The organism is Streptomyces sp. NPDC051183, from assembly GCF_040682455.1.
Classification (GTDB): Bacteria; Actinomycetota; Actinomycetes; order Streptomycetales; family Streptomycetaceae; genus Streptomyces.
On sequence record NZ_JBFBBA010000024.1, the window covers coordinates 55396 to 109945 of the forward strand.

At 70.5% G+C, this 54550-nt stretch carries 57 protein-coding genes, 1 tRNA gene, 4 pseudogenes and 1 riboswitch (2 of these 63 running past the window's edge); of the genes and pseudogenes, 28 read left to right on the top strand and 34 right to left on the bottom strand.

Annotated features, from left to right (window positions below; translation table 11 throughout):
* On the top strand, nucleotides 1-207 hold the 3' end of the coding sequence (locus AB0M99_RS21725; protein ID WP_365922781.1) for a response regulator transcription factor. The gene continues 447 nt to the left of window position 1, outside the view; 207 of the gene's 654 nt are visible here — the last part of the coding sequence; its start codon lies beyond the left edge, outside the window; the stop codon is at nucleotides 205-207.
* A gap of 138 nt (nucleotides 208-345) precedes the next feature.
* On the top strand, nucleotides 346-804 hold the full coding sequence (locus tag AB0M99_RS21730; RefSeq protein ID WP_365922783.1) for a hypothetical protein: 459 nt from the start codon (nucleotides 346-348) through the stop codon (nucleotides 802-804).
* An 83-nt stretch (nucleotides 805-887) separates the two neighbouring features.
* On the opposite strand, the gene AB0M99_RS21735 is transcribed toward AB0M99_RS21730, so the two are convergent.
* The 4 genes from AB0M99_RS21735 to AB0M99_RS21750 form a co-directional block, all read right to left on the bottom strand.
* Complete coding sequence (locus AB0M99_RS21735) at nucleotides 888-1157, bottom strand: hypothetical protein (protein WP_365922785.1); 270 nt, start codon at nucleotides 1155-1157, stop codon at nucleotides 888-890.
* 83 nt (nucleotides 1158-1240) lie between these two features.
* Entirely contained in the window at nucleotides 1241-1999 is a 759-nt protein-coding gene (locus tag AB0M99_RS21740) for an ATP nucleotide 3'-pyrophosphokinase (RefSeq protein ID WP_365922787.1), read from the bottom strand.
* Between the two features lie 275 nt (nucleotides 2000-2274).
* A complete protein-coding gene (locus AB0M99_RS21745) occupies nucleotides 2275-3405 on the bottom strand; it encodes a cytochrome P450 (protein ID WP_365922789.1) in 1131 nt (376 codons plus the stop codon).
* Between the two features lie 445 nt (nucleotides 3406-3850).
* The gene (locus AB0M99_RS21750; RefSeq protein ID WP_365922791.1) at nucleotides 3851-4162 is read right to left on the bottom strand and encodes an EthD family reductase; all 312 of its coding nucleotides are present in this window, start codon (nucleotides 4160-4162) and stop codon (nucleotides 3851-3853) included.
* A gap of 330 nt (nucleotides 4163-4492) precedes the next feature.
* On the opposite strand from AB0M99_RS21750, the gene AB0M99_RS21755 reads away from it, so the two are divergent.
* Nucleotides 4493-4801: a winged helix-turn-helix transcriptional regulator gene (locus AB0M99_RS21755; RefSeq protein ID WP_365922793.1), complete on the top strand. Its 309-nt coding sequence runs from the start codon at nucleotides 4493-4495 to the stop codon at nucleotides 4799-4801.
* A gap of 88 nt (nucleotides 4802-4889) precedes the next feature.
* Here AB0M99_RS21755 and AB0M99_RS21760 read toward each other — a convergent pair whose 3' ends face one another.
* Together AB0M99_RS21760 and AB0M99_RS21765 are read right to left on the bottom strand one after the other, a co-directional pair.
* A complete protein-coding gene (locus tag AB0M99_RS21760) occupies nucleotides 4890-5078 on the bottom strand; it encodes a hypothetical protein (RefSeq protein ID WP_365922796.1) in 189 nt (62 codons plus the stop codon).
* Nucleotides 5075-5878, bottom strand: a complete 804-nt coding sequence (locus tag AB0M99_RS21765) for an alpha/beta hydrolase (protein WP_365922798.1) — start codon at nucleotides 5876-5878, stop codon at nucleotides 5075-5077. The genes AB0M99_RS21760 and AB0M99_RS21765 overlap by 4 nt, the downstream gene beginning before the upstream one ends.
* A 150-nt stretch (nucleotides 5879-6028) precedes the next feature.
* Between AB0M99_RS21765 and AB0M99_RS21770 the strand changes: the two genes are divergently transcribed.
* Nucleotides 6029-6880, top strand: coding sequence for a helix-turn-helix transcriptional regulator (locus AB0M99_RS21770; protein ID WP_365922800.1), 852 nt, complete (start codon nucleotides 6029-6031; stop codon nucleotides 6878-6880).
* A gap of 33 nt (nucleotides 6881-6913) precedes the next feature.
* Here the strand turns inward: AB0M99_RS21770 and AB0M99_RS21775 are convergent, their stop codons facing one another.
* Together AB0M99_RS21775 and AB0M99_RS21780 are read right to left on the bottom strand one after the other, a co-directional pair.
* Nucleotides 6914-7477: an NADPH-dependent FMN reductase gene (locus AB0M99_RS21775; protein ID WP_365922802.1), complete on the bottom strand. Its 564-nt coding sequence runs from the start codon at nucleotides 7475-7477 to the stop codon at nucleotides 6914-6916.
* A gap of 655 nt (nucleotides 7478-8132) precedes the next feature.
* Entirely contained in the window at nucleotides 8133-8936 is an 804-nt protein-coding gene (locus tag AB0M99_RS21780) for an alpha/beta hydrolase (protein WP_365922913.1), read from the bottom strand.
* Nucleotides 8937-9820: 884 nt separating this feature from the next.
* Between AB0M99_RS21780 and AB0M99_RS21785 the strand changes: the two genes are divergently transcribed.
* A complete protein-coding gene (locus AB0M99_RS21785) occupies nucleotides 9821-9997 on the top strand; it encodes a hypothetical protein (protein WP_365922804.1) in 177 nt (58 codons plus the stop codon).
* An 82-nt stretch (nucleotides 9998-10079) separates the two neighbouring features.
* Here AB0M99_RS21785 and AB0M99_RS21790 read toward each other — a convergent pair whose 3' ends face one another.
* Nucleotides 10080-11186 carry a serine hydrolase domain-containing protein gene (locus tag AB0M99_RS21790; protein ID WP_365922806.1) on the bottom strand — a complete coding sequence of 369 codons (1107 nt, stop codon included), beginning with the start codon at nucleotides 11184-11186 and terminating at the stop codon, nucleotides 10080-10082.
* 45 nt (nucleotides 11187-11231) lie between these two features.
* Nucleotides 11232-12803: an alpha/beta hydrolase gene (locus AB0M99_RS21795; RefSeq protein WP_365922808.1), complete on the bottom strand. Its 1572-nt coding sequence runs from the start codon at nucleotides 12801-12803 to the stop codon at nucleotides 11232-11234.
* A 765-nt stretch (nucleotides 12804-13568) separates the two neighbouring features.
* Between AB0M99_RS21795 and AB0M99_RS21800 the strand changes: the two genes are divergently transcribed.
* A complete protein-coding gene (locus AB0M99_RS21800) occupies nucleotides 13569-14927 on the top strand; it encodes an alpha/beta fold hydrolase (RefSeq protein ID WP_365922810.1) in 1359 nt (452 codons plus the stop codon).
* Nucleotides 14927-16519: an alpha/beta hydrolase gene (locus AB0M99_RS21805; protein ID WP_365922812.1), complete on the top strand. Its 1593-nt coding sequence runs from the start codon at nucleotides 14927-14929 to the stop codon at nucleotides 16517-16519. Before AB0M99_RS21800 ends, AB0M99_RS21805 begins: the two co-directional genes overlap by 1 nt.
* A 381-nt stretch (nucleotides 16520-16900) precedes the next feature.
* Here the strand turns inward: AB0M99_RS21805 and AB0M99_RS21810 are convergent, their stop codons facing one another.
* The 6 genes from AB0M99_RS21810 to AB0M99_RS21835 form a co-directional block, all read right to left on the bottom strand.
* Nucleotides 16901-17104, bottom strand: a complete 204-nt coding sequence (locus tag AB0M99_RS21810) for a hypothetical protein (RefSeq protein ID WP_365922814.1) — start codon at nucleotides 17102-17104, stop codon at nucleotides 16901-16903.
* Entirely contained in the window at nucleotides 17101-17442 is a 342-nt protein-coding gene (locus AB0M99_RS21815) for a hypothetical protein (protein WP_365922816.1), read from the bottom strand. The genes AB0M99_RS21810 and AB0M99_RS21815 overlap by 4 nt, the downstream gene beginning before the upstream one ends.
* On the bottom strand, nucleotides 17439-17576 hold the full coding sequence (locus AB0M99_RS21820; RefSeq protein ID WP_365922818.1) for a hypothetical protein: 138 nt from the start codon (nucleotides 17574-17576) through the stop codon (nucleotides 17439-17441). The genes AB0M99_RS21815 and AB0M99_RS21820 overlap by 4 nt, the downstream gene beginning before the upstream one ends.
* Before the next feature lie 19 nt (nucleotides 17577-17595).
* The gene (locus AB0M99_RS21825) at nucleotides 17596-18627 is read right to left on the bottom strand and encodes a crosslink repair DNA glycosylase YcaQ family protein (RefSeq protein WP_365922820.1); all 1032 of its coding nucleotides are present in this window, start codon (nucleotides 18625-18627) and stop codon (nucleotides 17596-17598) included.
* Nucleotides 18628-18743: 116 nt separating this feature from the next.
* A complete protein-coding gene (locus AB0M99_RS21830; protein ID WP_365922822.1) occupies nucleotides 18744-18899 on the bottom strand; it encodes an alpha/beta hydrolase in 156 nt (51 codons plus the stop codon).
* A gap of 369 nt (nucleotides 18900-19268) precedes the next feature.
* Complete coding sequence (locus tag AB0M99_RS21835) at nucleotides 19269-20798, bottom strand: serine hydrolase (protein ID WP_365922824.1); 1530 nt, start codon at nucleotides 20796-20798, stop codon at nucleotides 19269-19271.
* Nucleotides 20799-20968: 170 nt separating this feature from the next.
* Between AB0M99_RS21835 and AB0M99_RS21840 the strand changes: the two genes are divergently transcribed.
* The 7 genes from AB0M99_RS21840 (at nucleotide 20969) to AB0M99_RS21870 (ending at nucleotide 27904) form a co-directional block, all read left to right on the top strand.
* Nucleotides 20969-21280, top strand: a complete 312-nt coding sequence (locus tag AB0M99_RS21840) for a hypothetical protein (protein ID WP_365922826.1) — start codon at nucleotides 20969-20971, stop codon at nucleotides 21278-21280.
* 479 nt (nucleotides 21281-21759) lie between these two features.
* A complete protein-coding gene (locus tag AB0M99_RS21845) occupies nucleotides 21760-22494 on the top strand; it encodes a type IV toxin-antitoxin system AbiEi family antitoxin (RefSeq protein ID WP_365922828.1) in 735 nt (244 codons plus the stop codon).
* Entirely contained in the window at nucleotides 22491-23261 is a 771-nt protein-coding gene (locus AB0M99_RS21850; RefSeq protein ID WP_365922830.1) for a hypothetical protein, read from the top strand. The genes AB0M99_RS21845 and AB0M99_RS21850 overlap by 4 nt, the downstream gene beginning before the upstream one ends.
* A gap of 617 nt (nucleotides 23262-23878) precedes the next feature.
* A complete protein-coding gene (locus tag AB0M99_RS21855) occupies nucleotides 23879-25774 on the top strand; it encodes an NAD-binding protein (protein WP_365922915.1) in 1896 nt (631 codons plus the stop codon).
* Nucleotides 25775-25896: 122 nt separating this feature from the next.
* Complete coding sequence (locus tag AB0M99_RS21860) at nucleotides 25897-26076, top strand: hypothetical protein (protein WP_365922831.1); 180 nt, start codon at nucleotides 25897-25899, stop codon at nucleotides 26074-26076.
* Between the two features lie 100 nt (nucleotides 26077-26176).
* Complete coding sequence (locus AB0M99_RS21865; RefSeq protein ID WP_365922833.1) at nucleotides 26177-26737, top strand: DM13 domain-containing protein; 561 nt, start codon at nucleotides 26177-26179, stop codon at nucleotides 26735-26737.
* Between the two features lie 114 nt (nucleotides 26738-26851).
* Nucleotides 26852-27904 (top strand): helix-turn-helix domain-containing protein, encoded by a 1053-nt coding sequence (locus AB0M99_RS21870; RefSeq protein WP_365922835.1) that lies wholly within the window; start codon nucleotides 26852-26854, stop codon nucleotides 27902-27904.
* A gap of 10 nt (nucleotides 27905-27914) precedes the next feature.
* Here the strand turns inward: AB0M99_RS21870 and AB0M99_RS21875 are convergent, their stop codons facing one another.
* From AB0M99_RS21875 to AB0M99_RS21890, 4 genes are read right to left on the bottom strand one after another with little or no spacing between them, the layout of a single operon-like run.
* Complete coding sequence (locus AB0M99_RS21875) at nucleotides 27915-28133, bottom strand: hypothetical protein (RefSeq protein ID WP_365922837.1); 219 nt, start codon at nucleotides 28131-28133, stop codon at nucleotides 27915-27917.
* 38 nt (nucleotides 28134-28171) lie between these two features.
* The gene (locus AB0M99_RS21880) at nucleotides 28172-29470 is read right to left on the bottom strand and encodes an ArsB/NhaD family transporter (RefSeq protein ID WP_365922839.1); all 1299 of its coding nucleotides are present in this window, start codon (nucleotides 29468-29470) and stop codon (nucleotides 28172-28174) included.
* A complete protein-coding gene (locus AB0M99_RS21885) occupies nucleotides 29467-29940 on the bottom strand; it encodes a CBS domain-containing protein (RefSeq protein ID WP_365922841.1) in 474 nt (157 codons plus the stop codon). Before AB0M99_RS21885 ends, AB0M99_RS21880 begins: the two co-directional genes overlap by 4 nt.
* Nucleotides 29927-31210, bottom strand: a complete 1284-nt coding sequence (locus AB0M99_RS21890; protein ID WP_365922843.1) for a cation:proton antiporter — start codon at nucleotides 31208-31210, stop codon at nucleotides 29927-29929. Before AB0M99_RS21890 ends, AB0M99_RS21885 begins: the two co-directional genes overlap by 14 nt.
* 204 nt (nucleotides 31211-31414) lie before the next feature.
* Between AB0M99_RS21890 and AB0M99_RS21895 the strand changes: the two genes are divergently transcribed.
* The 4 genes from AB0M99_RS21895 to AB0M99_RS21910 all read left to right on the top strand — a co-directional run bounded on the left by AB0M99_RS21895 (nucleotide 31415) and on the right by AB0M99_RS21910 (nucleotide 34214).
* Nucleotides 31415-31732 (top strand): hypothetical protein, encoded by a 318-nt coding sequence (locus AB0M99_RS21895; RefSeq protein WP_365922845.1) that lies wholly within the window; start codon nucleotides 31415-31417, stop codon nucleotides 31730-31732.
* 5 nt (nucleotides 31733-31737) lie between these two features.
* Entirely contained in the window at nucleotides 31738-31947 is a 210-nt protein-coding gene (locus AB0M99_RS21900) for a hypothetical protein (protein WP_365922847.1), read from the top strand.
* Nucleotides 31948-32095: 148 nt separating this feature from the next.
* Nucleotides 32096-32605 (top strand): hypothetical protein, encoded by a 510-nt coding sequence (locus AB0M99_RS21905; protein WP_365922849.1) that lies wholly within the window; start codon nucleotides 32096-32098, stop codon nucleotides 32603-32605.
* A 79-nt stretch (nucleotides 32606-32684) separates the two neighbouring features.
* Entirely contained in the window at nucleotides 32685-34214 is a 1530-nt protein-coding gene (locus AB0M99_RS21910) for an SPFH domain-containing protein (RefSeq protein WP_365922851.1), read from the top strand.
* Between the two features lie 70 nt (nucleotides 34215-34284).
* On the opposite strand, the gene AB0M99_RS21915 is transcribed toward AB0M99_RS21910, so the two are convergent.
* Nucleotides 34285-34845, bottom strand: a complete 561-nt coding sequence (locus AB0M99_RS21915) for a carboxymuconolactone decarboxylase family protein (protein WP_365922853.1) — start codon at nucleotides 34843-34845, stop codon at nucleotides 34285-34287.
* 106 nt (nucleotides 34846-34951) lie between these two features.
* Between AB0M99_RS21915 and AB0M99_RS21920 the strand changes: the two genes are divergently transcribed.
* The 3 genes from AB0M99_RS21920 to AB0M99_RS21930 all read left to right on the top strand — a co-directional run bounded on the left by AB0M99_RS21920 (nucleotide 34952) and on the right by AB0M99_RS21930 (nucleotide 37968).
* Nucleotides 34952-35539 carry a TetR/AcrR family transcriptional regulator gene (locus tag AB0M99_RS21920; protein WP_365922855.1) on the top strand — a complete coding sequence of 196 codons (588 nt, stop codon included), beginning with the start codon at nucleotides 34952-34954 and terminating at the stop codon, nucleotides 35537-35539.
* A gap of 237 nt (nucleotides 35540-35776) precedes the next feature.
* Nucleotides 35777-36976 (top strand): FAD-dependent oxidoreductase, encoded by a 1200-nt coding sequence (locus tag AB0M99_RS21925; RefSeq protein WP_365922857.1) that lies wholly within the window; start codon nucleotides 35777-35779, stop codon nucleotides 36974-36976.
* A gap of 38 nt (nucleotides 36977-37014) precedes the next feature.
* On the top strand, nucleotides 37015-37968 hold the full coding sequence (locus AB0M99_RS21930) for a sigma-70 family RNA polymerase sigma factor (RefSeq protein ID WP_365922859.1): 954 nt from the start codon (nucleotides 37015-37017) through the stop codon (nucleotides 37966-37968).
* A 264-nt stretch (nucleotides 37969-38232) separates the two neighbouring features.
* On the opposite strand, the gene AB0M99_RS21935 is transcribed toward AB0M99_RS21930, so the two are convergent.
* Nucleotides 38233-38442: a hypothetical protein gene (locus AB0M99_RS21935; RefSeq protein ID WP_365922861.1), complete on the bottom strand. Its 210-nt coding sequence runs from the start codon at nucleotides 38440-38442 to the stop codon at nucleotides 38233-38235.
* Nucleotides 38443-38472: 30 nt separating this feature from the next.
* Here AB0M99_RS21935 and AB0M99_RS21940 point away from each other — a divergent pair, with 30 nt between their 5' ends.
* Nucleotides 38473-38739 (top strand): hypothetical protein, encoded by a 267-nt coding sequence (locus AB0M99_RS21940; protein WP_365922863.1) that lies wholly within the window; start codon nucleotides 38473-38475, stop codon nucleotides 38737-38739.
* Between the two features lie 24 nt (nucleotides 38740-38763).
* On the opposite strand, the gene AB0M99_RS21945 is transcribed toward AB0M99_RS21940, so the two are convergent.
* From AB0M99_RS21945 to AB0M99_RS21955, 3 genes and pseudogenes are all read right to left on the bottom strand, one after another.
* Nucleotides 38764-39213 (bottom strand): plasmid mobilization relaxosome protein MobC, encoded by a 450-nt coding sequence (locus tag AB0M99_RS21945; RefSeq protein WP_365922865.1) that lies wholly within the window; start codon nucleotides 39211-39213, stop codon nucleotides 38764-38766.
* A gap of 25 nt (nucleotides 39214-39238) precedes the next feature.
* Nucleotides 39239-40237: a DUF2637 domain-containing protein gene (locus tag AB0M99_RS21950; RefSeq protein WP_365922867.1), complete on the bottom strand. Its 999-nt coding sequence runs from the start codon at nucleotides 40235-40237 to the stop codon at nucleotides 39239-39241.
* A pseudogene (locus tag AB0M99_RS21955) lies at nucleotides 40234-40548 on the bottom strand (hypothetical protein); the annotation flags it as partial. The pseudogene AB0M99_RS21955 and the gene AB0M99_RS21950, both read right to left, overlap by 4 nt.
* A 161-nt stretch (nucleotides 40549-40709) precedes the next feature.
* Here AB0M99_RS21955 and AB0M99_RS21960 point away from each other — a divergent pair.
* The gene (locus tag AB0M99_RS21960) at nucleotides 40710-40937 is read left to right on the top strand and encodes a helix-turn-helix domain-containing protein (protein ID WP_365922869.1); all 228 of its coding nucleotides are present in this window, start codon (nucleotides 40710-40712) and stop codon (nucleotides 40935-40937) included.
* On the top strand, nucleotides 40938-42005 hold the full coding sequence (locus tag AB0M99_RS21965) for a site-specific integrase (RefSeq protein ID WP_365922871.1): 1068 nt from the start codon (nucleotides 40938-40940) through the stop codon (nucleotides 42003-42005).
* Between the two features lie 478 nt (nucleotides 42006-42483).
* Here the strand turns inward: AB0M99_RS21965 and AB0M99_RS21970 are convergent, their stop codons facing one another.
* Genes AB0M99_RS21970 through AB0M99_RS21990 form a run of 5 tightly spaced genes read right to left on the bottom strand, consistent with a single transcriptional unit; the run spans nucleotide 42484 to nucleotide 47165 of the window.
* Nucleotides 42484-43044, bottom strand: coding sequence for a hypothetical protein (locus AB0M99_RS21970; RefSeq protein WP_365922873.1), 561 nt, complete (start codon nucleotides 43042-43044; stop codon nucleotides 42484-42486).
* Nucleotides 43041-43760: a (2Fe-2S)-binding protein gene (locus AB0M99_RS21975; RefSeq protein ID WP_365922875.1), complete on the bottom strand. Its 720-nt coding sequence runs from the start codon at nucleotides 43758-43760 to the stop codon at nucleotides 43041-43043. The genes AB0M99_RS21970 and AB0M99_RS21975 overlap by 4 nt, the downstream gene beginning before the upstream one ends.
* Complete coding sequence (locus AB0M99_RS21980) at nucleotides 43754-44824, bottom strand: ABC transporter ATP-binding protein (protein ID WP_365922877.1); 1071 nt, start codon at nucleotides 44822-44824, stop codon at nucleotides 43754-43756. Before AB0M99_RS21980 ends, AB0M99_RS21975 begins: the two co-directional genes overlap by 7 nt.
* The gene (locus AB0M99_RS21985) at nucleotides 44821-45933 is read right to left on the bottom strand and encodes an iron ABC transporter permease (protein WP_365922879.1); all 1113 of its coding nucleotides are present in this window, start codon (nucleotides 45931-45933) and stop codon (nucleotides 44821-44823) included. The genes AB0M99_RS21980 and AB0M99_RS21985 overlap by 4 nt, the downstream gene beginning before the upstream one ends.
* Nucleotides 45930-47165 carry an ABC transporter substrate-binding protein gene (locus tag AB0M99_RS21990; RefSeq protein ID WP_365922881.1) on the bottom strand — a complete coding sequence of 412 codons (1236 nt, stop codon included), beginning with the start codon at nucleotides 47163-47165 and terminating at the stop codon, nucleotides 45930-45932. Before AB0M99_RS21990 ends, AB0M99_RS21985 begins: the two co-directional genes overlap by 4 nt.
* A gap of 234 nt (nucleotides 47166-47399) precedes the next feature.
* Nucleotides 47400-47585: riboswitch (cobalamin riboswitch) on the bottom strand.
* A gap of 235 nt (nucleotides 47586-47820) precedes the next feature.
* Here AB0M99_RS21990 and AB0M99_RS21995 point away from each other — a divergent pair.
* A complete protein-coding gene (locus AB0M99_RS21995; protein ID WP_365922883.1) occupies nucleotides 47821-48249 on the top strand; it encodes a hypothetical protein in 429 nt (142 codons plus the stop codon).
* A gap of 565 nt (nucleotides 48250-48814) precedes the next feature.
* Nucleotides 48815-49015: pseudogene (locus AB0M99_RS22000) on the top strand (slipin family protein); the annotation flags it as partial.
* A gap of 6 nt (nucleotides 49016-49021) precedes the next feature.
* Here the strand turns inward: AB0M99_RS22000 and AB0M99_RS22005 are convergent.
* The 3 genes and pseudogenes from AB0M99_RS22005 to AB0M99_RS22015 all read right to left on the bottom strand — a co-directional run.
* Complete coding sequence (locus AB0M99_RS22005; protein ID WP_365922885.1) at nucleotides 49022-50572, bottom strand: alpha/beta hydrolase; 1551 nt, start codon at nucleotides 50570-50572, stop codon at nucleotides 49022-49024.
* A 36-nt stretch (nucleotides 50573-50608) separates the two neighbouring features.
* A complete protein-coding gene (locus AB0M99_RS22010) occupies nucleotides 50609-52177 on the bottom strand; it encodes an alpha/beta hydrolase (RefSeq protein WP_365922887.1) in 1569 nt (522 codons plus the stop codon).
* A 417-nt stretch (nucleotides 52178-52594) separates the two neighbouring features.
* A pseudogene (locus AB0M99_RS22015) lies at nucleotides 52595-52957 on the bottom strand (ISKra4 family transposase); the annotation flags it as partial.
* A 4-nt stretch (nucleotides 52958-52961) separates the two neighbouring features.
* Here AB0M99_RS22015 and AB0M99_RS22020 point away from each other — a divergent pair.
* Nucleotides 52962-53336, top strand: a pseudogene (locus tag AB0M99_RS22020) (LysR family transcriptional regulator substrate-binding protein); the annotation flags it as partial.
* A 116-nt stretch (nucleotides 53337-53452) separates the two neighbouring features.
* Here AB0M99_RS22020 and AB0M99_RS22025 read toward each other — a convergent pair.
* A tRNA-Gly gene (locus AB0M99_RS22025) sits at nucleotides 53453-53523 on the bottom strand.
* 459 nt (nucleotides 53524-53982) lie between these two features.
* Between AB0M99_RS22025 and dcd the strand changes: the two genes are divergently transcribed.
* Nucleotides 53983-54550, top strand: partial view of a dCTP deaminase gene (gene dcd, locus AB0M99_RS22030; protein ID WP_365922889.1) — the 5' portion only. Its footprint extends 20 nt past the window's final position; the window shows 568 of its 588 coding nt (coding positions 1-568); its start codon is at nucleotides 53983-53985; its stop codon lies beyond the right edge, outside the window.

Below are 54550 nucleotides of genomic sequence, written 5' to 3' on the forward strand. Positions count from 1 at the left end.
CTGCTCGACTACGCCTCCGGCCTCACGCTGAAGGCCACCGCACGGCGGGCGGGCGTCAGCCCGAACACCGCCAAGTACTACCTGGACCGGGTCAAGGAGAAGTACCAGCGGGCCGGCCGTCCGACGTACACGAAGATCGACCTGGCCCTGCGCGTCCGCGAGGACGGCCTGGCCCCGGCCGATCCGCCGGGCAACGGCCGCGCGTGACCACGCGTGTTCTTGCCGTGCACGGCTCTGACCAGGTACTCGGGGCGGGCCGAATGAGTAGGCGTACTCAGGTGGCGATCCTCGGCAGCTTCGAGACTGGGCGCAGGTCGAACGGAGCGGAATGGAACGGGGAACGTCATGGTGCGGCGCTGGCCGAAGCCTGAGATGTGGGTGCCGGGCGGATACCTGGCTCTGGTGGTCGCGATGCTGGTCTACGTCGCGGTCGGCAGCCGGACCGGGGACATCGGGTTCTTCGGAGTCTGGCCGATGCTGGCCACCGCGCCGGTCAGCGTCATCCTGCTGAGCGCCTTCGGCCCCGCCGCGGACGTCCCGGACGAGCCGGCCCCGCCTGTGGGGCCCGAGTACTACGGCTCGCAGCCGCCCACCCGGCTCCCCACCGACTACCCCGACCCGTCGGCCCCGCTTCCCGCGGACTGGGTACCGCCGGACACCTCCGTGACCGACAAGCTCGACGTCTGGACCGAACTCGGCTTCCACGGCGCGATCCTGGTCAGCGCCCTGATCAACGCCGCAGCGATCTGGGCCCTGCTCCGCTGCGTGGCGCGGCAGCGCGACGCCAGGGGTGCGCGGTTGTAGTGCCGCGTCGGGCAACGTTCGCCCGTGGTGATGGCTCGCAGGGGTGAAGCCCGGCTGCGGCCCAGGCTGTGGACGCCGCGCGGTCAGATCCACATCCGGTGCTGGTAGGTGTTGAAGATGCCGCTGGTCGCGCCGACGATCATTTCCACCGAGTCGCCGCTGTTGGCCCGAGTGCCCTTGATGGTGATCTTGACCCGGGCGTCGCTGCACCAGTAGCTCTTGTACTGCCAGGAGCCCTTCGCCCCGCCGTACCCAAAGGTGATGGACTGCGCCGTGACCGCCCCGTGGTTGCGGTAGGCGTCCATGGTGGTCCGTCGTGCCGTGCCCGCTCGGACAGAGTTGATCTTGTTCATGGCCTGCCGACGAGTGTCTACCAAGACAGCCCCTCTCCAGGCTCAAACCACCCGCATCAGCCGTCACTGCCCCGCACGCTCCCTCAACCGAGCGCCGGGACCGGCAGCGGTGCGGGCCTGTTCAGCCGGTCGGCACCCGGCGGCACGGGCACGGCAGCGAAAACGGCATCCTGCTGGGCCTGGAGCTCCTTCTTCCGGGCCGGGGTGGTGGAGGGCAGGCGCTGCTCCTCGTAAAGGAGGTGGGTCACCTCCTGGGCGTGCTTGCTGGCGGGGGTGTGGAACTGGACCTCGAAGAGCTGCCCGGAGCCGGGTGCTCGCCAACCGGTGTTGAGGCCCTTGTAGCCGTTGGTCCGGCCCCAGGTGTTGGACCACTTGGTGCTGTCGTTGCCCCAGGCGGACAGAAGGGCGGACGCGGCGGCGACGCCGTCCGTGTAGGTGTCCTCCGGCCACTGGAGGGTGTAGCGGACGGAGTCGCCCAGACCCTGAAGGACCGTGTCCACGTTCTGCTCGGGGTGTTCCTTCAGGGAGGTGGCGACCTTCCGCTTGAGGGAGTCGGGCGACTTGAGGCGGTACTCGAAGCCGACCAGCTCCGCGCCCGACGCGAGCGCGGCGGTGCGCACGTCCACGCTGATCGACCGTTCGGCCTCCTTCGCCCGGTCGAGGTAGGCGTCGACCTTGGCGTTGTCCGTGGTGCTCAGTGTGAGCCCGCCCTCCCCCTTCCAACCGTCGTCGCCGGACGCGGCGGCCGCCGATGCGCCGGAGCCGACGATCAGCGCGGTGGCGAAGGCGGCCGCGAGGAGGCTTCGGCCGATGGTGGGAGTGGTGGTCGTGCTGTTGGTCATGAGCTCGCTTTCACGCCGATGGTGATCTCGCGAAAGGCACAACCCGTGCGCTGTCCCCCCGGTTACGCGGTCCTGGACGGGCCCGGTCAGACCGCTGGGCGGTCGTCACCACGATCAGCGTTCGGTCGTCGTCCAGGGTGACCGCGCTGTCTGTCAGTCACCGGACGGCATGCCGGTGCCGGAGAGGGCCGCGGCCGGCAGGCCACAGGTGGTGATCTTTCACCTGGCCTGTGAGCGCGTCCCCGCCCGAGGAGGTCGCGCAGCGGGACGGGGTTTCAGAGGTTCACCGGGAGTCGGTGCGGCGCGTGCAGTCGCAGCGACGTCCGCCGGCTCAGGTCTCGTTCGGGTACCGCGAGCTCGAGGCGGGGCAGGCGGAGGAGCTCGGTGAAGGCGGCGCGGAGTTGGGCGCGGGCGAGCGTGGCGCCGAGGCAGTGGTGCGGGCCGTGGCCGAAGGCGAGGTGGGGGCTCGGGGCGCGGGTGGGCTCGAAACGTTCGGGGGCGGGGGAGCGGTTCGGGGTGTGCTGGGCGGTGGCGAGGCTGAGCATGACGGTCTCGCCGGCCCGTAGGTCCGTACCGGCGAGGGAGAGGTCATCGCGCGCGAAGCGTGGCGCGGCTGCGGCGGCGGGGGTGGTGCGGCTCAGTACGTTCTCCACGGCGGCGGCCATCAGTTCGGGGTGGTCGCGCAGGCGCCGGGCCTGGTCGGGGTGGGTGAGCAGGAGCAGGGTGCCCCGGCTGATGGCGTGGGTGACGTTCTCGATGCCGTCCCACCAGATCTGGAAGGCCAGGGCGGTGAGTTCGGCTTCACTGATCAGGCCGCCCGCCTTGCGGGCTCGGATCCAGCAGGACAGCAGGTCGTGCCCCTGGAGGTGGCGTCGGCTGATCAGAGTGGTGAGCAGGCGGTGGACGCCTGCGACGGCCGCGGCGAGGTCCTCGCGCCGGGTGTACGTGAGCATGGTCCGGGTCCACCGCGTCAGCGCGGGCCGGCCAGCTGAGGGTATACCGAGGAGGTCGGCGACGATGGTCAGTGGCAGCGGGACCGCGAACTCGGCCACGAGGTCGGCCCGCTGTCTGCCCGTCAGGCCGAGGAGCAGGTGCCGGACGGTGGCCTCCACCCGGTGGTGCAGTCCCTTGACGGAACGGGCGGTGAAGGCCGGGGCGGCGAAGCGGCGCAACCGGGCGTGGTCGGCTCCGTCGCGGCCCAGGAGATTGCCGTCGAGCGGTTGCGGCAGCCGGAAGCCGCTGTAACCGGTTCCGGAGTACGACCTGTCCACGGTCAGCCGGCTGTCGACGAGCGCGGCCCGGACGTGGTCGTGGCCGGTGACGAGCCAGTACGACGAGCCGGTCGCTTCCACCGGCACCTTCTGGAGCGATGCCTCATCAGAGGTGGTGCCGGAGGTCGCGTGCATGAGGGGCGTTCTCCCTGGGGGCTGCGGGTGCGGGCCGGCTGGCCGGGTCGCCTCGCGGGCCATGCCCCGCAGGATGGTCTTCTACGGCGCCACGCTGGGCTGCCACGGCCCGCGGGCCCGGAAGCGCCGGATCACCCCCGAACTGCTGCCGCAACCGTTCCGGATGCGGGCCGTACCCACCGATCGGCAGGTACGGCCCGACGTACTTCCGCCGCACTTCCGTGAGCGGTGCGCGCGTCGCCGCCGGGTCGTCGTCAGTGATGGCCGTGGGGCTACCGCCCCCGGCCGTCGCGCCGCACGGACGCATCAACCACCGTGACATCCGGCCAGGACATCAGCCCACCTTTGACGCTCAACGAACCGGCAACCGCCAACGGCGTCCGCCGCTAGCCGGACCTGGCCTCAAGCGGCCGACCGAACGCGTCCCGGAGCATCCCGGCCTGCCTCAGCCGGTGCCGTCCTGTACCGGGTAGTGGATGATGACCGCACCGCCGGTGGCGTAGTTGGCGACATCGGCGGCCAGCCGCTGGCCGTGTGGCGACTTCAGCCCCGCATCCATGGCGATGGCGTCAGCGAAGTCGGCTTCGAAGACCGCGAAATACGGCGCTTCTCCCTCGGCCGCCGCCACGTCGAAGCTGTAGCGCCACGCAAGCGGGCCGGGCCAATTCTTGACCAGCGGAAGGTGGTTGGTCACGTAGTAGTCGCGGAAGTGGTCAGGGTCCGCGGGCTCGGAGTACAGGACAACAAGCCTATGCATGACGACCTCCGTCCAGAGACGTCAGCCGGCTGCCCAACTCGTAGCGACCCGTGTATGGCGCCGGCCATCGGGAGGTTTCCGGCGAACATGTGGAACGCCCGATCGGCGGGGCGTCCCCGGGCATCATGCGCGCGAGCAGCGCGCCGGCCTGGTCGGTGCACGGCGGTTCCAGCAGGGCTATCCGCGACATCGGCTCTCCCGTCGAGTTTGTTTCGAAATCAGAAACGCCGGGGTGGATGCTTGTGTTTCGAATAACGAAACACAAGGAGGGTTGTGTCGACACCGCGCCCAGGAAGACCGGTTCGTGGATCGACGACCGGTCGTCCCCTCATGGCCGCGATGGACCTGTTCGGCCGTCGGTGGGCGCTGCGCATTCTCTGGGAACTGCGTGCGGGTCCGCTCGGAGCCCGCGTGCTGCTGGCACGGTGCGAAGGGCTGTCGTCCAGCGTCCTCTACCAGCGGCTTCGCGAACTCACCTCAAGCGGGATCATCGCCCCTTCAGCCGATGGCCACGAGCTCACCCGGCTGGGGACAGCACTCGGTCAGGCCCTCCGACCGCTCGACGAATGGGCGATCACCTGGGCGCAGGCGCAGGCGCAGGCGCAGGCGCAGGACGATCAGAATCCTGTGGAGGCATGAAGGGCGCGGGCTTTCGAACGTTCCTGGGCGCGGAGGGCCTGGGCCCCGGGTTCCGCTGTGCCGCAGCGCGGAAGCCGGGACACGGAGCTCACGCGGCCTGTGAGAAGCCTCCGGTCGCCAGGTCGGCGCCGCGCAGCGGGGTGAAGTCGATGTCCAGGCGCGGGTCGCAGGCGGCCGGTTCATCGTTGCACCTCGCCGTCTCCCCCTTCTCGACGGGATCGTTGTAGGCGAGTCCGATCGAGACACGCGAGGGTGTTGTGGGCCGGTCTCCGCTCACGCGTCGGTCGTGGCGGGGTCCTCGATGAACTGGGTGACGAGCTTGGTGAAGACGTCCTCTTGCTCGAAGAACATGACGTGACCCGCGTCGATCTCGGCGTAGGAGCTGTCCGCGATCGCGGCGTGGAGGGCGCGGCTGTGCTCGACCGGGACGGTGATGTCCTGGGTGCCTCCGATCACGAGGGTGGGGGCCTCGATGAGGGGCAGCAGGGGCCGGATGTCCACCCGGAGGTCGTAGGCGATGTGGCGCAGGGTGCCGGCGGTGGGCGGAATGTTGGGGATGAGGGCCTCGAAGGCCTCGCGGCCGATGGAGTTGAGGAAACCGCGGCTGAAGCCGGTCATCGCCACCGCGCGGCCGAAGGAGGCGGGGTCGGAGTGGCCGAGGTCCTGCCAGAGGGTGAAGAGGCTGCGCAGGTACTCGTCGCTGTCGGTGTGGGCCCAACCGGCGACCAGGATCAGGCGCCGCACCAGGTCGGGGCGGAGGGCGGCGACGGTGGCCGCGACGGTGGAGCCCATCGAGAAGCCCAGCAGGTCGACGGGCCCGTCCGCCGCGTCCTCTATGACGGCGATGACCTGGGCGGCGAGGCTCTCGGCGGTCAGCGGGGCGCCGTCGTCGACGGTCGCCTCGGTGCCGGACAGGTCGGGGGTGATCACCGTGTGATGCGGGGTGAACCGGGGTGTGGTCTGGCCCCAGTTGACGGCGGCGCCAGCCGATCCGGTGCCGTGGACCAGCACGAGGGCGGGGCCCGAGCCGGTCTTCTCGTAGTGGACCTGTGCGCCGTTGACGGTGACCGTGGCCATGGACTGCTCCTCAACTCCGTTGTCGGCCGGGGCGTTCGTGCTCCGGCCAGACCCACAGTGCCGCCGTCCGGCAACGGCCGGGAGAGCCCTCCGCACCCTGGGATCGGCAGTCCCTGGTTGAGTCCGCGGACCGTCCGGCAGGATGACGGCATGAAGATCGACCGTGAGGCACTCGCCGACTTTTTGCGCCGCTCGCGCGACCGGGTCCGGCCCCAGGACGCGGGTCTGCCCGTCGGCCCCCGGCGGCGTACGCCGGGCCTGCGCCGCGAGGAGGTCGCCCAGCTCGCGGGCATGTCCGCCGACTACTACATCCGCCTCGAACAGGCCCGCGGCCCGCAGCCCTCGCCGGAGATGCTCGCCGCCCTGGCCCGCGCCCTGCGCCTGTCCGACGACGAACGCGACCACCTCCACCTCCTCGCCGGCCGCCGCCCGCCCGCAGCCCGCACCTCGGGCGACCACGTCAGCCCGGGACTGCTGCACCTGCTGGACCAGCTGGAGGGCACGCCGGTGCAGGTGATCAGCGATCTCGGTGACGTCCTGGCACAGAACGCGATGGCCGTGGCATTGCTGGGCGGCGTGTGCACGGTGTCCGAGCACGGCCGCAACGTGGTCTGGCGCTGGTTCGCCGACCCGTCCCAGCGCACCGCGTACCCGCCGGAGGAGCACGAGTACTACAGCCGGCTCCACGTGGCCGACCTGCGGGCGGCCGTGGGCCGACGCGCCGGCGACCCGGCCGCGACCCGCCTGGTGCAACGGCTGAACGAGGCCGGCGAGGAGTTCGCCGCCCTGTGGGAGCTGCACGAGGTTTCCGTACGCCGGGCCTCGCGCATGCGTGTCCTGCACCCGCTGATCGGCCCGGTGGAGTTGGACTGCCAGGTGCTGCTCGCCCCGGAGGGAGATCAGCGTGTGGTCCTGTACACCCCGCCCGTCGGCAGCGACACCGCCGAACGCCTCGCTCTCCTCAAGGTGGTGGGCACGGGCCAGTTCACCGTTGCCGGCTGACGGTCGGCAGGCCAGGGTGCGCGGTGATGGACGCTAGGCCCGGTCGAGATCCGCCACTTGTTCGTGAGCCTGTGCCAGTAGGGCGAGCACCTCGCCTATCTGCTCGCGCACACCCGGATCGGATATGAGTCCGTCCGCGCGGACTGTCTGAGAGGCCACCGGAATCCTGGCGCAGGCCGATTCCACGATGGCGGCTCCGGTGTAGCCGAGTACGAGGCGCAGCGTGGCCTCCGCACCCTGACCACGACCGGGGGAGGCGGCGTTCACCCAGGCCACGGGCTTGTCGGAGATCTCGGTGCCGCCGACCGTCCAGTCGAGCAGGTTCTTGAACGAGCCGGGCAGAGTGCCCGCGTACTCCGGAGTGCAGATCAACACCGCGGCCGCCTCGCCGATCGCCGCCCGTAGCTCCGCCACGGGAGCGGGCAGCGGATCGGTGTCGTGGTCGGGGTTGAAATGCGGAAGCGTTGCCAGCCCCTTGTACATGTCCGTGCGCACCTGCGAGGGGGCTACTGCTTGCGCAGTGCGCAGCACCGCCTCGTTGGACGAACCAGCCCGTAGGCTTCCGGACAGCAGGAGAATGCGCGGCAGCGTAGACATCTCGTCACCTTATCGACCTCACCAGGCAGTGGATGTGCGCTTCCAGCGCGTAGCCTGCTACCCCCTTCTGATCAGCGGTCATGCGGCGGCGGTCGGCTGGCCGGAGCGGCAGGAGCCGCTCCGCGAGGTCGGGCCGGTCGGAAGCGGGAAGCGGATCATCGTTCTGCCTGAGTTCCTCCGCGAGGAGCTGCGGCACCACGTCGAGTGGTACGTGGAGAAGGCCCCCGACGGGCCTTCGTGGGGGAGAAGGGGGCACCGTTCCGGCGTAGGACGTTCGGGATCGTGAGCGTCAGAAGGAGGTCGCCGACGGGCTGTACGACATGGTGCGAGTGGCCCGCGAGAAGGCCGCCGAACAGGTCGCGCGGGGACCAAGTGGTGCGCAAGTGGTGCGGGGCTCTTGACCAGGTCTAGACAATGACGAAGGCCCAGGTCTGTGACCTGGGCCTTCTTGCAAGAGCGGATGACGGGAATCGAACCCGCGCCATAAGCTTGGGAATCACCCGGCACTTGGGTGAGTGCACAGCCTCTGACCAGCGAAAATGGACGCCGGTTTCCTTGTTCCGGCTGCTTCTGCGGACCTCGTGTTTGCCGCTGCTTACCGCCCCTACTGGCAGGTTGTGGCACGGAGTGGCCGGCCCCGGCGCAGTTTCTCCCGTCAGCAGTCCTGCGCGTCGACCGCCGCAGCGTCGACGGAGTCGACGTCCTCCATGAAGGACAGCATCCGGGCGTTGACCACGTCCGGGTGGTCGATCTGCGGGCCGTGCCCGGTCGCGTAGATGATCTCGGCGCGGGCTCCGGGGACGAGGCGCGGTACGCGCTCCAGCTGCCGCTTGGGGTGTACCAGCAAGCTGTGCCTGCCCATGATCAGGTAGAGGGGAGTCCGGATGGACCGCAGCTCCTCCTCGGCCAGCGGCAGCGGTGCGGGGCGGCGGATCCGGTATGCACGGGCGCCGAGCTGGATCCACTTGCGCATCTCGGGGATGGCGAGCACCGGCTGATCGAGCCAGGCGGCGAGGCGCGGTCGCAGCGCCTTCGGCGCGAGGGCGGCGAACAGGCTGACGAAGACCCAGGCGAAGAAACGCAGGCCCACCTTCTCCAGGCCGCCGGGGTCGAGGGCGGTGACCGAGGCGAGCCGTCCGGGACGCAGGTGCGCCTGGTTGAGCACGAGCCAGCCGCCGTATGAGGAGCCGACGAGGTGGACCCGGTCGAGGCCGAGTGCATCGAGGGCCTCGTCCATCCACTGGGCGGCGCGCTCGGGCTGCCACATGGGTTCGCGGTGGATGCTGCGGCCCGCGTCGCCGGGGGTGTCCAGGGCGTAGACGGGGCGGTCGAGGCTGAGCCCGGGGGTGTTGGGGTACCACATCGCCGAGCTGTAGCCGGCGCCGTGGATCAGGACGATTGGCGTCCGGGACTCGGCGGCGGGGTCCGAGGGCGAGGAGTTCGGGGCGGAGCAGGGGATCGCTCTGGAGCCCTTCCTGGAGGCCTTCCGGCTGACCGCCCGGCGCGCCTTCGACACGCTCCACGTACTGATTCGCGGCCATGCCGACCAGGCGCTCGCCCTGGACGTCACCAGCGAGTTCTGGGCCGTTCATGCCGTAGATGGTTCCCACGCGTACGGGTGCAAGGAGGATGGGTCGCCCGCGAGGGGATCTTCTTGAAGTCGTCGCCCCCATGACGCCGACCTGCGGAAACTGGCTGGCTGGGCCCTCAGTCCGACGACCTGTTAGGGCAGTTGGGGCGCGCGAATGGCGCGCGGGCCTCGGTACATCTGGGCAACAGACAAGCCCCCAGGTCGCTGGCCTGGGGCTTTGTCGTGGAGCGGATGACGGGAATCGAACCCGCGCTATAAGCGTGGGAATCACCCGGCACTTGGGGTTGGCGCACAGTCCTTGACCTGCGAAAATGCCCGCGGGGAGAATCCGGGTCGCACCAATTGCACCGATGCGTACATGGTCGGCGGCGATCGCCAGTGCAGACCGCAGCGTGAGTGCCGATTCAGATGGCGGGCAGGTGACGCCCAGATCCTCGCGGCACCGTCGGGTCACCGGGTGGTCCGGGGCCGCCCGGGTCAGGGCGAGATGCAGCATCCCCGTCACGAGCGGCATCCCGTAGAACGAGCCGTCCGGTGACTGCGCCCGCTCCCACTCCTCCAGGGTGCGCCGGGGGAGCGGCATGCCCAGGGCGGCGCCCGCGAGGACCTCGAAAGCCGGTACGACGCTGTTGTTGATCGGCCTCGGCACCTGCTCGGGTTCACGCTCACCCGAAGCACCCTCGGCTTCCTCGGCGCGACGCCCCTGCTCCTGACCTTCGCCGCCGCCTCCTGGACCGCGGTCCTGAATCGGCATGCTGGCGGGCGACGGCGAGAAGGTGCAGGTCTTTGCCTTCACGATCATCTTCCCGATCACCTTCACGAGCACTCCGGTCGGCTCGTCCGTCATGTGGTCGCTGATCTGGGCCGCGGGCATCGCAGCCGTCTTCATGCCGCTGGCCATGCGCGTCTGCAACTCCCGCAGCCGCTGACGCGGCCTCCGGCGCGGATGGAACCGGGCGTCTGGATGCCTCATGGCAGCGCGCTGGTCCGGGAGCGGCATGCCCCTCCGCATCATGTGGTCCAGATGTCCAGCAACTGGTTTGCCGCACTGAAGTTGTCGGGTGCTTCCGTGTTGCACACGACGGTGACGGCCGTACTGCGGTCAGGGCTCACCTTGAAGGTGCTGTGGAATTGCTCCCAGTCGCCGCGGTGCACCAGGCTCTTGTCCGGGAGGAGGAGGATTCCGGCCCCGTACCACCCTTCGTCGATGCCGCGCGGGCGCAGGACGTCACCCACACTCACCGCTCCCTCCGTGACTCCGGTGAGCAGCTCGGGTCCACCGACACGGCCAGTGCGGTAGTTGTCGGCCCAGCGGACGAACTCCCCAGGAGTGGTTTGGATGGAGCCGTCTCCGTACTGCTTCCAAGGGGAGGAGTTGACGGTGAACGAGCCGTCCTTCTCGTCGTACGACTTCGCCTTGCCGGGAACGTCCGCCGCCGGGGACAGGGTCATGCGCAGGCGAAGCGGGGCGAAGAACTCCTGTTGGAGGAAGGCCGGGAACGGCTTGCCCGTGACCCTCTCCGCGACATGCGCCAGGAGGACGTAGTTGGAGTTGGAGTAGGAGAAGCTCTTCCCTGGGGGAGTTTCCGGCTGCGAGGCGAGGATGGCCGCGATCGCTTCCTTCTGGCCGGCCGGATCCGTCAGTCCGATGCCCTTGGCCTCCAGCAGATCCTGGTAGTCGGTGATGCCGCTGGTGTGGTGCATCAGGTCGCCCATCGTGACGTCGCTCGCCCAGGCGGGCGGGTCGTCGAGGTACTTGGACAGGGGGTCGGTCAGCGCGAGTTGGTTCCGCCCGGCCAGCAGAAGGATGGCGTCTGCCGTGAACTGTTTGGAATTGGACGCCATGTCGAAAACCGTCGTCGGCGTGATGGCTCGCCCGGTCGCCAGGTCTGCCTTCCCCCTCCCCGCCTCCCAGACGACGTTGCCCCGGCTGCCGACTGCCGCAGCACAGCCCGGGCCGTCCGAAGAAGGCACCAGTTCCTGGAGAACTCCTGCGCTGCGCTTCTCGCGGTCGTCGCCGGCCGCGTGTGCCTGAGAGCTCGGGATGCCTGCCAGCGCAACCGCGACCACGGCGGCCCCGGCGGTGCACAAAGACGCCAACCGATTCACGTGAACCACCTTCCCTCTCTACCTGGTACGACCTCTACCTGGTACGACGTCGGATCAAGGGCCGATCTCGAATTTCGGGGGCTCTACGTCCTTGATGCAGCCGGTGTCCGGGGCAGTCGGGGTGGTGAAGAAGGAGGCGGCGATGGATTGGGCGCACTTCGACGTGGCGAGGACGACGTGGGGGCTGTACGGGATGGTGACGACGGTGGCCCCGGGCAGGGTGCGGGCCACGTACGTGCCGCTCTCGGCACCGGTCTGGGAGTCGATTCCGCCCGACATGACGAGGGTGGGGATGTCACTGCTGGTGACGTCCCGGACCTGACGCGGGGCCGCGGGGATGTCCCAGACGGCGCAGTCCTGGCGGATGAAGGTGAGTTGGGGGGCCTGGGCCAGTACCGAGCGGGGGAGGGTGGGGAAGGCCGCCTCCGCACCGCGCATGGACTCCGCCTCTGTCTCGTACGGCACCCACTCGCTGCAGAACACGCCGTACTCGAGGCCGTGGGAGATCCGGCCGAAGATCTCCGGGGTGACCCTGCTGGCCGCCCACTGCTCAGCGACCCGCTGCGGGTTGCCGTGGGCCAGTTCGTCGAGGGAGCGGGGGACGCCGGGAGCCATGTGGGTGGCGGTGGTCATCCAGTTCATCAGCGCTCCGCCGTCCAGGACGACCTTCACCGGGTCAGGGCTGCCGGGGGTCGTGACGGTGGTGGTGACCGGCTTGGCGGTGAGCTGACGGACCATTCTTTCGAAGGTGGCCGACAGGTTCGGGTAGCGGTCGTTGCATTCCTGCTGCTCCGCGCAGGCCTTGAACAGGCCGTCGATGCCTTGCCGGGCGCTGCTCCAGGCCAGCGCGAATCCTGCCTTGGACGGTGGCAGGACGCCGTCGAGGCCGACAGAGCGGATCCCCTCCGGGTGGTCGCGCATGTACTGGAGCGCCAGGTCGGTGCCGTAGGAGATGCCGTACACGTTCCATTGCGGGATGTCCAGTGCGCGGCGCAGGTCGGCGTAGTCGGATGCGCTCTCGATGTCGTTGTAGGCGCTGAGGTCGGCGCGGCCTACCAGTTGGTCGCGGCAGCTCTTGATGGCCGCGAGGTGCTCGCGCGCGGTGGACGGAGCGTTGTAGACGAGGCCGACGGCTCGTGCCTCGAACTCGTCGATATTGCGGCAGGTGAGCTCCGGTTGGGCAGAGTAGGTGCCCCGCTGGGACATGAGGACCACGTCCCGGTCGCGGTTCAGGCCGCCGTCGACGGCCATCTTCGCCTGGCTGACGGCGTCGTTGCCGGGCCCGCCGACGAGCATCACGGTCGGATCGGGTTTCGGATCGTCCGCGACCGCCGGCACGATCGCGACACCCAGGGTGATCTCCCGGCTGTCCGCCTCGGCGCGGTTCTCGGGCACGGTGAGCGTGCCGCACCGGGCGTTCTCCAGCTCGGGGATCGGCTCCGGCGTCCTCGGGCAGGGGCCCGGCTCGTAGCGGGCGTCGCCCACGGTGCGGGCGACTGTGCCGCTCGCTCCTCCGGGCGTCTCCCCGTGCGCACTCGCGGGCGCGGCGAGGAGGCCGGTGACAAGGATTCCGGTTGCCGCCGCGACCGACCTGGCGCGCAGCCGGGGAATGTGCGGGCGTGTCATCTGGTTCTCCCGGTCACTTCGGGGTGATGGTGAACGGTTCCCACCCGAGGCCCGCGACGCGCTGCACACCGTCGATTCGGCAGCGCCGCGGGAAGCGTGACGCTGGTGCCGGTCGGCGTCTGCCGTGGGCCGCCAGGACGGGAGGGTCTCAGCCTCCCCGTGGCCCGAATCCCGATGACAGAAGCTGTGCTCCGCCACCGGCACGTACGTAATCAACGTTACCGGGTGGCCGGTGGGAGCGCACAAGGACGGGAGGCGAGCCTCGGCTGACGGTGCACCACAGTCGCACGGGGACGGGCTCGTGAGCAGGAGACGAGGGCTGCTCCGAGTGGCGCTCACGAGTGGCAGGCGTCTGACCACGAACAAAGACTGGCCTACGCGGTCGCCGCCGCCTGAAGCGTACGGGGACCGGCGGAGCCGCCCAGCATCGTCGTCAGCCTCGGCACGCCGAGGCGGTCAGAGAGACGGGATCACATGGCGAAACACGGCATCAGAACGGGCCGCCCACCGTTCGCTCGCGAGAGCGGCAGGTCCGTACGGAGGAGGGCGCAGCGCTGGTACGCACCGCGAGGCCTCCGGCGGTCACCCACCGGGGCGGCGCTCGCCGCGGCCGGTCTGGCGTTCCTCGGCGTAGTCGGCCCGACAGCGGGCAGTGCCGCGGCCCTCCCCCTCACCGGGCCCCGCCCGGGAGAGCCGGCGCGGTTCGTGCCCGGTCCCTGCCCGGCGGCGCCTGAGCCGATCCCCGGACGGTGCGGGTTCCTGGAGGTGCCCGAGAACCGGGCTCACCACGGCGGACGGACCATCAAGCTGCCTGTTGCCATCATTCCGGCCACGACGGCGAAGCCGACCGAGGACCCGGTGGTCTTCATGGACGGGGGGCCCGGCGACAACGCGTTCGGGGCCATCCCGTACCTGCTCGACGCCGGCGTGAACCGGCATCGTGAACTGATCATCATGAACCAGCGCGGCACGCTCCACTCACAGCCGAGCCTCGCCTGCCCGGAGATCGACCGGTTCAACGCGGACGCCGTGGGGCTGCCCTGGGACGCGCCCTCGACCGGGCGGCTCCAGGTGCGTGCCGCCAAGGAGTGCCGGGACCGTCTGGCGGCCGAAGGCATCGACCTGAGCGCCTACAACACCATCGAGAACGCCGCGGACTTCGCCGCCCTGCGCCAGGCCCTGGGAATCCACCGGTGGAACGTCTACGGATACTCCTACGGCACCGAGCTGGCCCTCACCTACCTGCGCCTGCACCCCAAGGGCATCCGCACGGTGACGCTCGACTCGGTCGTACCTCCGCAGATCGTGAGCCTGCCCTGGGCCTGGGACAGCGCCCGGGAGGGGATCGAAGCGATCTTCGACGCGTGCGCGGCACAGCCCGAATGCAAGCGCCGCTACCCCGACCTCCCGGGCACGCTGACGGAGCAGGTCCGGCGGCTTGAGGCGAACCCCCTGACGGTGACGGTGGAGCGGCCGGGGGGAGCGGACCCCGTGAAGGTGGTCCTCGACGGGGGCACGCTGTTCAACGTGCTGGTCACCGACGGAGGCGCCCTGGCCGCCGTCGACTTCCCCGCGGCGCTCTACGAACTCGCCGAGGGAAACCCGGACCGCCTCGCTCGCGCCCGCGCCGGCAGCGCGACGCCCGTCATCGGAGTGTTCGCCCACGGGTTGACGAACTCGGTGGCCTGCGCCGAGTGGGTGCCGGGCTTCTCGGAGCGCGACGTGCTGAAGGCCGGACGCCGGGCCTTCCCCGGATGGCCGGACACGGTGCTGGCCCAGCCGCCGCAGCTGAACTTCCAGCACGACATCTGCCGCGCCTGGGACGTCCCGGACCGCACCGCCCTCACGCGCGTGGCCACGCACAGCAAGGTGCCGACGCTCATCGTCTCCGGGACGTTCGACATGAAGACCGGGGCGAGCTGGGGGCAGTTCACGGGCCGCACGCTGCCCCGCTCGACCGCCGTGCAGATTCCCGGGATCGGCCACGGGGTGATCCTGCAGTCGCCGTGCGCCCAAAGCGTCCTGGCTTCGTTCCTCGCGCTTCCAACCGCCCCCGACACCGGGTGCGTGGCAGGACTCGAACCGAAACCGTTCACGGTCATCCCCGACCTGGAGCGCCAGTGATGTCTTTCAACCCGCCCCGGCACCGAGGCGCCTCGCGCGGACTCCCGGCCACGCTTGCCGGGGTCACGGCCACCGCCCTCGCCCTCGGTCTCGCGGCGGTACCCGCACGAGCCGGGACCGGCGCAGACCCCCTCGGCACGGTCGCCCGCAAGGTGGGCGACGCCCGCTACGAGCCGGGCCCCTGCCCGAGGACGGCGGACCCGATGCCCGACCTGGAGCGCGCCCGCTGCGGAACGCTCACCGTCCCCGAGAAGCGCTCGCGGCACAAAGACAAGGGAAAGAAGATCACCCTCGCCGTCGCGATCATCCCCGCGGTCACGAGCAGACCGGCGCCCGACCCGATCGTGTGGCTCGCCGGCGGGCCCGGCGACGACGCGGTCTCCGAGATCCCGATGGCGCTCGCCGGCGGCCTGAACCGCGACCGGGACGTGATCTTCATGTCCCAGCGCGGCACGTACTCGGCCGACCCGCAGCTCACCTGCCCGAACGTCGACCTGTTCAACGTGCGCGCCCTGGACCTCGTCTTCGGTGCGCCGTCCACCGGGCGTCTGCACGTAGAGGAGACGCGGAAGTGCCGCGACGAGCTGGTGAGCCGCGGGGCCGACCTCAGCGCCTACAACGACACCGAGAGCGTCGCCGACTACGACGGCCTGCGCAAGACACTCGGCGTCAAGCAGTGGAACCTGTTCGGCATCTCCTACGGCACCGACCTGGCCCTCCAGTACATGCGCCTGCAGCCGAAGGGCCTCCGGTCGGTCGGCATCGACGGCATCCTGCCGCCCTCCCTGGGAGGCGGGGCGGTGACCTGGAAAGCCGCGCGCGAGGGCTTCGACGGCATCTTCAAGGCCTGCGCGGACCAGCCCGCCTGCAACACCCGCTATCCGAACCTCAAGGCTACCTTCGAGCGCCTCGTCAGTGAGCTCGAAGCCCGTCCGGTCACCACCACCGTCACGGTCCCGGGCCAGCCCGAGCCGGTGAAGGTCGTACTGGACGGCGGAGTCCTGGTGACCTGGCTGACCTTCGCCAGCCACCTCGCGGCCGGGGTGCCCCGCTCCATCGACGAACTGGCCCACGGCAACCCGCAGCGGATCGCCGAGCAGTGGGCGGGCGGAAAGTTCAGCCCGCAGGCCATCGGGAGGGTCTCCCACGGTCTCACCTTCGGCCTCTTCTGCAGCCAGTGGACACCGTACGAGAGTGAGGCCGACGTGCTCCGGGCAGGCAGGCGGCTGTTCCCGACGTTTCCCGACTCTGTGCTGGCCAATGCCCCGCTGCTCGCCTGGCTGCACGACGACTGCCGTGCCTGGGACATCCCCCCGGCGCCGCGCTCGATCCGGGACGTGACGTACAGCGACATCCCGACGCTCGCCCTGTCCGGCGGATTCGACGCCCAGACCGCGCCGAGCAGCGGGCCGTATGTCGCCCGCACGCTGAGCCGCTCCCACGTCGTCACGGTCCCCTACGTCGCCCACGTCGTCTTCGCCGACTCGCGGTGCGCGCAGACGATCACCACTTCCTTCTTCGCCCGCCCGGAAGACCCGGACACCAAGTGCCTCGCAGGGCTCCAACCGCCTCAGTTCGAGATCGCGCCGTAGCAGCCGACCGCTGCAAGCGCCCGAGCCCACGGGCGCCGCCGACTGCGATCGGCGGGCGCCTAGGAGGCGCGGGCGCCGTGTGAGCGGAGGGCGGTGCGGACGCGGCGCGGTGGTGTGGCAGCAATCCGACTTCCCGATGGGGGAGTTATGACACGCGAATGGCACGCACACCATGAGAGGTCTGGACGACAAACCAGCCCCAGGTCGCTGACCTGGGGCTTTGTCGTGGAGTGGCTTTCGGTGATGTCGAAAGGCTGCCCGATGCGGCGGACGCCTACGGCGTCGGCGATGCGTTGGGCGAGGGCCTCCACCTGGTCGCGGTGCTCCTTCAGCATGTCGCCGACAACCCATACCGTGCCGGGTTCGTACTCCCGGGTCCAGTCACTCACGCGGCCGCGCCACCCGGCGGGAGCGTTGAGGGGTGCCGGGCCAGGCCCGGAAGGCGAAATAAGGGTCCTCGGCGGTGACCAGTTCGGCTCGGATGCCGTCGATCAGGTCGCGTACCGGCTTGGGCAGGGAGTCGCGGGTGGTCCGGGCCGTATCGACCCAGTCCATCTGCCAGGGCGGCCCCATGAAGTCGCTCACTGGCCGGGCTCCGCCTTCCCGGCCTCGCGCCGAAGGTGCGCGGCCTGCGTGAGTAGCTGCGTGGCTTCGGCATTCGTCGTTGCGTCGGCTGCCCGGTTTTCCAGGTCGTGGATGTGCCGGTCGAGCGCGGGATCGCGGGCGATGGCGAACTCGGCCCACCACTGGGCGAGGAACGCCGGTACCGGGGCGATGTCGTGCGCGTCGCCGATGGCCCACTTCCAGTGGGTGTCGAAGTCGGCGAGGAGCTGCGGTGTGTGCTCGGCGATCGCGGCGCGCAACGCCTTCGTGTTCCGCTCGGGCATGGGCGGGATGCCGGACGGCCTGTAGGCGGTCGTCATGCCGCCACCTCCTCGGTCTCGGTGGCCTGGGCGGCCTGCTTGGCCTTGTAGGCGGCGGCGAGGGTGGATGCGTACTGGGGTGTCCACTCCATGTGCCTGGCGACGGCCGGCGCTCCGCCGCGGCCGAGGTCCACGGCGATACGCCCCGCGGTCTCACGGAAGTGCGCGGCGGCGGCGTCGGCGGCTTTCTTCGCCCGGTCCAGTTCGTGCTTCTGCGCGTCCGTGAGAGCGGCCTGCGGGGCTCGGGTGCGGAGCTTGTCGGTCATGGGAGGAGTGTGTACCCCACGCCAATAAACCACAATGCAGACTTGATGTTAAGGGAGCCGCTCGAAAGAGCTGATCTTGGATCGCTGCATAGACAACAGCAGGCCGGGCGTGTCCGGGGCCGCTGGTCAGGTCGACGTCGACGGCGGCTGTGGCAGCGAGGGCCGTACGGGTGTCGGTCAGGGGCCAGCCGGTCCACCACTTGAGGTCTTCGGTGGTGGCGGGGCCGAATGCCTGAAGGTAGGCGGTGGCGAGTTCGGCGCGGGCCTGGTCGGCCGGGAGTTCGGGGTGGGGTTCGGCGATGGTCCAGCGGAACTGGGAGGAGGCCCAGGTGCCCAGGGGGCGGCCGCGGCGGATGCGGCCTTCGGCGGCGAGGACGGACAGGACCCGGCTGGTCAGACGCGGCCTGGACTCGTACGGTTTGCCGGCTGCGACGACGGTCCGCTCGCGCAGCTGCGGTACGGCGTCGGCGAGCTGGGTCGCGGACGCCTCACCGCGCTCGGCGAGCGCGGCCAGGACGGCCTGCTCGGCGGCCCTCAGCCAGCGCGCGTCATGGCCGAGCTGTGCGTTCAGGACCTTGAGGAGGTCTCTGCGTTCGCGGGCCGCGACGGTGCGTGCGGTGGAGGCGTCGACGACGGGTGCCAGGTGGCGGGGGACGACGAACATGGTGCGGCGCATGCACAGCATCCGCACCAGGGTGCGGTCGGTGTAGAGGGCCCGTTCGGCCTCGGCGAGGGACGGGGCGGCCAGGCGGGCGGCGAGGCTGAGGTGGACGCTGGCCGGGTCCGTGGCGTGCAGGGCGAGCACGGCGTCGACGGCCTGCTCGGGGGTGGCTGCGCGGGTCGCGGGGGTGAGCAGGTGCCGGGTGGTGAGCAGGTGTCGCCGGTGCTCGTCGGTGATCTTCGGCCGTATCGGGGTCATGGCAGTCGCCCGGCGACCGCGGTCGCCGGGTGGGTGTCCCTTCGGATCGGGGCGGACGGAGCGGCACCGCCCCGGGGCTCGGTGGTGTCCCGGGGCCGTGCTGGTGGTGGCAAGGGTCAGCCGTCGATGGCCGCGAGCCACTCGGTCAGCAGCTTGCTGATCTCTTCGGGGCGTTCCTGCTGGAGCCAGTGGCCTGCGCCGTCGAGGATGTGGGTGGTGTGGATATTCGGCATCGTGTGCTCGAACGCCTTGATGACCTCGCCCTGCATCATGACGGTGCCGTCCAGTGCGCCGCCGATGAACAGCGAGGGCTGGGTGATCGGCGCCGGTCACGTGATCGGGCAGACCACCGAGGACTGCGGCCGGGGCAACTCCTGCCCGGCCCCGGCGCCCGACCCGGCGGTCGGCTCCCCGCGTGGCGGGCGGGCTCTCGCTACCGGGCCGGCAACTGGCGCCCTTGGTGTGGTGGGGGGGCCGCCGTCTTCAGGCTGGCGAATGCGCGGAACCGTGCCGAAGTGTGGAGATGCCCGCTCGCGCCGGAGAGGTCACCGACCTTGGCGAGGCCCGGGACATCGACGGCGAGATCAGCCGCATCAGAATTGCTGCCGTCGTTGAGGCGGGCCGACCGGGCGGCTGCCCGGTCAGGAGGCGCGGGTGAAGGTGCCGAGCCCGCTGTAGTCCAGGTACTCGACGCGGACCGTGTCGTTCTTGAAGGTCACCCCGGTCAGGCCCACCGCCATCTCGCCGGTGGTCCGGAGGCTGAAGACGTCGCCGTCGTAGTGGGTGAGCGGGAAGTCCATCGCCTTCGGGCCGAGCTTGAGGGTCAGGCCGCCGTCAGCCGTCTTGGCGACCGTCAGCCGGCCGTAGTACGGGTTGTCGTAGGTGCCGGTGTACGCGTCGTCGGTACGGGCGGGCTTGGCGTCGGCCGGCGGCTTGCCGTAGTCCGTCTTCGATTTGCCGGTGTTCAGTTGCTCGTCGTACGCCTTCGCCACCACCGGCAGCCAGTCGCGGGTGGGCGCGCCGTGTTCGACGGTGTCGAGGAAGTTGATGGCCACGGTGTCGGCCGCGCCGATCGGAGCCGCGTTGGTGAGCACCACGACGCCCAGCTTCTCGGCCGGCAGCATCACCACGGAGCTGTTGGTGCCCAGTTCGAAGGCGCCGGAGTGGCTCAGCCGCAGGCGGCCCTGGTCGTCGTACCTGACGTTCCAGCCCAGGCCGTAGAAGCCGGGGGAGGCGTCCGGGGTGGCGGGCGGCTGGGCGATCGCGTGCGGGAGGTACGTGGTCGCCAGGCCCTCGGCGTTGATGATGCGCTTGCCGTCCAGCTCGCCGCCACCCAGCTGCAGGCGCACGAAGCGGGCCATGTCGCGGGCGGTGGAACTCACCCCGCCGGCCGGCGACTGCAGGTCCGGCTGCCGGACGAACTGTGGCTTCCAACTACCGTCGCTTTGCTTGACGTGGGTCAGGGCTCGGTCGGCGGCGTGCTCGTAGTCGCTGAACAGGTTGCTGGTGCGTGTCATGCCGGCCGGCTTGTAGAGCGTGTCGGCGGCGAGCTCGGCCCAGGACGCGCCCTTGTCCCGCGCGACGGCCTCGGCTGCGGCGGTGAGGCCGAAGTTGGTGTAGGCGTAGCTGGCCCGGAACGGCGACAGCGGCTCGTACTTCAAGTGGGACAGGATGTACGACTGGTCGAAGCCGAGGTCCTCCAGCATGTCGCCGGCGTGGTCCGGCAGGCCCGAACGGTGCGAGAACAGGTCCGCAGCGGTGACGTGTTCGCTGACCCAGGGGTCCTTGAGCCCGATCCCGGTCAGCGGCTTGTCCCAGCCGGCCGCGCCGAGCACCTGGGCGAGGACCGTGGCGGAGACGGGCTTGGAGACCGAAGCGATCTGGAAGACCGTGTCCGGGCCGATCCGCCCGCTCTGCTCGGTGCTGCGCACGCCGAAGCCCTTGAGGTAGACCACGTCGTCGCCGTGCACCACGGCGACCGCGACACCGGGGATCCCGGTACGGTCCATGACGTCCTTGACCTGGGCGTCGAGCCGGTCGATCGCCTTGGCGACGCTCTGGTCGTCGATCTCGCCCGCCGTGGAGGGACTCGGTGTCTCGGCGGCCGACGCTACGGGAAGTCCTGCGGCGGTACCGGCCGCCCCGGCCGCCAGGACGAGCCCGACGGCCATGGCAACCCCCCCGCGCCTGTGTCCGTACCACATGTTTCCATTGAACGCCGGTGGCGGCGGTGGCGCGCGTCGGGTGGCCGCCCCTCTCACAGGCCGGCGATGCGGTCGGACATCCACTGCTCCGGGACGACCGGCGGCTGTCGGGTGGCGGTTACAGCCAGGTGCGCTTCTTGGAGCTGGAGTTCCGGCACGGTCTCGAAGTCCATGCCGCCGGGGCCGACGTGTTGATCACATGGAACCTCGCCGACTTCCCCGCAAGCGACTTGGCTGAGCGCGGAGTACGGGTGATCGACCCGGACTCGTATCTGTGTGAGCTGTACGGCGAGTTGCCGCATGAGGCGGTGGAGACGGTGGTCCGGCTCGCCGAAGAGAAGCGCAACCCGCCAGTCACGATCGACGACGCCGTCGCCCGACTTGTGAAAGCCGGCTTGCCGCGCTTCGCGGACCTTCTGACGCGTCACCTTGGGCACCGCGCGAGGTGACGCGGGCGTGCTTTGGTGCACAGGTCGTGCGCGACGCCCGAAAAGGTATAGACAATGAACAAGCCCCAGGTCGTTGACCTGGGGCTTTGTCATGGAGCGGATGACGGGAATCGAACCCGCGCTGGCTCGGGCGGTACGTACTTCCGACACCCGTGGTGACCTCTGTTGACCGCCGTGAAGGGCAGGCTCAGGGCACGTCGCCGGCCCGCGTCCGGGCGAGGCGCCGCCGGGCGCGTCTTTGGCGGTCTCACCCACCTGCACATGAGTGGTGTTGCGTGTGTAAGTGGTGTTCGTTCTGACGTCGAGGGTTGGCGATCTGCGTGATCGGCTCGGTGCGCGGTCGCCTGACCTCGCTGCGCATCGCTGGATTGCGGGTTATCTCCTGAGCTCGGGAGATTTGACGCAAGGCGAGGCGTCGGTGGATGATTATTGCGTCTTCCCTCCCGATCTCGGGATGGAAGGCGAAAGGAGGAGGCGCTATGGACCTGCTGTCGGTGCATGAAGCGGCTGTAGCCCTGGATGTCGACGATTCACGCATTCGTCAGTTGCTGCGTGATGGGAGACTCCTGGGGCGGAGGGTCGGCGGGCGTTGGCTCGTCGATGGGGCTGCTGTCCGGGACCGCAGGGAGCGCGGCGCCCGCCCTGGGCGTCCGATGTCGGCCCGCAACGCATGGGGTCTCCTGGCGGTGCTGGCAGGCCAGGTCCCCACGGGGCTGTCCGATGCGGAGAAGTCCCGTCTTGTGGCGCGGCTGCGCAATTTGGCCGTCCACGACCAGCTGCCTGTCGTGCGCCTGCGGGAACTCCTTGAGGCGCGGGCGGAAACGCGCCGGTACCGGGTGCACTCGGGCATGCTGCAGGCAATCCTGGCTCACCCGGACGTGGTGCGGGCCGGCGTGAGTGCCACCGGGGATGTGGGTGCCGACTATGTGGCGCCAGGGCGGGCCGAGGTCTATGCGCTTCCCGACAGCGTGGGCGAGCTGGAGGCGGCGTTCGGCATGGTCCGTGATCACGACCGGGGCAACTTGGTGGTTCGCATTCCTCCTGCTGACGCGTGGCCTTTCCTTACATCGTTCACGCAAAAAGGTGCCGCGCCTTCCTCCGTGGTGGCTGCCGACCTGCTCGACATTTATGAGGATCGCGCAAACGCGGCCGCGGTTGGGCTTCTGCGCCCGCTCCTGGCCCATTACCCGCAACCTGGGGGTCGACGATCGTGACCGCTGCCGTACCTCACGTCCGGCTGGGGTCCGACCTGTTCACCGGCCCGCTGTCGGAGTTGTGGACCGTGTTGCTCGATCTGTCGGAGCAGGTGCCGAGTGCCTGGTCGCTCATTGGCGGGCAGATGGTGCTCCTGCATGGGCTGGAGCACGGACGGACCCCGCCGGCGGCCAGTGCGGACCTGGATGTGCTGGCCGACGTGCAGTCCGACCAGCAGAGCCTGCGCCGCTTGGTAGCCGCGCTGGAGCGGCTCGGCTTCGTCCCCGCCGGCATGTCTCCGCAGGGCAACCTGCTCCATCGGTACCACCGGGGTGAAGAGCCGGGCCGACTCGTGGTGGATCTCCTGGCTCCCGACAATCTCGGGCCCCGGGCAGACCTCACGACAACTCCGCCTGGCCGCCCGCTGGAAGTGCCCGGAGGCCGTCAGGCCGCGCAGCGGACCCAGGCGGTACGGGTCCAACTGGGACCGCGTACCGGCCATATTCGCCGTCCCAGCCTACTGGGGGCGATCGTGGCCAAGGCGGCCGCAGTGAGCATCAAGACCGCTCCGCCGGACCGCCACTACCGCGACCTGGCCTTCCTGCTTTCACTGCCCGGCAACCCACTGGAACTCAAATCCCAACTCGACAAGGGCGACCGAAAGAAGCTCGCTCTGGCCGCTGCCCTGCACGATCCGTACCACGCTGCCTGGCATCAACTGCGGGACGATGATGCCCGAGCAGATGGCCAGGCCATGTTTGTGTTCCTGTCGCCTGCCGTGTCGTGAGGAAGGTCAAATCGAGACGGTGAGCCATGAGCCCGCTTTCCCCGTCCAAGCGAGCAGGAAAGGTGGTGCGCAGGTGGTGCGCGGCTCCCGAATCGGTCTAGACAACGACGAAGGCCCAGGTCTCTGACCTGGGCCTTCGTTCAAGAGCGGATGACGGGAATCGAACCCGCGCTATAAGCTTGGGAATCACTGCCGCCTGGACCAGTCGCATGGTGTGTGACCTGCGGTTTCCCTGTGTAGGGGGGCTTCTGGCGGGGTGCTCCCGGCACCCGTGGTGACCGTTGTTTACCGCCCTGAAGGGCACGGCTGGGGCACGTGCGCGGGATGCGGCGGGACAGGCGTTCCTCGACCCCGGCGGAACCGGTATTTCTGAGGTCCGGCCGTGGCGCCTGCGGGCGGGCGTTGCGGGCGCAAGCGATGCGTGGCCAAGGAGCAGAGAAGGAGATCCGAGACCACGGGGCTCTCGGGAAGGGCGAGGCCATCAATCTTTGGCTGTCATGGTGCGTGCCGTCCCCGGCGGTCCCTGCGGAGATCGGGGCAGCGTCATGACCACGGCAAGGCATCCTGGGGCCGTGCAGAATTCCGTGCAGTCTCAACTCCCTGATGCAGCGGGCCGGATGGTCGTCTGTGGTGATGACGGCTTGGCCCGGCGGCTGGCCGCCGAGCTTCAGGAGGTGTACCGGGAGCGGGTGACGCTCGTGGTGCCGGCCACCCGGGAGCCGCAGCTGACCGTGGGCCGGCGTGCCGGGCGTGGGCTCGGCCTGCTCGGACGGGTACCGGTCGCCAGGTCCCGGGTGGCCGAAGGGCAGCGGCAGGGCGTGCGTGAGCTGCGGATCCTGGAGGCGGTGGAGCCTGACGAGGAGGTGCTGGCCGCTGCGGGGGTGTCCGGGGCCGCCGCGCTGGCGCTCGTGTACGAGGACGACGACACGAACGTACGGGCCGCACTGGTGGCCCGGCGGCTCAATCCGCGGCTGCGGCTGGTGATCCGGCTGTACAACCGGAAGCTCGGCCAGCACCTGGAGGAGCTCCTCGACCAGGCGGCGATCGTCGCCGAGCCGGGGATCGACCTGCGCGAGCTGGACTCGTCGACGACCGTGCTCTCGGACGCCGATACGGCGGCCCCTGCTCTGGCTGCCAGTGCCGTGGCCGGGACCAGCAAGGTGGTGCAGGCGGACGGCCTGCTGCTGCGGGCGGTGGAGCGTACCCCTCCGGGGCGGGGCGAGGTGGCCGATCCGGGGCTGTGCACGCTGGCGCTGCTGTCGGCGACGTCCAGCGATCCGGCGGGCAGCGAGGGGGCCGAGCTCAGCGGCGACAGGGGTCCCCAACTGCTTCCCGACGACCGGGCGGTGGCCGCCGCGACCGGACGCGGGATCGTGGCTCTGGAGGCGGTCTCCCACGCCGCGCCCACGCCCTCGGGTACCCGGCTGGCCGCGGCGTCGCTGCCGGTGGCGTCCCTGTTCTCGCGGCGGCTGCGCTGGTCGCTGGCCGGTGTCGTCGGGGCGGTGGCGGCGCTCGCGGTGGCGTCCTGGGTGACCACCGGGGACCATCCGCTGCACGCCGCGTACATCACCCTGCTCGACATCTTCGCGATCAACGACCCGGCGGTGGGGGAGCCCGCCGAGCGCCAAACGCTCCAGATCCTGTCCGGGTTCGTCGGCCTGCTCCTGCTGCCCGTGCTGGTCGCGGCCGCGCTGGAGGGGCTCGGCGCGTTCCGTACGGCGACGGTCCTGCGCCGCCCGCCGCGCGGTCTGTCGGGGCACGTGGTGCTGCTCGGGGTGGGAAAGATCGGGGCCCGGGTGCTGGCGCGGCTGCGAGAGCTGGAGATCCCCGTGGTCTGCGTGGAGTCTGACCCCGAGGCCCGCGGCCTCGCCCTGGCCCGCCGCCTGCGCGTGCCCGTTGTGCTCGGGGACGTCACCGAGGAAGGTGTACTGGAGGCCGCCCGCGTCCACCGGGCGCGCACGCTGCTCGCCCTGACCAGCTCGGACACCACCAACCTGGAGGCGGCCCTGTACGCCCGTGCGGTCAAGCCGGATCTCAGGGTCGTGCTGCGGCTGTACGAGGACGACTTCGCCACCGCCGTCTACCGCACGCTGCGCGCCGCCCACCCGGCGGCCCTCACCCGCAGCCGCAGCGTCACCCACCTCGCCGCGCCCGCGTTCGCCGGCGCGATGATGGGCCGGCAAATCCTCGGTGCGATACCGGTGGAGCGCCGGGTCCTGCTCTTCGCCGCCGTCGAGGTGGCCGGGCACCCGCAGCTGGAGGGCCGGACCATCGCCGAATCCTTCCGGCCGGGGGCGTGGCGGGTGATCGCGCTGGACACCGCGGCCCCCCAGGACCGGCGCCCCGACCTCGCGACCGCGCTCGCGGACGGCAGCGGGCAGCGGCCCGGACTGGTGTGGCAGCTGCACCCCGGCTACGTCCTGCGCCCGGAGGACCGCGTCGTCCTCGCCGCCACCCGGCGGGGCCTGGCGGAACTGCTCGGGCGCGGGCATGACCGTACACCCAGGGTCTGACTCCGGGAGCGGCGCACGGCGGCGACAAGGAGCCTCGCGGTCCGCGCGGGGGCGGGACCTGTACCCCGCTCCGCAGCCGTGAGAGCCTGGGGCTACTGCCCTTCCTGCCAGGAGCCCTTCGCATGCCCCGACCTGCCCGGTCCGGCCCCGCGTCCCCCCTCTTCGCCTTCGGCGTGATCCTGACGGCGGCCGGCGCGGTGATGTACGTGCTGCCCGACAGCCCAGGCCTGCCGCTGCTCGGCCTTGGCGCGCTGGCCCTGGCGACCGCTGCCGCGGTGTGGAGTGCCGCCCGGCGGCGTTGAGGCCGTAAGGGAACCGTCATCCGCCAGGTCTGGCCGACCCCTGCGCCCACCCCGTTGAATACGGGCGAAGGCAGAATCGTGTGACGGTGAAGGAGCGGCAGTGCAGGACAGGAAGCGGCGCACAGGGCTGGCCATCGGCGGGCTGGTCACGGCCCTGGTGGTGCTGGCCGTCGGGCTGTACTGGTTCCAGCCGTGGAAGCTCTGGCAGGACGACACCGTCAACGACGCGCTGCCGACTGCCGCCGCCCCGGCTCCCACCTCCTCGCCCACGACAGCCGCAACCGCAGCCCCGTCCGCTCCTGCCGGACCGCAGACGCTCGCCCAGGGCTCCCTGATCAGCCACGAGCACGCCACCACGGGCACCGTGAAGCTCATCCGGCTCCCCGACGGCTCCCGCACCCTGCGGCTGGAGAACCTCGACACCAGCAACGGCCCGGACCTGCGCGTCTGGCTCACCGACGCCCCCGTGAAGGAGGGCAAGGACGGCTGGGACGTCTTCGACGACGGCAAGTACGTCAGCCTCGGCAAGCTCAAGGGCAACAAGGGCGACCAGAACTACGAGATCCCAGCCGACGTGAACCTCGCCGACTACACCAGCGTCACCATCTGGTGCGACCGTTTCAACGTGTCCTTCGGCGCGGCGGCCCTTCAGGCAGCATGACCCCTGCGAGCGGCCCGTGAGTGATGCCCGCGCCCGTAGTTGCCCTTGCGCCCGTGTCACCCTGGTCGTCGCGTCAAGGGCGCGTGCACATGCGGATCGGGATCGGGGGAAGACGTGGCGGACCGGGAGACACCGGGGAGTCATCTGGCGGGGTATGCCGGGATTCTGCGCGACGCGTGTGCCACGGGACGCCGTCTCACCCGTGCTGAGCTGGAGGCCCGCCGGGCCGAGGGCGAGCGGGCGGCGGAAGCGGGACTGCCGCTGCGGGCGCTGATACGGGACCACTTGGCCGCCGCCCAGAGGGTGGAGTCGGCGCCAGCGTCCAGGCCGCTGTTGGCCGTGGTGGAGCAGGCGGTGGACGCGTTCGTCGAGGGGTACGAGCGGTCCCAGCGCCAGGCGGTCCGCCAGGAAGAGGCCGCGCGCCGCGAGTTCATCGACGACCTGCTGTACGGGCGCGGCGGGCTGGGCCGACTGGCGGAACGGGCCGAGCGGTTCGGACTGCGGCTTTCACAAGCGCACGCGGTGGCGGTGGCCGCCGGGCCGGAGCCGTACGGGGACGGCTACCCGGTCGCCCGCCGTATCGAGGAGGCGGTCCTGGGCCGGTTCGGTAACCGGCAGATTCTGCTGGCCACCAAGGACGGCCGACTGATCTGCGTGGCCCCGGGGGACCAGCCCGACGTCCTCGCGTACTTCGCCAAGCAGGCGCACGCGGCCACCGACGGCGGACGGGTGGCCATCGGCCGCTCCCACCCGGGCCCGGGCGGGGTCGTCCACTCGTACGAGGAGGCGCTGAACGCCCTCGACCTCGCCGAGCGGATGAGTCTGGAGGGACCGGTGCTGCACGCCTCCGATCTGCTGGTTTACCCGGTGCTCACCCGCGACCGGCAGGCCATGGCCGACCTCGTGGAAAGCGTCCTGGGCCCGCTCCGCGGGGCGCGCGGCGGTCCCCGGCCGCTGCTGGACACCCTCACCGCCTACTTCGACTGCGGCTGTGTGGCGACGGAGACCGCCCGTCGCCTCTCGTTGAGCGTGCGGGCCCTGACGTACCGGCTGGAGCGCATCCACACCCTCACCGGCGCGGATCCGGCGGATCCGGTGAACCGATACACGCTCCAGACCGCGGTGATCGGCGCCCGCCTGCTGGGCTGGCCCGACGCCGAAGCCTGACGACGGAGCCTCAACGGTCCCGATTGTTGCGGACCGCGAGCCAGGCCCGGCGCCGGCGGCGCAGCCAGTCGCCGGTCTCGCCGCAGGCGACCAGCAAGGCGGCGCTCGCCGCGCAGGCCGCAAACGAGGCGGGCTGGTCGAGAAGGCGGCCGGCACCCCACAGGAGTACGGTCAGGGCTGCCCACCAGACCGCGACGGAAGCGATCTCCGCCCGGTTGTTGCGTGTCATGGCACGTCTCCTCTCTCCGCGCCTGCCGGTCCGTCCCGCTACGCGAAGGCGAAGTAGCGCAGCCACAGGTACAGGGCCGAGACGGCGATGGTGACGGCGGCGACGACGAGGCCGTACTTGGTGAACTGCCAGAAGCTGATGGGCTGGCGGTTGCGTTCGGCGATGCCGAGGACGACGACATTGGCGGAGGCGCCGATGGCGGTGGCGTTGCCGCCGAGGTCGGCGCCGAGGGCCAGGGCCCACCACAGGACGTGGTCGGGGTCGCCGCCCATGTCGGTGACCAGCTGGCTCGTGATGGGGGCCATGGTGGCGACGTACGGGATGTTGTCGACTATCCCGGAGAGTACGGCTGAGCCGCCGAGCAGCAGCATGGAGCCGCCGAGTTCGTCGCCGCCGATGGCGTCCGCGAGGGAGCCGGCGAGGGTTCCGATGACGCCGGTCTCGATGAGGGCGCCGACCATGACGAAGAGCCCGGCGAAGAAGGCGAGGGTGGGCCACTCCACCTCGCCGAGGACCTCGCCGGTCTCGACCTTGGAGATCGCGATGAGGAGGCCGGCGCCGAGGAGGGCGACGACGCTGGGCTCGTAGTGGAGTACGGGGTGCAGTACGAACCCGGCGACGACCAGCGCGAGGACGCCCAGGCCCTGCGCGAGGAGCCGCGGGTCGGTGATGGCCTCGCGTTCGCGCAGCTCCATCAGCTCGGCGGCGCGCTTCTCGTCGTAGACGAAGGCGCGAGCGAACAACACCCGGCACAGGGCCAGCAGGACGACGGTCAGGACCGCGCACAGGGGTGCGAGGTGGACGAGGAAGTCGTTGAAGGTGAGCCCGGCCCGGCTGGCGATGATGATGTTGGGCGGGTCACCGACGAGGGTGGCGGTGCCGCCGATGTTCGAGGCGAACACCTCGGCGATCAGGAAGGGGGCGGCCGGCAGCCTGAGCCGGTCGCAGACCAGCAGGGTGACGGGTGCGACCAGCAACACGGTGGTGACGTTGTCCAGCAGCGCGGATGCCACCGCGGTGATGAGGACCAGCATCGCCATCACCCGGAACGGGCGGGCGCTCGCCCTCTTCACCGACCAGATCGCCAGGTACTCGAAGAGACCGGTCCGCTTGAGCACGCCGACGATCATCATCATGCCCATCAGCAGGAAGATGACGTTCCAGTCGATACCGGTCTCGTCCGAATGGAAGGCGGCGGTGTCGTCGGTGGCCCGGATGGCCAGCATCAGTCCCGCGCCGCCGAGGGCGGCGGCGACGCGGTGGATCTTCTCGCTGATGATGAGGACGTAGGCGCCGGCGAAGACGGCGACGGCGGCCCAACTGTGCCAGTCGCTCACGCTCTGCCGCCCGCCTCGAGCAGGTGCCGCATGAGGGCGGCGGCGGAGACCACGCCGAGCAGCCGGCCCTGTCCGCCGGTGCTGTCGCGTTCGATGACGGCGACCAGTGGCACGTGGGTACGGGCCATGGTGGCCGCGATCTGCATCGTCCCCGCGTCCGGGCCGACGTACGGGGGCTTGAAGGTACGCCTCGGCAGCCACTCGGCCACCGTCTTGCCCGCCAGGGCCTCGGCGAGCGCGTCGGCGTGCCGGTCGTCGATCACGGCGGCCAGCAGCGGGTCTTCCATCACGTATTCGGGCACGAGCTGGCGTACCAGCTGGGAGCCGGGGACGGCGGCGTACGGGATGCCGTCGGCGTCCAGGACCAGCAGCGCGGGCAGGTTCTGCCCGGCCAGCAGCCGGACGGCGTCCACGGCGGCGTCGTCGGTGGTCACGTGCGGGTAGGGCTCGGCGAGGTCACGGGCCGACATGGCTCTTCTCCTGGTCGGGGGCACTGCTCGGGCTGGGGACGGCGGCGGTCGGGTGGGCAGCGGCGTCGGGCCGAGGCGACTCCTCGCCCGGGATGCCGGCCAGGTCGGAGACCTGGAACAGCCGGGCGATCGGTACGTCGGTGCTGCTGTGGGCGATGATCGAGAAGGCGATGCAGACGGCGATCAGCGTGTACGCCTTCTCGCCCTGAGGGATGCCGGCCTGGAGGACGAGCAGGCCGTAGACGACGGACGCGAAGCCCTTGGGGCCGAACCAGGCGGCGACCAGCTTCTCGCGCCGCTCGATCCGCGCGCCCAGCAGCGACACGAGCAGCGAGGCCGGGCGGATCAGGACGATCGCCAGCACCACCGCCACGTACCCGCCCGCCGACAGGTCCCCGAAGAGCTGCGGGGTGAGCAGCGCGCCGAAGACCAGCAGCGCCGCGAACTTCGCCAGCTCCGCCAGCGCCTCACCGAGGGGCTCGAAGGCGGTCTTCGACTCGGGCGACACCGATGCCAGCACGGCGCCCGCGGAGAAGGCGGCCAGATAGGGGTTGGCGTGGGTGAGGTGGCACAACGCGTACAGGATGATCCCGGTCGCCAGGGGCAGCAGGGGCTGGAGCTTGGGCTCCGCGCCGAGCAGTCGCAGGCGCACCAGGCCCGCGACCGCGAGCGGCAGGACGATTCCGAAGGCCAGTCCCAGGCCGAGCTCCAGGGCGATGGTGCCGACCGATGCGTCAGCCGTCCCGGAGGTGGGCCCGGCGGCGGCGATGAGGATCAGGACGACGGGCAGTGCGAGGCCGTCGTTGATGCCGCTCTCCACGTTCAGCAGCTGCCGCAGCTTCGCCGGGACCTCCCGGCGTCCCACGATGGCCGAGGCGAACACCGGGTCCGTGGGCGCCAGTACCGCCCCGACCAGGAAGGACGTGGTCCAGTCCAGGCCGACGAGGTAGTGCGCGACCACGGCCATGCCGGCCATGGCCAGCGGCATGCCCAGCCCCAGCGCGCGGGCCGGGTTCTTCCAGTTCTGCCGCAGCTTGGGGAACGAGACGTGCATCCCGTCGGTGAACAGCACCGCGAACAGCGCCAGGTCCGCAGTGACCCCGACGATCTCGCTGTCCGCGCTGATGTGGATCAGCCCGAGGAACCCATCGCTGACCAGGGCCCCGCCCAGCAGGAAGAGGAGCGAGGTCGACAGCACCGTGCGGGCGGCCAGTCCCGACAACAGGACGGCGATCAGCAGCGCCACACCGAAGACAGCGACGAGCACCATGGCATCCAGCCCCGTTCCGCGAAGAGAGTCTTCTCCTATTCGCCGACCAGGCTTCCCGGCACACCACCGGCTACTTTATACATTTCTTACGCGTCTTTAACGGGCTTCTGACGGCAGTCCCTCCTGGCGAACGCTGCCGGTCTCCGGCATGAACGCGCCGCCGAAGGCCCGTCTCGCGTGGGCGTGCACATCAGAGAGGTACCGATGAACGGAAATCCGGCCTATCACGCCCTCGCCCTCGCGGCGGCGACCCTGCTGATCCTGCCCGTCCCGGTGGCCATGCTGGCCGGCTGGACACCGCCCAGGCTGCCGTCCCGGGCCGCGGTGCGCCCGTACGCCTATGCCCTCCTGTGCCTGTACGCCCTTGCCCCCCTCAACGCCATCCCGCGCATGGTCGGTGCGCCGGCCCAGGTGGTGACGGCCTGCACTGCCGCCGGCCTGGCGTTCAGCGGCGCGGCTGTCGCCTTCGTCGTGCGGAGCGTGTGGGTCTCGCGTCGCCCGGCCGTCGGAACGGAGAGCTGACCACCATGCCCGCTACGAGAGCCGTGGCCCGGATGCTGCGCAGCGTCACGGAGTTCCGCATCAGCATCGCAATGGTGGCCTTCGGCGCCCCCACCGCTGTGGTCGGAGCTGTTCTCCGGCCCGTGCCGGGCGCCGGCGCCCCGCCGCTGTACATCGGCCTCTCCTGTCTCATCACCGGCTTGGCCATGCTGGGCTCCGGGGCGGGCCGCCACTGACCGTCGTGGCGCGTCCCGGCCGCTCCCTGCCGTCCCTGCTGCGTTAAAGCCACGTAAAGATTGCCGAAGGTAGGCAATGTGCGGCACCCGGTCGCGCTGGCACGATGCCGTTGTCCGGCGGAAACGCGTGCCAAGCGGGGAGGTGCTCATGGGCTTGTTTCTGGGTCTCGGCATCGGGGGAATCGCCCTGTTGGCCTGTTCGCTGGTGTTCGACGGGGTGCTGGAGGGGGTCTTCGACGGCGCCCTGGACGGACTGTTCGACGGATGGCTGTCGCTGCCGGTGGTCGCGGGCTTCGTTTCGATGCTCGGTTTCACGGGGGCGATCGTGCTCGGGGCCACCGGCCTCGGGTCGGGAGCGGCAGCCGCCGCGGGGGCCGTGGCCGGTTCGGGGGCGGGCTGGCTGACGTACCGGTTCAGCCGCGCCCTCGCCCGGGCCGGCAGCGGGGGTGCCCCGCGTGCCGCCGAACTCCTCGGCTCGGCCGGGACCGTGGTCACCGCCATTCCGGCGGGTGGCTACGGCGAGGTCCTGCTGCGGCTGGGCGGGCAGCCGGTCAAGTACGCCGCGACTGCGGACGCCCCGGTCCGCCGGGGCGCCGAGGTGTGGGTGACGGCGACGCCGTCGGCCACCTCGGTCAGCGTCCGCGCCGTCGAACGCTGACACGGCGGACACCCTTCTCACCCTTCTCATCCACCACCGATCTGTCCCCTCGACCGAGAGCGGGCAGGGGGGATCCACCATGAGTTCAGTCGTCATACCGGTCGTGGGAGTGGTCGTACTCCTCGTCCTGCTCGCCCTGGTCGTCGTCACCCGCTACAAGGTGGCCGGCCCCAGCGAGGCGTTCATCATCACCGGCCGGCGCGGCAAGAAGTCCACCGACCCGGACACCGGTCAGGTCTTCACCGACAACAGCGGCCAGAAGGTCGTGGTCGGCGGCGGAGTGTTCGTCGTCCCCTTCGTGCAGCAGCGCTACACCCTCGACCTCTCCAGCCGGCACATCCCGATCGCCGTTCGCGGCGCGGTGACCCTGCGCGGCATCAAGGCCAACCTCGAAGGCGTCGCGATCGTCAAGGTCGGCGGCAACGAGGACGCCATCCGAGCCGCCGCCCAGCGCTTCCTCCAGCAGCAGGACGGCATCGTCGGCTTCACCCAGGAAGTGCTCTCCGGCGCACTGCGGGCCATCGTCGGCCGGATGTCGGTCGAGGACATCATCCGCGACCGCGCCGCCTTCGCAGGGCAGGTCGCGGAAGAAGCCGAGGCCAGCCTCTCCGGCCAGGGACTCGTCCTGGACGCCTTCCAGATCCAGGACATCACCACCGAGGGCTCCTACCTCGAAGACCTCGGCCGCCCCGAGGCCGCCCGCGCCAAGCAGGAAGCCGACATCGCCGAGGCCAACGCCCGCCAGGCCGCAGAACAGGCCCGGCTCAAGGCCGAGGAGGAGATCGCGGTCGCCCAGCGCACCCTGTACCTGCGCCAGGCCGAGATCAAGGCCGAGACCGATGCGGCCGCCGCCCAGGCGAACGCCGCCGGCCCACTTGCGGACGCCGACCGGCAGCAGCAGATCCTCGCCGAGCAGGAGAAGGTCGCCGAACGGCAGGCGGCGCTCACCGACCGCCAGCTCGACACCGAGGTCCGCAAGCCCGCCGACGCCCGCCGCTACCAGGCCGAGCAGGAGGCCGAGGCGCTGCGCGTGGCCCGCGTCAAGCAGGCCGAGGCCGAACGCCTGGCCGCCATCGCCGCCGCCCAGGCGGAGGCCGAGCGGGCCCGCCTGACCGGTGAGGGCGAGAAGCAGCGCCGCTCCGCCCTCGCGGAGGCCGAGGCCATCGAGGGCGCCAAGCGCGGTGAGACCGAACGTGCCCGCCGTGCCGCGATCGCCGACGCCGTACGACTGGAGGGCGACGCGGAAGCGGCCGCCATCGCGGCCAAGGGCTCGGCCGAGGCGGAGGCCATGCAGAAGAAGGCCGACGCCTTCGAGAGCTACGGCGAGGCCGCGAAGATCCAGATGCTGGTCGAGGTCCTCCCGCAGGTCGTAGCCAAGGCGGCCGAACCCCTCGCCGCCATCGACAAGATGACCGTCATCTCCACCGACGGCGCGAGCAAGCTCTCCCGCACCGTCGCCGACAACGTCGCACAGGGCATGGAACTCCTCGGCTCCACCACCGGCGTCGACCTCGCCCAGCTCCTCAAGGGCCTCACCGCGCCCAAGCCGGAACCGGCCGCCGAGCCGGTCACGGCCTCGCTCAACGGCAAGATCGCCATCACCGACTGACCTCCGGCGACGTCTGTACGTCGACCAGCGCGGGGCCCGCCTCGGAAGAGGCGGGCCCCGCGGCTTCGGATCAGCCGGCGACAGTGGCGGGGGTGAACGGAGTGACGAGCGGCCACTCGACGTCCACGTCGAGCGCTTCATTCACGTAGTTGGTGAAGATGTTCCGGACCGTGTTGGCGATCGTCTCGACGATCTCTTCGTCGGTCAGGCCTGCGTCGCGGGTGTCGGCGAAGGCGTCGTCGCCGATCCGGCCGCGGCTCTCGGTGACCGCGACGGCGAGCCGCAGCACGGCGGCAGCCTTCGGGTCGGCGCTCGTTCCCCGCCGGGCGGCCTCGATCTCCTCGTCGGAGAGCTTGGCGACGTTCCGGGACACCATGGTGTGGGCCGACAGGCAGTAGCTGCAGCCGTTGAGTTCGGCGACGGCGAGAGCGATCCGCTCCTGTATCCCGGCGGAGAGGACCCCCTCCTTGAGGGCGCCGAACAGGCCCAGGAATCCCTTCAAGGCGGCCGGGCTGTTGGCCATTGCCCGAGCCATGTTGGGGGTGACCCCCAACGTCCGCTGTGTCGCGTCGAGTTGCTCGGCTGCGGCGCCGGTCGCGGTGGCCGGGTCGATGAGGTGCACGCGGGACATCGAGGCTCCTTGGAGTCGAATCGAACAGATCTGTCTGTTCGGTTTGATCAAGGTAGGAGTGCCCATCTGCGTTGTCAAACAGATCTGTTCGTTCGATACTGCTGCGATGGACCAAAAGTCAGGAGTTCCGTCGGTACGCGAACGGCTGCTCGCCACAGCGGACGAGCTGTTCTATGCCGAGGGCATTCGCGCGGTCGGCATCGACCGCGTCATCGCGGAGAGCCGCGTCGCGAAGTCGTCGATGTACGTCCACTTCCGCACCAAGGAAGACCTGGTGGAGGCGTACCTCCGCGGACGCACCGACCATTGGCGCGAGCACGTGGCACGGGAAGTCGACGTGCGCGCCCAAGAGCCGGCCGCCCGGGTCCTGGCCGTGTTCGACGTCTTCCACGAGGCGATCTCCCAGCCTGGCTTCCGCGGTTGCCCGTTCACCAACGCCGCCGCCGAGTACCCCCATCACGAGGGCATCCAGGCCGTCATCGCCTACGACCGCGCCTGGCTGCCGGCCCTGTTCACCCGCCTCCTGCAACCGCTGGGTGAGGGCGAGGGCGGCCAGCTGATCGCCGCGTTGGTCCAGCTGTGCGACGGCGCCATCGCCGCCGCCCACCTCGACCGATCGCCCACCAGCGCCCTGACGGCCAAGGCGACGGCCGAACTCTTGCTGGCCGCCCGAGTGCCGGGAGGAGTGGCCTGACGGGTGCACCCGAAACGCGATGTCCCGGAAGCCCGCCGGTGGCGCGCGCCTCACTCGGGGTGACCTGCCAGATCGCCTCGTTCGGCCCGGCCCGCATCCGAGCCACCTCGGCATCGCGAGCACCGTCGACTACCACCCCCGCTGCCCTGTGGCCCAGGTCACACATGCTTCCTGTCAGGAATCGGGTCGCTGTTCCGCTCAAGTCACCGAGACCAAGCGAACCGACGGGAGCATCACATGAAGTACCGCATTGTCGTCCTCGGCGCCGGCTACGCCGGGTGCTACGTGGCCGGGACTCTGGCCCGGCGGCTGTCCCCGGCCGACACCGAGGTCACCGTGGTCAACGCCGAGCCGGACTTCGTCCAGCGGCTGCGGCTGCACCAGCTCGCGGCCGGCCAGGAGATCGAGGCTCCCCAGCTCGCCGACGTCTTCGCGGGAACGGGGATACGGCTGCGCCTCGCCCGTGTCACCGATGTCGACCCCGAGCGCCAAGTCGTCGCCGTGGCCGACACCGACGGCGGCGGCGAGCTCGGCTACGACACGCTCGTCTACGCGCTCGGCAGCCACGGCGACGACCAGGGTGTCCCGGGCGTGGCCGAGTACGCCTTCGACGTCGCCGCCAGGCCATCGGCGTTGCGCCTGCGTGAACGCCTGGACGGCCTGGAGGGCCGAGGCGGAGGCGGGAGCGTGCTGGTCGTCGGCGACGGGCTGACCGGCATCGAGACCGCCACAGAGATCGCCGAATCCCGGCCCGGCCTGTCGGTGTCGCTGATCGCCCGCGGCGAGCTGGGCGCCCCGCTCTCCGCCGGAGCCCGCAGCCACCTGCGCCAGACCTGCGACCGGCTGGGCATCACCGTCCTGGAGCACACCAACGTCGAAGCCGTCGAAGCCGCAAGGGTGTTGTGCGCCGACGGCACCACCCTGGCGTCCGACGCGACCGTGTGGACGGCCGGATTCGCGGTCAACCCCATCGCTGCCGCCGCAGGGTTGGAGGTCACGGAGGAGGGGCGGGTCGTCGTTGATCGCACGATGCGGTCGCTCTCGCACACGAACGTCTACGCCGTCGGCGACAGCGCCTATGCCATCGGCGACAACGGCCGACCGCTGCCGATGTCCTGCGCTTCGGCCGGCTACACCGGCATGCAGGCCACGGCCGCGATCGTAGGACACCTGACCGGCAGCAAGGTCCCGAACACCAAGCTGGAGTACCCGGGCAACCACATCAGCCTCGGGCGGCGGGACGGGATCCTGCAGATGGTCGACGGGGAAGGACGGGCGAAGCCGAAGTACATGGGCGGCCGGAAGGCGGCCCGGATCAAGGCAGGCATCGTCAGGATGTCGCTGTGGGCCAACTCGCACCCGACCTTCGGCCTGCCCAAGCGCAAGCGCCGCCTGGCCGCCGTACCCCAAGCGTCAGCCGAGAAGGCAGTCGCATAAGCACCCGCCTGGAGGGGTGGTCATCTAGGGTGACCGGCGTGGACAGCACCGCTACTGATCGCTTCGACACCAGTCGGTTCGAGGCCAGCCGGAACCGGCTGGCCTCGCTGGCGTACCGGCTCCTGGGCTCCGCCAACGACGCCGAAGACGCAGTGCAGGACGCGTTCCTTCACTGGCAGGCCGCCGACCGGCAGCTGATCAAGGTGCCGGAAGCATGGCTGACCAAGGTCGTCACCAACCTGTGCCTCGACCGCCTCCGCTCCGCACAATTTCGCCGCGAACGCACCGCCGGCGCCTGGCTGCCCGAACCGCTCCTCGACAGCGACCCGATGCTCGGCCCAGCCGACACTTTCGAGCAGCGCGAATCGGTCTCCCTGGCCGTGCTGACCGTCATGGAGCGCCTGTCACCCCTGGAGCGGGCTGTCTACGTTCTGCGCGAAGCGTTCTCCTACAGCCACGCCGAGATAGCCGGAATGCTCGATATCACCGAGTCCGCGAGCCAGCAGCACCTCCACCGGGCCCGGCGGCACGTCGCGGCCGCGCGCCGCGGTGGCGGCGAAGTCGACGCGGCGTCCGCCCGCAGGATCGTCGAGGAATTCCTCGCCGCGGCCTCCTCGGGCCACACTGACCGGCTGGTGGCACTGCTCACCGATGACGTGATCGCGATCTCCGACGGTGCCGGCCTGACCGAGAAGCTGCTGCGGTACGACACTCCGGAGCGCGTCGCCGCGGTCGCACGGGGCGGCTTCAAGTCCACACCGGCGAAGCAGCGCCTGGCCGGCGGCCCGTCCGCCGTCCACTCCGCGCTCGTCAACGGTGCCCCGGCCATGTTGTTCGTGGTCGGCGACCAGGTCGTCGGCGCCGTGACGTTCGACATCGCAGGCGGCAAGATCGCAACGGTGCGCGGCATCGCCGCCCCCGCCCGCCTCGTCCGCCTCACCGAAGCCTGGCGGCAGCACGGACCGGACACACCGCTCGTCAGCCAGTGGTGACCCGACCAGCGGGTCCCTTCGCGACGGTGAGGGCGTCGGATCAGCTGGTGGCACGCGAGATGTTGAGGCTGAAGGGCGCGTGGCCGTCGTTGGTCCGGGAGGGGCCGTTCCCATCCTGGTAGCGCCGGCGCTCGGCAGTGCCAAGGGGTACGCAGCCATCGTGATGTGGGAGGTGCCTTCCCCGCGCACCAAGGTGTGGACCTGCCGCGTCCACTGATGGGGAGTTTGTCGGCTAAGGCGCCCCGTTGATTGACGTGGGTGACCTCAGCCTGCAATGCGGGCTGCTCGTTCACGAAGTTCCTGAGCATCGGGAGCTCCGCTGTAGCGGCGGAGACGGACACGCATGTCCTGGAGGGCGGCCTGGACCTTCACCGAGCGGATGCCGTCGGCGGAGTCGAGGAAGTCGCGCCAGGTGGCCATGGCTCCGTCCACGTCGCCCTGGCGCAGGCGGACGCCTCCGAGGTCGGCCAGCACGATGGCGCGGGTACGGCGACGGTCGAGGCCGTGGATGTCGGCGCGTTCTGCTCCACCACCGGACTGCGCTGCGACGGCGGCCCGGTCGCCGAACCGGCCATAGAGGAGATCACCATCAACCTCGGCGGATCCCGGATCGGCACCGGGCAGACCAAGTTCGGAGCCGTCATCGGCGACGAGGTCGCCCTCCCCGCCGGGACCACGCTCGCCCCCGGAACCCTGATCGGCCCCGGCACCAGCCTCTACCCCCGCAACCAGATCGGCGGCTTCCTCCCCGCCGGTTCCAGGGCCAGGTGACCGCCATGACCCCGGACTCCCTGATCACGGGGCCGCCGCCTTCGCGACGGCGGTCTGGTACGAGGTGGTGTCGATCGCCCTGGCGGCGGCGCCGGCGCGGTCGAGAACGTCCCCGACCACGGCGAGGACGGCGATGTCCCCAGGATGTGGACGGTCGCCGGAGTTCAGCTTCTTGGTGATCTGGTTGAGGTTGAGGCCGATGTGGCCGACCTCGGAGCGCAGGGCGGCGAGTTCGTCGATCAGGTCGTCGAAGGCGTTGCGCTGGCCTGGGAGCGTGTGATCACCGTCGATGAAGGCCATGACGATGGCGCCGACGAGGTGGGCGCCGGCCAGACCCATGCTCTGGGCCATGGCCCGGATCGCGGTGTGCTCGTCAACGCTGTAGCGGACATCGACACGCTGCTGGCGCTGCTCGGCGTCACGGGTGCGACGGCGTGCGATGCGGCGGAGCGCGGCTTCGTCGGCGGCGCGCATGCGGGGGCGGCGTCTTTGCGGGGGGTCAGACGGTGCCGGCGGGGATGGCGGCTTCGCCGAGTAGTCCGGCCCTGATGCCGCCATCCGCGTCGGGCTGGGTCTGGCCGGTGCGCTCGGCCTGCAGTTGGTCGCGCAGGAGGCGGGCGGGCTTCTGACCGATCCGTAGCGTGGTGCGCAGACGCTCGGCGTTCAGTTCGTCGTCGCTCCAATCGGCGGTCAGGATTCGAGCCTTGTGGAGGACGTCGTCGGCTGTGCGGGTGCGGTTGGGGGTCGGCTTGACGGCGGCGGGGACCCGACCGGTCGCCCGACGCGGGGCCGATCCCGTCGACTCCGTCACGGCGGCCGACCGTGGCGGCCGTGCAGCGGGAGCCGACTTGTCGGCCTCGGTCGGCCCCGTCGAGGGAGCCTCGGCGACCTTCGTGGGGGTCGATTCGGTCGGCTGCTCGGAGGCCGACTCGGCCTGGCCAGACCTCGACTCTGGGGCCTGCGCGCTGGCCGACTGGTCGGCTTGCTGGCTCACCGACTGGCCGGAGGCCGCTTCGGGAGAGTCGGCCGACTCGGGGTTGGGGTGCAGAACCTTCGCCACGAGGTCCGATCCGAAGTAGATCGACCCGACCGGGAGCGAGGTCGCCAGCAGTACGAGGGCCCAGTTCGCGGGGTCCCAGTCGGCCAGTCGGCCCCACTGGACCGAGGTGGTGTGCAGGGCCGGGACGAGGCCGTGCACGTAGTTCAGCAGGAGGCTGGCGACGGTGTAGGTCGCAAGGACCCGCAGTGCGAACTTCCGGTCGGCGCCGGTGAGCACGAGCGCGGCGACCAGCGCGAGGGCCATCAGTCCGTCGACCACGATCGGGTAGAGCAGGGCGGCGGTGGGATCGGCTCCGATGGCGCGGGCCACGTCGGACAGCGCGTTCCACGATACGCGGAAGGCCATGAGGACCACGGCCACCAAGCCGACGACGAGGGCGATGCGCCCCTTGCGGTTCACGCGACGACCGCCCAGCGGGTACGGGGTGGGGTAGGTCATGCGGCTCCCTGTCGCGTGAGTTCCGCGGCGAGGTCGATGCGTGTCGGGTGGGGTACGGCGCGGTACGCGTTGCCCCGGGCGCTGCCGTCGGGGCCCACACGCCGGCTGCGGCACTGTTCGCCCTCGCGGGCGTGGCACCAGGTGCACGGGACACTCAGGGCGTCAGGGCGGCCCTGCGCGATGGCGGCTTCGCGGGCGGCGCGGGCTGGCCGGTAGCGGGCCAGGTCGGCGCGTGCCGCTGGCGGGATGCACGATCCAATCGCCCGCAGGCGGGTCTCCACGTCGGGGGTCGGGCCACCGGCGGTGAGCTGTGTTCCCGGTACGCCTGCCGTCCCGTTCCTAGCCACACTCCTGCCCATTTCACGAGAGGACACTCTTGCGTCGATCGCCGATAACCCCTGCCCGAAAAATCCTCGCCGCCGATGGAGCGGGCGGGAAGAGTCGGAAATCAATTGCCGAGGGATCCAGTGCCGTGAAGGAGGCGACGACAAACGACCGTCTACTCACGGTCGAAGAAGCCGCAGAGCGCCTCGGCACCGGCGTGCGCTTTATCCGCCGCCTCATCGCCGAGCGGCGCATCCGCTACGTGAAGCTCGGCAAGCACGTCCGCATCGCCGACAGCGTGCTGGCCGCCTATATCGCCGAGCGGACCGTCGAGCCCGTCCGCGGGCGCCGCGTCGGCTACGGGCTGGTGGTCTGAGTGGCGCGCTCCCGCAGAAGGGCCCCGCGCCGCAGCTTCGGCGCGATCCGCACCCTCCCCTCGGGCCGCTACCAAGCCCGCTACCCCGGCACGGACGGCGTGCTGCGACCCGCCCCGCAGACGTACGAGAGCAAGCGGGAAGCGGAGCTGTTCCTCGCCCAGATCCAGGCCGACCAGGCTCGTGGCGACTGGATCGACCCGACCGCAGGCGAGGTGCTGTTCGCCGAGTACGCCCTGCGCTGGATCGAGGAGCGGGGCATCGCGGCCACCACCGACGAGCTGTACCGACGGCTCCTGCGCCTCCACCTGGAGCCGTCCTTCGGGGAGGAGTACGTCAACGCCATCAGCCCCGCCAAGGTCAGGACCTGGCGCGCGGAACGGCTGAAGGCGACCGGCAAGACCACGGCGGCCAAGTCCTACCGGCTGCTGAAGGCGATCATGCAGACGGCGGTCGAGGACGAGCTGATCCGGCGCAACCCGTGCTCGATCCGAGGTGCGGGGTGCGAAGACGCCGACGAACGGCCCGTGGCCACCGTCGAGCAGGTCTTCGCGCTCGCCGAGGCCATCGGGATCCGCTGGCGGCTGATGGTCCTGCTGGGGGCCTTCGCCTCCATGCGGCCGGAGGAACTGGCCGAGCTGCGACGCGCCGACGTCGATCTCGACGCGGGCTCGGTCCGCGTACGCAGGGCCGCCCCGGAGCTGAACACGGGGCACAGGGTGATCGGGGATCCCAAGTCCCGCGCGGGCAAGCGGGAGATCATGCTGCCCAGCCTCGTGCTTCTGGACGTCCGCCGGCATCTGGAGTGGTTCGCAGAGGACGGACCCGAGGGTCTCGTCTTCGTGGGGGAGAAGGGCGCACCCCTGCGAGGTACGTCCTTCGGTCGGAAGTGGCGCAAGGCCCGTGAGGCGGTCGGCATGCCGAAGGAATTCCGCTTCTACGACCTGCGCCACACCGGGAACACCCTCGCCGCCGACACCGGGGCCAAGCTGAAGGACCTCATGGTCCGCGCGGGCCAGTCCTCGGAGCGGGCCCCGCTGATCTACCAGCACTCCACGAAGGAGCACTAGCGCAGGCTCGCCGCCGACATCGACGTCACCGTCCGGCTCCAGCGGGTGCCTGCTGACGGCGGGCAGCCCAGCCCGACTGGGACCGGGCGAATGTTCGTGCTCGGCGCCGGCACCCGGTCGGACCGCTCGGGCGAGGTGATCCTCACAAGGGGCACGTCACCAACCTGACGCCCCGTTAGGACAGTTATGGCACGCGAATGGCACGCGGGCTGAGATAGGTCTAGACAACAAACAAGCCCCAGGTCGCTGACCTGGGGCTTTGTCGTGGAGCGGATGACGGGAATCGAACCCGCGCTATAAGCTTGGGAATCACCCGGCGCTCCGGCAGGAGAACGCCATCTGACCTGCGGAAATGTTCTTCACGAAGGGGCTTCCTCCGGTCCCGGGTGTATCCCTTGTTGACCGCTGTGCACCGCCTCTACTGGCACGTTGTGGCACGGCCCCGCACGCAGCACTCGCCGGGCGCGCCTCTCTTGCCTCAACCGCTGTGCCGAAACCCCTTGCCCGTGCGGTCCAGTGGGTCGGGCGAAAGGCCCAGGAAGCGGTCGCGGAGGCTGTCCCACGCGGTGAGGCGGGTGAAGTCGGGGGTGTCGAGGATCTCTTGGCGGTCGGTGAGGAACGGGTTGGGCAGCAGGACGGTCATCATCTGCTCGTCGCGGCCGTTGAACAGGCGGGCTCCCCAGCTGACAGGGGCGCCGTCGGAGCCGAGGCTGCGGTAGAGCTCGGCGCGGGAGCAGCGGCGGATGCGGCCGAGTTCGGGGCCGGAGGCGGTGTGCTCGCCGATGCACAGGTGGAAGTGCCAGGCGCCGAAGTCGACGGTGGAGTAGCCGTCGTTCATGGTGATGGCGGTGGGGGCGCCCGGGGCCCCGACCTCCCAGGCGGCGCCTTCGATGATGGGTCCGAAGTGGATGTGCTGCCAGTGGTCGGTAAAGACGGTGGTGACGAGGTCGAGGAGGGTGGCCTCGTCGACGGGGAGGGGCCAGACGTGTTGGGTGCCGCCGCCGGGGGTTTCGACGACGGTCGGCTCGGAGTTGGTCATGCGGTCTTCTCCTTGGGGTTGAGGACGCAGTCGCCGCAGGTGCCCGCGCCCGGCACCCGGTAGTACAGACAGCAGCTGCGGCGTCGGAAGGCGAGCGGTGCGGCGGGGGCGACGCGGTACGTACCGGCGCCTGCCAGTGGAGGCCGGTCCAGTAGGGCGCGGACGAGCGGTACGACGGGCAACGGGGTGCGTGGCTGCCTGGCGAGCAGGACGCGGTGGGCTCCGATCAGCGCCGAGGCGGCGTTGCCGCGCAGGGTGTGGGGGGACACGCCGGACACGCGCCGTACGGCGTCGGCCCACGGGGCCAGGTTCTGGACGGCGACGGTGTTGTGCAGGGCCGGGAGCGGATCCTGCTCCACCTCGCGCACGTCGGGAAGCCACAGATCGAGGGGCCCGGAGGCGGGCAGGCGCCACCGCAGCCGGTCGGGCCCCAGGTCCGGGACGCGGCCGGTGAGCGCGGCGCAGGCGAGGGCGATCGACCAGAGTCGGGAGGCGGTGCCCAGGTGCAGGGTGGATGCGGCCACCCTGGACTGGTCGGTGCCCAGCCGCCCGGAGACGTTCCGTACGCATTCCTCAAGCACACCCGGGTCGGCGTACAGGTCGGTTATCGGCCGGAAGCCGTTGGCATCGGGACGGGGGCCGGTGGCCACCGCGAAGTAGGGGCCGATCGTGGAGATCCGCGCCAGGGTGTCGGGGGTGACGACCGCGTTCACCACGTCCGTACCGCCCGCGTCAGCTCGTGGAAGCTGGGCGTGCGGACGACCCGCCCGTTCGGGCTGGTGAGGACGATCCCGTCCGCTCCGTCCCAGCTCACCCTCGGGCCGGTGGCCGGGTCGCCCGGATCCGCGACGGCCAGTCCTTCCCGGGCGAGGGCGCGTTCGAGGAGCGGGAGCACATCGGGCGGCGCGTCCACCGTTACGCGGGCCCGCTCGGCGCGGCGCAGTCCGAAGGTGCCGGAGACCGGGTCGAAGGCGAGGTGGTCGGCGTCGAACGCGGCGCCCACGGCGCCCCCGCGGATCAGGTCCTCGGGCGCGCCGGCGTGGACGCGGGAGTCGCGGTCGACGAGCCAGACCGCATCGGCCACCCGCAGGGCCAGCTCCAGATCGTGCGTACTGACCACGACGGTCAGGCCCTTGTCCCGGGCGAGGTCCCGCAGCAGCACCGTGAGCGCCACCCGTGAGGGGACGTCGAGGAAGGCGGTCGGCTCGTCGAGGAGGACGACCTCGGGTTCCTGGGCGAGGGCGCGGGCGGTCAGGACGCGCTGGCGCTCGCCGTCGGAGAGCTCGGCGGCCGGCCGGTCGGCCAGATGCCCGGCCCCCACCGCCCCCAGCGACCACTCGACGGCCGCGTGGTCCGCGGCCGTGAGGCGGCCGGTGAAGCCGGTGTGCGGGTGGCGGCCGAGCCCGGCCAGTTCTCGTACGGACAGCAGCCCGGGGTCCACCCGGTCGGTCAGGACGACCGCGAGCCGCCGGGCGAGCGCGGCCGGCCGCTGCCGTGCGAGGTCGGCGCCACCGATGCGTATCCGGCCGTCGAGCGGCGGCAGGAGCCCGCACAGGGTGCGCAGGAGAGTGGACTTGCCCGCGCCGTTGGGGCCGAGCAGGACGGTCAGTTCGCCGGCCCGCGCCTGGAGGTCCAGCCCCGAGAGCACGGCACGCCCCGTGCCGCGGCGGCGCGGCGACCGGGTGCGGTAGCCGACGGCGAGCCCCTGGGTGACCAGGCCGCCGGTCCGGTCCGGTCGGTCGGCCGTGTCCGTGACGGGTCCGGTCATCGTGTCGGTCACGAGGCCACTCCTTGTACGCCGCGACGGCTGCGGATCAGGAACGCGATGACGACGGGGGCGCCGAACAGTGAGGTGATGGCGTTGAGCGGCAGCACGGAATCCGTGCCGGGCGGCTGGCTCAGCAGCGCGCACGCCAGCGCGAGGAAGGCCCCGGCGAGCATGGACGCCGGGATGAGCGCCCGGTGGTCCGAGGTCCCCAGCGCCACCCGCGTCAGATGCGGCACCGCGAGGCCCAGGAAGGCGACGGGGCCGCAGAACGCGGTCGCCGCGCCCGCCAGCAGCGACGTGCCGAGCAGGGCCAGATCGCGGCTGCGCCGCACGTTCAGCCCCATGGTGCGGGCGTAGTCCTCGCCGAGCAGCAGGGCGTTGAGGCGTTTGGCGGTGAGCAGGGCGGTCAGCAGTCCGGCTCCGATGACGGGCAGCATGACCTGGAGGTCGGGCCAGGTCGTGGCGCTGAAGCTGCCCAGGCCCCACATGACGAACTGCTGGGCGCGTTCGGGACGGGCGTAGACGAGCATCACGCCGACCACGGCGGTGGCCGCCGACCCGATCATGACACCGATGACGAGCAGGGTGACGGCCGACTGGACCCATCGCGAGAGCAGCAGTACGAGGGCCAGCACGGCGGCGGCGCCGAGCGAGGCGGCCAGGACGACGCCCCCACGCCCCAGTCCGGCGAGGTTTCCGGTGAAGCTTCCGGCCACCCCGCCGGTGCCGACCACCACGGCGGCGACGCCCATGCTCGCGCCCGAACTCACCCCGAGGGAGAACGGGTCGGCCAGCGCGTTGCGGAACAAGGTCTGCATCTGTGCGCCCGCCACCGCCAGGGCGGCACCGACGGCGGCGGCGGTCAGCGCGCGCGGCAGCCGCACCTGCTCGACGATCACCGTCCATCGCGGGTCCTCGGCGGTGCCGCCGAACAGGATCCGCACCACCTCCGCGACCGGCACCGGGTGGGAGCCGGTCGCGATGGTGAGGACGAACAGCGTGGCGGTACCGGCCGCGAGGGCGAGGACGACGGCGAGGCGCCGCCGCCCCGCCCGCAGCGGCCGCGGGGCGTCGGGGGCATCCGGGACGGCGGTCGGCGCGGTTGCCGTGTGCGTCGTCACGCCTTCGGCACCGGCTGGTAGAAGGTGAACGTGTGGTCCTTCGCCTGGTCCGGGTGCATCAGCGCGAAGAGGTCGGCGAGGACCAGGTCAGGGCGCAGCACGCCGCGCTCGAAGTAGTCGTTGCCGCCGCCGGGGCCGAGCGCCTTGGTGTTCGTCCAGACCGCACCGCCGGAGAGAGCCTTCAACTGCCCGTACCGGTTGTCCGCCTTCACCGCGTCGGCGGTGGACTTCCACTTCTGGTCGGCGATCCAGACCGGGGCCTCGCCGCCCTTGGCGTACACGGCCTCGAAGTTCAGCTGCAGGTTGCCGGTGCCCGCCTCGCCGGCCCAGGGGTAGGTGCCGCCCGCGTCCTTGATCAGCTGGGCGGCGTAGCTGCCGCCGGCGGGCATGTACCAGGTGCCCTGGTACATCGTGCCGGGCAGGATTTCGACGGTCTTGCCGTCCTTTACCGCCTGTGCGCCCTTCTCGGCGACCTTCCGGTAGTCGGTCTCGATGGTGTCGAAGACCTCGCCGGCTCGCTGCTCCGCCCCGGTGAGCGCGGCCATCGCCTTGACCCACTCGGCGCGGCCGAGCGGACTGGCCTCCAGCCACTCGGCGTTGGCGACGACGGCGATTCCGGCCTGGCGCAGCTTCGGGTACTGCGGGTCGTCGGTGCCCTGGGTCATCAGTACATCCGGCTTGGCGCCGATGACCGTCTCGGCGTTGAGCGTACGGTCCTTGGCGTACTCGGTGACCTTCCCTGCCTTCACCCGCTCGATCACCTGGGCGGAGGAGATGGTCGCGGTGCTCGCCACCCCCGTCAGCACGTCGAGGGCGCCGGTCTCGGTGAGCAGCGGCAGGTGGGTGGTGGAGGCGGAGTACAGGCTCTTGACCGGAACCGTGACCTGCTGCGCGGACGCCAGCTCACCGGTCAACTCCGGCTTTGGCGCACCGCACTTGACCAGGACGTACGACTCGGGCTTCCCCTTGGGGAAGGGCTCGTTGACGGTGAGCACCTGGTAGCTCTTCTCGTACCGGAGCGTGAAGTTCTTGGCGTGCTCCACCGTCGACTTGACCGGGAAGTAGTCCTTGGCCGGGTCGAAGTCCTTGATGCAACCCCCCCCGACGGCCTGGGCCTTGGCGTCGGCGGGCGGGCCGGCGTCGCTGCCGCACGCGGTGAGCGTGAGGGCGGCGGCGAGGAAGGCCACCACGGCTGCCTGACGGCGACCGGGCATGGCGGATCGTACGGACAAGGTGACTCCTGGTGACGTTCATGGGCAGTGCGCAGCACTGGTACGCAGGGCACGTGATGCGGGCGCACGGGAAGGAACCCGCTGGGGGAGGGGGTCGTCAGAACCTGAGGAGGGAACGGGCGCGGGAATCAACCCGGGCAGACCGGCTCCGAAGAACCACGGGCAGCGCGAAGCCGCCACAACGCATACGCAGGCACACGAGTGCCACCGCCTCTCCTGGGGAAATCCGCCCCGTACATCGAGGTGCGACGGCGTGAGTCTCCTGACTCGGGATCACGGCTTCTCCGGCCTTCCCACCCCCGGATGGGGCGGTGGCCATGGGTGGAGTCGCTCCCCCTACACAGTGGCGGTACCGTGCCGGAATCTCACCGGCTTCCTCGTTCCGCCGTCGCTTGTCGGACGGAAGCATCGCAGAACCGGCCGCAGCCCCGCCAGACCCACAACTGTGCGACCGGCCACAGCGCGTGGTCGTCGGGCTCGGGGGAGCCCGCCCGGAGCTCTGCCTCAGCGAGCTCGTGGCGCGCATGGCACCCAATAGGTCTAGACAACAAACAAGCCCCAGGTCGCTGACCTGGGGCTTTGCTATGGAGCCTGTCGTTCTGCCGGGACGGGGCGCTAGGTTCGGCCCGTCATCAGCGACCGACCAGGGGGAACGATGCGCATCCGTCATGCCCTGCCGACCGCCGCGGCCGCCGCCGCGGTCGTCCTCGCGCTTCCAGGCACCGCCCACGCCGCTACCGGATCCGCCTCGGTGACCAGCGGATACGGCACGGCGAGCGCCTCGTGGACGTGGGCAGGCCCGGGCAGCCTGTCCAACATTAACCTCACCGTCCGCGACACCAAGTGCAATGCCAACCCGGTGTACGCGAAGTTCAAGGTCTACCGGACGAACGGTCAGTACTGGACAACCTCGACGCTCCGCTACGACTACAACGGCTGCAACGGGAGCGGGACGCCGCACAATGGCCTGAGCCTCTCGGACGGCTACAACATCGCCAACATCGCACTCATCATCTGTAACGAGGAGTGGGGCACCGACCCCTGCTCCGAGGGCTCCAAATCCGCCCGCAACCCCCTCGCCTGAGGGCCGGAGCGGCAGGGCGTCCGCCCCTCGGGGTACCGGGGGCGGGCGCCCGTACAGGTTGTCGTGCGCGAATGACGGAAACCCGGGGCTATGAACTGGCCCAGATCAACATATCCCGCCCCACCACGCGCAACCTCCGCAACAGCCATGCACGCGGGGCAAGTCAGCCTCTCGAGATCGCCCTACTATCCCTTCCGGCCGTATCTCGGCTGACCCCGGTATTGGTCCGTACGGGCCGACGCCTGCCCAAGGGGCCGCGGGGGGAGCGAGAATCTGACCGACGTGCTCGATGGCAACAGTGCGTGGCCCCTCTGCGGCCCCGGCACCAGACTGACCTACGGGCTCAACGTCCCAACGAGCTACCGGCATCGGCGGGCAGGCGCCGCAGCCATGTTTTCACGCCGGCAAGACGCACCCGAAGGGATCAGGGGGACTGACCTGCGGAAACATCCGAAAGCTAGATGTCGGACTTGGGTATGGTCCGAAGCGTAAGGAAACTCCCGGTTTGTCTGCTCCCTGCCGCTCATCGCAGGTCAAGGGCGGGCTGCGCAGAGTACAACCATCGGCCTCACGGATCACGGCCGATACGCCGGAGGCGATGCAGTTGCGCTTGCTGCAGACGGTGGTCGAGGTGGCGGCGGAGAAGAACTCCACCCTCGTGATGCCGTTCCCGGTCGAGCTGCTGCGCTACTTCGACCGGGCGGCCAAGCACTTCGACGCCGCGGACACCGCTACTGGAACCTCGGGCATCACACCCGAGGCTTAGGTCGCGTCAAGGACCGATCTCGAACTTCGGGGGCTCCACGTCCTTGAGGCAGCCCGTGTTCGGGGCCGTGGGGGTGTTGAAGAACGAGACGGCGATGGACTGCGCGCACTTCGACGTGGCGAGGACCACGTGGGGGTTGTACGGGATGGTGACGACGGTGGATCGGGGCAGGGTGCGGGCCACGTACGTGCCGCTCTCGGCGCCGGTCTGGGAGTCGAATCCGCCCGACATGACGAGGGTGGGGATGTCACTGCGGGTGACCTCCCGGGCCGACGGCGGGACCGCGGGGACGTTCCAGCCGGCGCAGTCCTCGCGTACGAAGGTGAACTGGGGGGCCTGGGCCTGTACCGAGGCGGGGAAGCCGGGGAAGTTCGCCTCGGCGCCCTTCACGGATTGCGCCTCGGTCTCGTACGGCACCATCGAGCTGCAGAACACGCCGTACTCGAGGCCGTGGGAGATCCGGCCGTCGTACTCCGGGGTGACCCTGCTCGCCGCCCACTGCTCGGCGACCCGCTGCGGGTTGCCGTGGGCCAGTTCGTCGAGCGAGCGGGGGACGCCGGGGGCCACGTGGGTGGCGGTGGTCATCCAGTTCATCAGGGCTCCGCCGTCCAGGACCACCTTCACGGGTTCGGGGCTGCCGGGGGTCTTGACGGTGGTGGTGATCGGTTTGGCCGTGAGCTGATGGATCATCCTGTCGAAGGTGGCGGGCAGGTCCGGGTAGCGGCTGTTGCACGCCGGCTGCTCCTCGCATGCCTTGAACATGCTGTCGATGCCTTGCTTGGCGCTGCTCCATGCCTGCGCGAATCCTGCCTTGGACGGTGGCAGGACGCCGTCGAGTGCGACCGAGCGGATTCCCTCCGGGTGGTCGCGCATGTAGCCGAGCGCCAGGTGGGTTCCGTAGGAGATGCCGTACACGTTCCACTGCGGGAGGTTCAGCGCGCGGCGCAGGTCGGCGTAGTCGGCGGAGCTCTGGATGTCGTTGTAGGCGCCGAGGTCGACGCCGCGGGCGGCGAGTCGGTCGTGGCAGGCCTGGATGACCGCGAGGTGCTCGCGCTCGGTGGACGGCGCGTTGTAGACGAGGCCGACGGCGCGTGCTTCGAACTCGTCTATGTTGCTGCAGGTGAGCTCCGGGTCGGCCGAATAGGTGCCGCGCTGGGACATGAGGATCACGTCCCGGTCGGTGTTCAGGCGGCCGCCGACGATCATCTTCGCCTGACCGACGGCGTCGTTGCCGGGTCCGCCGACGAGCACCACGATCGGGTCGGGTTTCGGCTTGTCCGAGGTCGCCGGCACGATCGCGACACCCAGGGTGATCTTCCGGCTGTCCGTCTTGGCGCGGTTCTCGGGCACGGTGAGAGTGCCGCACCGGGCCCCTTTCAGCTCCTCGAGCGCTTCCGGCGTCCTCGGACAGGGGCCCGGCTCGTAGCGGGCGTCGCCCACGGTGCGGGCGACCGTGCCGCTCGCTCCGCCGGGCGTCTCCCCCTGTGCGCTCGCCGGCCCCGCGAGCAGGCCGGTCACGAGTATTCCGGTGGCCGCCGCGGCCGACCTGGAGCGCAAGCGTCGTACATGCGGGCGTGACATCTGCCCTCCCGGTCACTTCGGGGTGATCGTGAACGGTTCCCACTTCTGGTCCGCCACGCAGCCGGTGTCGGGCGCGGTGGGACGGCTGAGGAAGGACTCCAGCACCTTCTGGCCACAGGGCGACTGCGGGACCACCCAGTGCCCGATGCCGGGGATCTGAACGGTGGTCGACCCGGGCAGTTGACGGGCCGTCTTCTGCGCCCAGCTCGCCCCGCTCTTCATGTCACCGGTCCCGTTGATGAAGAGCGTCGGCACCGAGCTGACGGGCGCCTCACGTATCAGGGCGGTGCGGTCCGGGACGTTCCAGATTCGGCACACCTGTTCCTGGAAGGCCAGTTGGGGCGCTTGGGTCAGGACCTGGTCCGGCCAGTCGGGGAACGCCTCGCGGCCCGCCTTCAGGAGGTCGGACTCCGAATGGTCCGGCGTCCATTCGCTGCACACCACCGAGTTCGTGAGGCCGTGGGCGCTCTGGCCGATGACCTGGGACGAACCGGCGGCGCGGGCCTTTGCGAAGCGCTCCGGGTTGCCGCGGCCGAGTTCGTCGATCGCCGCCGGGACGTCCTTGAACGGGATCGCCTTGGCGACCAGCAGGTTCACCAGTGCCCCGCCGTCGAGGACGACCTTCACAGGGTCACCGCCCTGCGGCGGCTGGACGTTCAGCGTCAGCGGCCGGGCTTCGAGCTTGCGCACCTGCTGGTTCAGGGTGCGCTCGATGTCCGGGTAGCGGCTCTTGCACTTGGGTTCCGCCGCACAGGCCTTGTAGAGGTGGTCGAGGCCCTCGGCGGCACCCGCCCAGGCGAAGGGCAGGGAGACGTACTGCGCGGGGGCGATGGAGTCGAGCGCCACCGCGCGGATCCCCTGGGGGTGCAGGCGCAGGTAGGTCAGGGCGAGGTTGCTGCCGTACGAATGGCCGTAGACGTTCCACTGCTTGATGCCGAGCGCCGTGCGCAGGTCGGCGAAGTCGGCGGCGTTCTCGAAGCTGTTGTAGGCGCTCAGGTCGGCTCCGTCGGCCGCCAGGCGGTCCCGGCACTGTTTGACCGCGGCGAGCATGAGGCGCTCGGTCTGCGGTGCGTACGAAGGGAGCCCCACGGCCGCTTCGTTGAAGCGGTCCGCCTCCGGGCAGGCGAGGTTGGGCTTGTCGTAGAGGTTGCCGCGCTGCGCCATGACGATCAGCTCGCGGTCCTTGTTCAGGCCGGAGGAGATCAGGAACGGGATGTCGTCGAAGACCTCGCCACCGGGGCCGCCCGCCATGAACACCACGGGGTCCTGGGCCGGTTTCGCCGAGACGGCCGGGATGACGGCCACGGCCAGCCGGATGATCCGGCCATCGGGGCGGTCACGGTTCTCGGGGACCTCCAGCTCACCGCACCGCGCGGTGGCCAGCGCTTCGATCGGCTCGGGCATGGTCTTGGGGCAGGGACCCGGTACGAAGCGTGCGGCGGCGGCCTTGCCGGGCCCGGTGATCTCGGTGGTGGCGCTGCGGGGTGGTGCCGCGCCCGCCGCACCCGGGGCCTGTGCCGTCAGGAGGCCGAGAACGGCCGCGGTGATCGCTGCCCCGATCCTGAAGCCCTGCTCTGCCATAGGATCCCGTTCCTTCGCCGATGAACGGCTGCCTCACCGGGGCCATGTGCCGCGGCGGTAAGGGCGGAACTCACGTAATCCACGCTAGCAGGGGGCTCGGCGGCCCGCACGGCGGCGGCCCGGCACAGCGGCACCCCTGACCGGCGTCCCAGCGGCCCCCGGCTCAGCGGAAGATGGACCGTCTGCTGGACGAGATCGACGTGGGACGATCACGTCCTTCTCCTCCAGCACGTCCATGACCAGGCCGATCACCGATATGGGCTCGGCGACTTCCAGGTACCTGCTGACGACCTCGCGGTTCTCCCGTCGGCCCGCGTCCGCCCCGACCCCGAAGACCTTGGTCCGGATCGTCCCGTCCTTGCTGTCGCTGGTCCGCTGCTCGACCTCGCGGCGCAGCGCGGCCGCGTACCCGCCCCGCTGGTGGGTGGCGCCGTCGATCAGCACTACCCAGGTGCGGTGGTGTTCGGGGTCGCGGGCCTCGGCCTGGCCGAACGCGGCGGCGATGACCGTTTCGGCGTCCTCGCGGACGGAGGCGGTGAGCCATTTTGCCCGCGCGACCGGTCCTTTGCGGACCGTGCGGTGTCCGGTGCGGCCGCCGGGCGGGGCGATGATGTCGTGCGGGCGGCGGATTGCGGGCTCGGCGTCGTGGACGACGGCGAGGGTGGCCATCCGTTTCCGGCAGGACTTCTCCCCGGTCGACAGCCGGGTGCGGAGGGTGTGCCGGGCCTTCGCGGCGGCCTTCGCGGTGGCCTCGCGCAGGTGGCCCGGGCGCATCACGATCCAGCTCCGCGATCGCCCGCTGATCAGCCTGCCGCGTGGCACAGGGCTGCGCGGGGTACTGGACCGCGCGTGCGCGCAGGCGGGGTTCCGGCCCCGCATCGCCTTCGAGGCAGCCGCTCCGCTGTTCCTTGCCCAGCTCGCCGCCCGCGGTCTCGGCGTCGCGGTGGTTCCGGCCCTCCCCGCCGGCGCGGCAGCGGCCTCCGGGCTGCGGACGCTGGAGATCACCGAGCCGCGGCTGCGCGGCCGGGTAGCTCTGGCCTGGCGCACGGACGGCCCCTCCAGCCCCGCAGCCACTGTCTTCCTGGACCTGCTGCGTACAACCCTCACCGCGCCAGGGGCCGACACCCGCACCGCCGAACGTGAGGCCTCAGCGGGCTGACCTGGGTCCAACCTGATGCGCCGTGAGGGCAGTTATGGCACGCGAAGGACACGCGAGCCCTGAGAGGTCTAGACGACGAAGAAGGCCCAGGTCGCTGACCTGGGCCTTCTTGCAAGAGCGGATGACGGGAATCGAACCCGCGCTATAAGCTTGGGAAGCTCATGTTCTACCATTAAACTACATCCGCACAGCGTTCCAGTTGCCTGGAGCCGTATCGTTGCACACTCTACCCCATGATCGACCTCCGGTGAATTTGCCCGGGGGTCGTTGTCATGTGCGGGGTGCACGGAGGCTCGTGGGGGCGGGAGTTGGGGCGTACCTTGTGGGGGCGGAGTGGTGGCTGGAGTGGGTCCCGATCATCCCCTAATGTGGCGATTCGTCGCAGTACAGCTCGTTGGGGAAAGGGACTCGATGGAGCACACCGTCGTCCGTTGTGCCGAAGGGCACGTGTTCAGTACCGCCTCGTTCCCGCTGCAGCACCTCGGTGCCGGCCGGATCGGGCCGGGGCGGCTGCTGCGGTGCCCGCGGTGCGCGCGGCTCAGGCACGCCGTGCCCGTGGGGGCAGCGGTCAAGCGCTAGCGCCAGGGGGCGCGCGGGGGCCCGCCTCGATTGGGGCGGCCCGCGCGCTCTTGCGTATCCTCGGGACGTGCTTCTCTCTGACAAAGACATCCGGGCCGAGATCGACAGCGGACGGGTGCACATCGACCCCTTCGACGAGTCGATGGTGCAGCCCTCCAGTATCGATGTACGCCTCGACCGGTTCTTCCGGGTGTTCGAGAACCACCGCTACGCGCACATCGACCCCGCGATCGAGCAGGCCGACCTGACGCGGCTCGTCGAGCCCGAGGGGGACGAGGCCTTCATCCTTCATCCGGGTGAGTTCGTGCTCGCCTCGACGTACGAGGTCATCTCGCTGCCCGACGACATTGCCTCCAGACTGGAGGGGAAGTCCAGCCTCGGCCGCCTCGGCCTGGTGACGCACTCGACCGCCGGTTTCATCGATCCCGGGTTCTCGGGCCACGTGACGCTGGAGCTGTCGAACCTCGCCACGCTGCCGATCAAGCTGTGGCCGGGCATGAAGATCGGGCAGCTGTGCATGTTCCGGCTCAGCTCGCCCGCGGAGTTCCCGTACGGCAGTGACCGGTACGGGTCCCGGTACCAGGGCCAGCGCGGGCCGACCGCCTCGCGGTCCTTCCAGAACTTCCACCGCACCC

Bases quoted from the DNA above. Each gene is read 5' to 3' on its own strand.
- AB0M99_RS21730 (WP_365922783.1), top strand. From the start codon at position 346: ATGGTGCGGCGCTGGCCGAAGCCTGAGATGTGGGTGCCGGGCGGATAC.
- AB0M99_RS21735 (WP_365922785.1), bottom strand. From the start codon at position 1,157: ATGAACAAGATCAACTCTGTCCGAGCGGGCACGGCACGACGGACCACC.
- AB0M99_RS21740 (WP_365922787.1), bottom strand. From the start codon at position 1,999: ATGACCAACAGCACGACCACCACTCCCACCATCGGCCGAAGCCTCCTC.
- AB0M99_RS21745 (WP_365922789.1), bottom strand. From the start codon at position 3,405: ATGCACGCGACCTCCGGCACCACCTCTGATGAGGCATCGCTCCAGAAG.
- AB0M99_RS21750 (WP_365922791.1), bottom strand. From the start codon at position 4,162: ATGCATAGGCTTGTTGTCCTGTACTCCGAGCCCGCGGACCCTGACCAC.
- AB0M99_RS21755 (WP_365922793.1), top strand. From the start codon at position 4,493: ATGGCCGCGATGGACCTGTTCGGCCGTCGGTGGGCGCTGCGCATTCTC.
- AB0M99_RS21765 (WP_365922798.1), bottom strand. From the start codon at position 5,878: ATGGCCACGGTCACCGTCAACGGCGCACAGGTCCACTACGAGAAGACC.
- AB0M99_RS21770 (WP_365922800.1), top strand. From the start codon at position 6,029: ATGAAGATCGACCGTGAGGCACTCGCCGACTTTTTGCGCCGCTCGCGC.
- AB0M99_RS21775 (WP_365922802.1), bottom strand. From the start codon at position 7,477: ATGTCTACGCTGCCGCGCATTCTCCTGCTGTCCGGAAGCCTACGGGCT.
- AB0M99_RS21785 (WP_365922804.1), top strand. From the start codon at position 9,821: ATGCTGGCGGGCGACGGCGAGAAGGTGCAGGTCTTTGCCTTCACGATC.
- AB0M99_RS21795 (WP_365922808.1), bottom strand. From the start codon at position 12,803: ATGACACGCCCGCACATTCCCCGGCTGCGCGCCAGGTCGGTCGCGGCG.
- AB0M99_RS21805 (WP_365922812.1), top strand. From the start codon at position 14,927: ATGTCTTTCAACCCGCCCCGGCACCGAGGCGCCTCGCGCGGACTCCCG.
- AB0M99_RS21815 (WP_365922816.1), bottom strand. From the start codon at position 17,442: ATGACGACCGCCTACAGGCCGTCCGGCATCCCGCCCATGCCCGAGCGG.
- AB0M99_RS21825 (WP_365922820.1), bottom strand. From the start codon at position 18,627: ATGACCCCGATACGGCCGAAGATCACCGACGAGCACCGGCGACACCTG.
- AB0M99_RS21830 (WP_365922822.1), bottom strand. From the start codon at position 18,899: ATGATGCAGGGCGAGGTCATCAAGGCGTTCGAGCACACGATGCCGAAT.
- AB0M99_RS21835 (WP_365922824.1), bottom strand. From the start codon at position 20,798: ATGGCCGTCGGGCTCGTCCTGGCGGCCGGGGCGGCCGGTACCGCCGCA.
- AB0M99_RS21845 (WP_365922828.1), top strand. From the start codon at position 21,760: ATGGACCTGCTGTCGGTGCATGAAGCGGCTGTAGCCCTGGATGTCGAC.
- AB0M99_RS21855 (WP_365922915.1), top strand. From the start codon at position 23,879: ATGGTCGTCTGTGGTGATGACGGCTTGGCCCGGCGGCTGGCCGCCGAG.
- AB0M99_RS21860 (WP_365922831.1), top strand. From the start codon at position 25,897: ATGCCCCGACCTGCCCGGTCCGGCCCCGCGTCCCCCCTCTTCGCCTTC.
- AB0M99_RS21875 (WP_365922837.1), bottom strand. From the start codon at position 28,133: ATGACACGCAACAACCGGGCGGAGATCGCTTCCGTCGCGGTCTGGTGG.
- AB0M99_RS21885 (WP_365922841.1), bottom strand. From the start codon at position 29,940: ATGTCGGCCCGTGACCTCGCCGAGCCCTACCCGCACGTGACCACCGAC.
- AB0M99_RS21890 (WP_365922843.1), bottom strand. From the start codon at position 31,210: ATGGTGCTCGTCGCTGTCTTCGGTGTGGCGCTGCTGATCGCCGTCCTG.
- AB0M99_RS21895 (WP_365922845.1), top strand. From the start codon at position 31,415: ATGAACGGAAATCCGGCCTATCACGCCCTCGCCCTCGCGGCGGCGACC.
- AB0M99_RS21900 (WP_365922847.1), top strand. From the start codon at position 31,738: ATGCCCGCTACGAGAGCCGTGGCCCGGATGCTGCGCAGCGTCACGGAG.
- AB0M99_RS21905 (WP_365922849.1), top strand. From the start codon at position 32,096: ATGGGCTTGTTTCTGGGTCTCGGCATCGGGGGAATCGCCCTGTTGGCC.
- AB0M99_RS21910 (WP_365922851.1), top strand. From the start codon at position 32,685: ATGAGTTCAGTCGTCATACCGGTCGTGGGAGTGGTCGTACTCCTCGTC.
- AB0M99_RS21915 (WP_365922853.1), bottom strand. From the start codon at position 34,845: ATGTCCCGCGTGCACCTCATCGACCCGGCCACCGCGACCGGCGCCGCA.
- AB0M99_RS21920 (WP_365922855.1), top strand. From the start codon at position 34,952: ATGGACCAAAAGTCAGGAGTTCCGTCGGTACGCGAACGGCTGCTCGCC.
- AB0M99_RS21925 (WP_365922857.1), top strand. From the start codon at position 35,777: ATGAAGTACCGCATTGTCGTCCTCGGCGCCGGCTACGCCGGGTGCTAC.
- AB0M99_RS21945 (WP_365922865.1), bottom strand. From the start codon at position 39,213: ATGCGCGCCGCCGACGAAGCCGCGCTCCGCCGCATCGCACGCCGTCGC.
- AB0M99_RS21950 (WP_365922867.1), bottom strand. From the start codon at position 40,237: ATGACCTACCCCACCCCGTACCCGCTGGGCGGTCGTCGCGTGAACCGC.
- AB0M99_RS21970 (WP_365922873.1), bottom strand. From the start codon at position 43,044: ATGACCAACTCCGAGCCGACCGTCGTCGAAACCCCCGGCGGCGGCACC.
- AB0M99_RS21995 (WP_365922883.1), top strand. From the start codon at position 47,821: ATGCGCATCCGTCATGCCCTGCCGACCGCCGCGGCCGCCGCCGCGGTC.
- AB0M99_RS22010 (WP_365922887.1), bottom strand. From the start codon at position 52,177: ATGGCAGAGCAGGGCTTCAGGATCGGGGCAGCGATCACCGCGGCCGTT.